The organism is Massilia sp. NBRC 108631 (assembly GCF_059704565.1).
Window position 1 is genome coordinate 1 of the sequence record NZ_BAAKJE010000173.1, and the last position, 48,979, is coordinate 48,979.

Genomic DNA, 48,979 nt, shown 5'->3' on the forward strand with positions numbered 1-48,979 from the left:
GCCCGGCGCCGCCACCACCTTCAAGGTGGTGGCCACCGCCTATGCCGGCCGGCCCGCCGCCGTGCCGGCCGGTCCCGGCGAATGCGTGCGCATCATGACGGGCGCTGTCATGCCGGCCGGCCTGGACACCGTGCTGCCGCAGGAACTGGCCGCCGCCGCCGGCGACGGCAGCGTCACCGTGGCGGCCGGCAGCATCGCGCCCGGCGCCAACCGCCGCTTCCGGGGCGAGGACCTGGCGGCGGGCGCGCCCGCGCTGCGCAAGGGCAAGCGGATCAGCCCGGCCGACCTGGGCCTGATCGCCTCGCTGGGCATTGCCGAAGTGGCGGTGCAGAGCCGCCTGCGGGTGGCGTACTTCTCCACCGGCGACGAACTGCGCTCGGTCGGCGAGCCGCTCGACGCCGGCAGCATCTACGATAGCAACCGCTACACCCTGTTCGGCATGCTGCGGCGGCTCGGCTGCGAAGCCATCGACATGGGCAGCGTGAAGGACGACCCGGACACACTGCGCGCCACCTTGCGCATGGCGTGCGAGCGGGCCGACGTGGTGCTGACCACCGGCGGCGTGTCGGCCGGCGCGGCCGACTACATCCGCCAGATCATGGCCGAACTGGGCGACGTGGCGTTCTGGAAAATGGAAATGCGGCCCGGCCGGCCCATGGCTTTCGGCCGCATCGCCTCCAACGGCCGCAGCGCGCTGCTGTTCGGCCTGCCCGGCAATCCGGTGGCGGCCATGGTGGCGTTCTACTTCTTCGCGCGCGGCGCGCTGCTGCAGCTGATGGGGGCCGATGCGGCGCGCCAGGCGCTGCCGGTGATGCGCGCGCGCAGCGCGGCCGCCATCCGCAAAAAGCCGGGGCGCACCGAATACCAGCGCGGCATCCTGAGCGTGAACGGCAACGGCGAACAGGAAGTACGCATCACCGGCGCGCAGGGCTCGGGCATCCTGCGCTCCATGTCGGAAGCCAATTGCATGGTGGTGCTGGCGGCCAGCCAGGGCGATGCCGCCCCGGGCGACCTGGTGGACGTGGTGCTGTTCGACGGGCTGGCCTGAGCACGCCTGGCAGATGGTGCGGCCCGCGGCCGCCGGCCCGCGCTAGGCGTCCGGCAGCGCCGCATCGGTGTCCGGCCCCAGCATCAGCTGGGCCGCTTCGCTGGGCAGCGCTTCCACGGTCTTGAGCTTGCGCGCCATCTGGCGGCTGCGCACCTCCGCCGTCTCGATGTTGCGGGCGGCCTTTTCCAGGGTCAGCTTGGTGGCGGCCAGCACGTCGCCGAACTTGCCGAACTCCGTCTTCACCGCCCCCAGCACCTGCCACACTTCGGACGAGCGCTTTTCCAGCGCCAGGGTGCGAAAGCCCATCTGCAAGCTGTTCAGCAAAGCCATCAAGGTCGACGGCCCCGCGATGCTGACCCGGTTGACGCGCTGCAGCTCGTCGGCCAGCCCAGGCCTGCGCATCACTTCCGCGTACAGGCCCTCGGTGGGCAGGAACAGGATGGCGAAATCGGTGGTCTGTGGCGGCGCCAGGTACTTGTCGGCAATAGTCCTGGCCTCGCCGCGCACGGCGCGTTCCAGTTCGCGCCCGGCCGTCGCCACGCCCTCCGCGTCGGCCCGCTCGGCGGCCTCCAGCAGGCGCTCGTACTGCTCTTTCGGGAACTTGGCGTCGATCGGCATCCACACCGGCGCCCCGCCCGCCACCTGGCCCGGCAGCTTGAGCGCGAATTCCACGCGCGCATTGCTGCCCGCCACCGTCTCCACATTCTTCGCGTACTGGTCCGGCGTGAGCACCTGCTCCAGCAGCATTTCCAGCTGCACCTCACCCCAGGTGCCGCGCGTTTTCACGTTGGTGAGCACGCGCTTCAGGTCGCCCACGCCCTGCGCCAGCAGCTGCATCTCGCCCAGCCCCTGGTGCACCCGCTCCAGCCGTTCCGACACTTGCTGGAACGACGCGCTCAGGCGCGCCTCGAGCGTGGCGTGCAGCTTCTCGTCGACCGTCTTGCGCATTTCCTCCAGGCGGGCACCGTTATCGGTCTGCAATTCGCGCATCTTCACTTCCAGCGTGGCGCGCACCTCCAGCAGGCGCCGCGCGTTCGATTCGGTCAGCACCTCGATCTGGCGCCGCATCCCATCCAGCTGCTGCACCGTGGCTGCATGCGATTGCGACAGCGTCTGCCCCATTTCCTGGCGCGACGCCTGCGCCGTGGCCTGCAGCTGCATGCGCACTTCGCGTTCCACCCGTTCGATGTGGGAAGCCAGTTCGGCGTGGCCGCCGCCCTGGCCACGGCTACGCAGCAGCAACAGGATTTGCAGCACCAGCAGGACGGCGCCCAGCGCCAGCAGGACCAGGAATTCGATATGCGTCATAAGCTCAAGTGAATGCGGACTCAGTGCGGATGGTTACGCATCCAGTCCGCCGTTTGGTAGAAGGACTCCATCAGCCGCACGCGCAGCGGCTCGGCGATGCCGACATCCTCCATGGCCCAGGCCATGGCGCGCAGCCACTGGTCGCGCTCGCTGGTGCCGATGGGAAACGGCAAATGGCGCGCGCGCAGGCGCGGGTGGCCGAAGCGCTCGACAAAGGCGTCCGGCCCGCCCATCCAGCCGGACAGGAACCAGAACAGCTTGTCGCGCGAGCCGTCGGTGCTGGGCGGATGCAGGGCGCGGATGCCGGCGAATTCCGGTTCCAGTTCCATCAAATCGTAAAAGCGGTCCACCATTTCGCGCAGCTTGGCTTCACCGCCGATGGTTTCATAAAGGGAGTGTGGCTCATTCATAGACTCCATCATAGCTTACACAGCCAAAGCTTGATATTCGTCAAATGTTAAAGCACTATTTCAGGCGAAACTTCATCTTTGATCAAGAGTTCCAATGCAATGAAACTGCCCATTTACGCCCACCCCACGGTCACCGTCCTGGTGGACGACCACAGTTCATTTCTGCAGAACCTGCCTGTGCCGCCCCACGCGCGCAAGATTTTTCACCGCTCCGACGAGGCCCTGGCATGGATGATGGAGAGTCCGCGGCATGCGCGCGCGCCGCTGCGCGTCAACCATGACTTGCCGGCCTGCAGCGTAACGGTGGACGTGGAAGGCATCTTCCGCATCTGCAGCCAGCGCGAGCGTTTTTCGGTGCCGTCGGTGCTGGTGGTGGATTTCTACATGCCGCGCCTGAACGGCCTGGACTTCTGCCGCGCGCTGCAATACCTGCCTTGCAAGAAGATTCTGCTGGCCGGGCCGGCAGAGGAACGGCTGGCCATGGAAGCCATGAACGACGGCCTGATCGACCGTTATGTGCGCAAGCAGGACGACGACGCGCCGCAGCAGCTGGAACGCCAGATCGCGCAGATGCAGCAGGCCTGGTTCCTCGACCAGGAAAGGGTGGCGCATGACTTGCTGGCCATGCACGAATACAGCTTCCTGCAATGCCGCCGCGTGGCCGAAGTGGTGCGGCAGCTGTACCTGCGGCACGGCTTCGTGGAGCACTACGTGTTCCCGCAGCCGAACGGCATCCTGCTGATCGACACCGCCGGCGACGCGCAGCTGATGGTGGTGGAGACCGAGGCCGGCATGCAGGCGCAGTTCGAAATCGCGCGCGACAGCGGCGCGCCACTGTCGCTGCTGCAGGCGCTCGAGCAGCGCCACGTGCTGCCCTTTTTCAATCACATGGGCCACGACGGCATGTACGACAAGGCTGTCGGCGGCAACTGGCAGCGCTACTGCCAGGAGCCGCAGGTGTGCCATGGCGAAGAGACCTACTACTGGGCGCTGTTCGGGGTGCCGCCCAGCTACCTGCGCGAGCAGCCCTACACGCACGCGCAGTACGTGCGGGAAGCCGCCTGAGGGCGGCTTAGGCTTCCCGCAGGGTCTGCAGCGGCGGGCGGCTCAGCACGCCGCGCAGGCCCAGCCAGCCGCCCGCGATGGCGCACAGCGCGCCCACCGCCAGCCCGGCCAGCCACACGCCCGGATTGAAGGCCCACTCGAACTTGAACTGATAGGTCGCCAGGCCCCAGCCCATGGCCGCCGCGCCGCTGGCCGCCAGCAGGCCGGCCAGCGCGCCCACCAGGGTGAACTCGATCAGCTGCGCCTGGGACAGCTGCTTGCGGGTCGCGCCCAGCGCCCGCAGCAGGCCGGCCTCGCGGGTACGCTCGTCCTGCGACCCCATCAGCGCCGCGTACAGCACCAGCACGCCGGACAGCAGCGTGAACGCGAACAGGAACTCCACCGCCATGATCACCTGGTCCAGCACCGACTGCACCTGGCGCAGCACGCTGCCCACGTCGACGATGGTCAGGTTGGGATAGTCGCGCGTCAGGGCGTTGCCCAGCGCCGCCTGCGCTTTCGGCAGGTGGAAGGCGGTGATCCAGCTTTGCGGCGCGTCGGCCATCGCTTGCGGGTTGATGATGACGAAGAAATTCACCCGCATCGAGCCCCATTCCAGCTTGCGCAGGCTGGTGATTTTCGCCTCCACCGGCGAGCCGGCGATATCGAAGCGCATGGTGTCGCCCAGCTTCAGGCGCAAGGTCTTGGCGATGCCCTCCTCCACCGACGCTTCCGCCATGCCTGCCGGCACGGCCCTGTCGCCGAACCACTTGCCGGCCGCGATGCGGTTGCCCTCCTGCATGGTGTCCATGGTCGACAGATTGAACTCGCGGTCGGCCAGGCCCCGCGCGCGGTCCTCCGTGTAGGTGGCGGCGGTGATGGCCTGGCCGTTCACCGCCACCAGGCGGCCCCGTATCATGGGATACAGCGGCGCGTTCACCACGCCGGCGCTGGCCAGGCGCTGCGCGATCGCCTCCTTCTGCTCGGGCTGGATATTGATGATGAAGCGGTTCGGCGCATCGGCCGGCGTGGCGTTGCGCCAGGCCGTCATCAGGTCGCCGCGCACCACGGTCAACAGCAGCAGCGCCATCAGGCCCAGCGCCAGCGACACGATCTGGATCACGGTGGCGCCGGGGCGGCGCTGCAGCGACGTGACCGCGAAGCGCCAGGCCTGGTGGCTGAACGCGCCGCGCACGGACTGCAGCGATTTCAGGCCCAGCCAGCCCACCAGCGCGAACGCGGCGAAGGCGCCCAGGAAGCCGAGCGCCGTCATCAGCGCCAGCTTGGCGTCGCCGGCCTGCCACAGCAACAGCAGCACGAAGCTGCCCAGGCCCAGGCCGTAGGTGGCCAGCGCCATCGGCTGCGGCGCGGCCGCCTCGCGGCGGATCACGCGGTTATGCGGCACGTTGCGCAGCTGGAGGATGGGCGGCAGCGCGAACCCGGCCAGCAGCAGCATGCCGGTGGCCACGCCTTGCAGCGCCGGGCCGATGGAGGCCGGCGGCAGGTCGTTGGCCACCAGCTTGCCGAGCGCCTCGAGCAGCACGAAGTGGCTGCCGAAACCGATTGCCACGCCGATCACGCTGCCGGCCAGGCCCACCAGCAGGAACTCGATCAGGTACATGGACGTGGCCTGGTTCTGGGTCAGGCCCAGGCAGCGCAGCATGGCGCAGGCGTCCAGGTGGCGCGTCATGAAGCGGCGCGCCGCCATGGCCACGGCCACTGCCGCCAGCATGGCCGACAGCAGGCCCACCAGCGACAGGAAGCGGTCGGCGCGCTCCAGCGTCGAGCGCATCTCGGGGCGGCCCGCCTCCAGCGAATCGACGCGCACGCCTTTTACGCCGCTCTTCTCGATCTGGGCGCGCAGCCAGGTTTCGTACGCCTTGACGTCGCCGCCGCGCTGCGGCGGCGCGGCCAGCAGCAGGCGGTAGGTGACGCGCGCGCCGGGCTGCACCAGGTTGGTGGCCGCCAGGTCCGGCAGCGGCAGCATCACGCGCGGCGCGAAATTCATGAAGGATGCGCCCCGGTCCGGCTCGGCCGCGATCAGGCGCGCCACCTGGAAGCGCCTGTCGCCCAGCTTGATGTCGCCGCCCACGCCCACTTGCAGCGCGGTCAGCAGGCCGGCGTCGACCCAGGCCGTGCCGGGCTGCGGCACGTCGCTGGCGGCCACGCCGACGCCGTCGTTGGCCTGTTCGGGATCGGTGCTGGTCTTGACGCGGCCGCGCAGCGGATACGCGCTGCTGACCGCCTTCAGCGACACCAGCTGCGACAGGACCGCCTCGCCCTCGCCCGCCTGCGCCATGCTGGGGAACACCACCGTATCGGCCATCGCCAGGCCGCGCCGCTGGGCCTCGGCGCGCCAGGCCGGCTCCAGCGGCTGGTCGGCCGCGACCACCATGTCCGCGCCCAGCAGCTGGTGCGCGTCGCGCTCCAGCGCCGCGCGCAGGCGGTCGATGAAAAAGCCTGACGCCGACAGCGCGGCCACGGCCACGATCAGCGCCACCAGCAAGAAGCGCAACTGCCCCGCACGCCAATCGCGCAAGGTCATACGTAAAGCCAGATTCAACATGGAACTCTCCAGATACTCCAACGAACTGAGCCGCATTCCCTGCACTTCGGGGTCAGACCCCGAAGGCGCGGAAAATGCGGCTCAGGCTGCTTCCGAACGGCAAACAAATTTGAGGCGGATTGATTGCAATCAGGCAGGAACGGCGACGCCGAAAACGCGCGCCCCGGCCATGAATTTGTGCTGCTGGCCAGTCAAGCGAGGCTGTTAGTAAAGGCGGTTCAAACATAAAGCGCTCCAGGTACTCTAGCGAACTGAGCCGCATTTCCGTGACACCGGGGTCTGACCCCGAAGTGGTGGGAAATGCGGCACAGGCTGCTTCTGCGTGGCATGCGAAGTGGGGACGGATGTGTTGTCGTCAGGCAGGGACGGCGGCGAAGAAGGCGTCGACTTCGGCGAGGAATCGTTGCTTTTGCTCGGCCGGGAGGAAGGCGGCCTGGAAGCTGTTGCGCGCCAGCCGCTGGGCGTGCGCCAGCGTCAGCGGCAGCGCTTCGAAGGTGGCGATGAAGTTGTCGTTCATGTAGCCGCCGAAGTAGGCCGGGTCGTCCGAGTTCACCGTGGCCAGCAGGCCGGCGTCGAGCAGCTGCACCAGGTTGTGGTCCTGCATCCGGTCGAATACGCGCAGCTTGGTGTTCGACAGCGGGCACACCGTCAGCGCGATCTGCTCGCGCGCCACGCGCGCCGTCAGCGCCGCGTCTTCCAGTACGCGCACGCCGTGGTCGATGCGCTCGACATGCAGCACGTCCAGCGCGGACTGGATGTAGGCCGGCGGCCCTTCTTCGCCGGCGTGCGCCACCAGGTGCAGGCCCAGCTCCTTGCAGCGGGCGAACACGCGCGCGAATTTCTCCGGCGGGTGGCCCACTTCGGACGAGTCCAGCCCGACGCCGATAATCTTGTCCAGGTAGGGCAGCGCGCCGTCCAGCGTGGCCAGCGCGTCCTCTTCCGGCAGATGGCGCAGGAAGCACATGATCAGCGTGGCGCTGACCGGGCTGTCCTGGCAGGCGCGGTGGATGCCGTTGAAGACTGTCTCCATGTCCACGCCGCGCGCAGTGTGGGTCTGCGGGTCGAAGAAAATCTCGGTGTGGCGCACATGGTCTTCTTCGGCTTTTTTCAGGTAGGCCGCCGTCATGTCGTAGAAGTCCTGCTCCTGCAGCAGCACGCTGGCGCCGGCGTAGTAGATGTCGAGGAAGGATTGCAGGTCGGTGAAGGCGTAGGCGGCGCGCAGCGCGTCCACCGAGGCGTACGGCAGCGCCACGCCGTTGCGCGCGGCCAGCGCGAAGATCAGTTCCGGTTCGAGCGAACCTTCGATGTGGATGTGCAGTTCGGCTTTCGGCATGGCTTGCACTGCCGTGCGCAGCTGGTCGTTCATGTGGTTTCTTCCGTGAGGTTCGCGATGCGGCCATCTTAACGGCAAAGCAAAATGCGCGCACGGTTTGCATGGGTGTCGGCATGACCGCTTCAGCCGTGCTAATGTGGCACAAAAGCACCGGAAAAGCGCCGTAAAAACCACTGAAAATTTATGTTTTTACACATTTTTCCGCTTTAAAATCAATAAGTTGCACAAACTAATTAAGTAAATTACGACATACCTTTTGACTTCCTGATCCAATAGAGCAATAATAAATTTCATAGACGTAAGATGCGTTTCGACATACACACAAACATGCCGGCAAAAGTCCACCGCACGGCCACAAAGTTCAGCTCCGAGGTACGGGCAATCCGTACCAGCGCAGGCAGCTGGCAAGCACAACTAAGAACACAAACAAAAATAATGCAGGGAGTGAGCATCGATTAAGGCAAGGGCCAGCAGCCGTCTTGACTGCCGACCAGGTGACTAGCAGGTTTACATCAAAGGACATTCAAATGACCATTTTTGACAACTACGCAGCACGGTACGAGCGCACCAAGGAAGAGGAAATGTCGATGACAGAGTACCTCGCGCTATGCAAGAAGGACAGGCTGACCTACGCCACCGCGCCGGAGCGCATGCTGGCCGCGATCGGCGAGCCGACCCTGGTCGACACGCGCAACGACACGCGGCTGTCGCGCATCTTCGCCAACAAGGTCATCAAGATTTACCCCGCCTTCCGCGAGTTCTACGGCACCGAGGAAGTGATCGAGCAAGTGGTGTCCTTCTTCCGCCACGCCGCGCAAGGCCTGGAGGAGCGCAAGCAGATCCTGTACCTGCTGGGGCCGGTGGGCGGCGGCAAGTCGTCGATCGCCGAGAAGCTCAAGTCGCTGATGGAACAGGTGCCCTTCTACTGCCTGAAAGGCTCGCCCGTCAACGAGTCGCCGCTGGGCCTGTTCAACGAGGCCGAGGACGGCACCATCCTGGAAGAGGACTACGGCATCCCGCGCCGCTACCTGCGCAACATCCCCAGCCCGTGGGCGGTCAAGCGCCTGCACGAGTTCAACGGCGACATCAACCAGTTCCGCGTGGTCAAGCGCTACCCGTCCATCCTGAAGCAGATCGCGATTTCGAAAACCGAGCCGGGCGACGAGAACAACCAGGACATTTCCTCGCTGGTGGGCAAGGTCGACATCCGCAAGCTGGAGGACTACGCGCAGGACGACCCGGACGCCTACAGCTATTCCGGCGGCCTGTGCCTGGCCAACCAGGGCCTGATGGAATTCGTCGAGATGTTCAAGGCGCCCATCAAGGTGCTGCACCCGCTGCTGACCGCCACCCAGGAGGGCAACTACAAGGGCACCGAGGGCTTCGGCGCCATCCCCTTCGACGGCATCATCCTGGCGCACTCCAACGAGTCCGAATGGAAGGCCTTCAAGAACAACCGCAACAACGAGGCATTCCTCGACCGTATCTATATAGTGAAGGTGCCGTACTGCCTGCGCGTGACCGACGAGATCAAGATCTACGACAAGCTGCTGGTCAATTCCTCGCTGGAGAAGGCGCCGTGCGCGCCGGGCACCTTGAAGATGATGGCGCAGTTCGCCATCCTGTCGCGCCTGAAGGACCCCGAGAACTCGTCCATCTTCAGCAAGATGCTGGTGTACGACGGCGAGAACCTGAAGGACACCGACCCGAAAGCGAAGTCCATCCACGAGTACGTGGACTACGCCGGGGTGGACGAGGGCATGAGCGGGCTGTCGACGCGCTTTGCCTTCAAGATCCTGTCCAAGGTGTTCAACTTCGACACCACCGAAGTGGCCGCCAACCCGGTGCACCTGCTCTACGTGCTGGAGCAGCAGGTCGAGCGCGAGCAGTTCCCGCCGGAAACCGAACAGAAATACTTCTCCTATATCAAGGAGCACCTGGCGCAGCGCTACGTGGAGTTCATCGGCAAGGAGATCCAGACCGCCTACCTGGAGAGCTATTCCGAGTACGGCCAGAACATCTTCGACCGCTACGTGACGTTTGCCGACTTCTGGATCCAGGACCAGGAATACCGCGATCCGGACACCGGCGAGAGCTTCGACCGCGAGTCGCTGAACAACGAGCTGGAGAAGATCGAGAAGCCGGCCGGGATTTCGAACCCGAAAGACTTCCGCAACGAGATCGTCAACTTCGGCTTGCGCGCGCGCGCCAACAACGGCGGCAAGAATCCGGCCTGGACCAGCTACGAGAAGTTCCGCACCGTGATCGAGAAGAAGATGTTCTCGAATACCGAGGAGCTGCTGCCGGTGATCTCCTTCAACGCCAAGGCCAGCGCCGAGGACGCCAACAAGCACGCCGACTTCGTGGCGCGCATGGTGGAAAAAGGCTACACCGCAAAACAGGTGCGCTTGCTGTGCGAGTGGTATCTGCGCGTGAGGAAGTCATCCTAAGCCGGCGGTGAGATAATATGGAACAGGGGCGGCCCGGCAGGCCGGCAGCCGTCCCGTTCCCGCGCCGGTATCCATGTAGCAGCAGGAGGCACTTTGACTTACCTCATTGATCGTCGTTTGCAGGGCAAGAACAAGTCCGCGGTCAACCGCGAACGCTTCTTGCGGCGTTACAAGGGCCAGATCAAGGACGCGGTGGGACGGGCCATCAAGGGCCGCTCGATCACCGACGTCGAGAATGGCGAAAAGGTTTCCATTCCCGTCAAGGATGTGAACGAACCGTCGTTCGGCCATGCCCATGGCGGCGTGTGGGAAGTGATCAACCCGGGCAACCAGGAGTACCAGAAGGGCGACCAGATCGCGCGGCCGAAAGGCGGCGGCGGCTCGGGGCGCGGCAAGGCCGGCAATAGCGACCAGACCAGCGAAGACGATTTCATCTTCGAACTGTCGCGCGAAGAATTCATGAACTACTTCTTCGAGGACCTGGAACTGCCCAACCTGGTCAAGACGCAGCTCACCGCCACCACCGAGTTCAAGAACCAGCGCGCCGGCTACACCGTGTCCGGCACACCGTCCAACATCCACGTGCTGCGCTCGCTGCGTGGCGCGCTGGGCCGGCGCATCGCCGTAGGCGGCAGTTCACGCAAGCGGCTGCTGGAGGCCGAGCGCGAACTGCAGGCCCTGCTCGAGGCGGGCGCGCCGATGGAAGACCCCTACGTGGTCGAACTGCGCAAGCTGATCCACCACCTGCACACGCGGCTGCTGGCCATCCCCTATATCGACCCGTTCGACTTGCGCTACAGCAACCGGGTGAAAGTGCCCAAGCCGATGACGCAGGCCGTGATGTTTTGCATCATGGACGTGTCCGGCTCCATGGACGAGAGCCGCAAAGACACCGCCAAGCGCTTCTTCATCCTGCTGTATTTGTTCCTCAAGCGCGTGTACGACAAGATCGAAGTGGTCTTCATCCGCCACCACACGGCCGCGGCCGAGGTGAGCGAGGATGAATTCTTCCACTCGCGCGAGTCGGGCGGCACGGTGGTGTCGTCGGCGCTGCACCTGCTCAACAAGATCATCGACGAGCGCTTCGGCGCCGGCCAGTGGAACAGCTACGTGGCCCAGGCCTCGGACGGCGACAACTGGGACAACGATTCGCTGCTGTGCAAGCAGCTGCTGGTCAACACCATCATGCCCAAGGTGCAGTACTACACCTACGTCGAGATCACGGACGGGCCGCCGCAGAACCTGTGGGAGCAGTACGCCCAGGTGCCCGACCTGCACGCCCACTTCGCCATGCAGAAAATCGTCACGCCGGCCGACATCTACCCGGTGTTCCGCGAACTGTTCAAGAAGCAGCCGAAATAGACCCTTCTATATAAGCAGGCGAGATATGAACCAGATGACCAAACGCCAACCGCATCCGCGCGCGCTGCCCGAGCAGTCCGAGTGGACCTTTGAACTGATCGAGCAGGCGCACGAGGAAATCCGCCGCGTGGCCCACAACTTCGGCCTGGACACTTACCCCAACCAGCTGGAAATCATCACCGCCGAACAGATGATGGACGCCTACACCTCGGTGGGCATGCCGGTCTCCTACAACCACTGGTCGTTCGGCAAGCATTTCCTGTCCACCGAAAAGGGCTACAAGCGCGGCCAGATGGGACTGGCCTACGAGATCGTCATCAACTCCAATCCCTGCATCGCCTATTTAATGGAGGAGAACAGCCTGACCATGCAGGCGCTGGTGATCGCGCATGCTGCTTACGGGCATAATTCATTCTTCAAGGGCAACTACCTGTTCCGCACCTGGACCGACGCCGAAGCCATCGTCGACTATATGGTGTTTGCCAAGAACTACATCGCCGAGTGCGAGCAGCGCCACGGCATCGACGCGGTCGAGCTGCTGCTCGACTCCTGCCATGCGATCCAGAACTACGGCGTGGACCGCTACAAGCGCCCGGCCAAGCTGTCGCTGTTCCAGGAGCAGCAGAAGCAAAAGGAGCGCGAAGCCTACCTGCAGTCGCAGATCAACGAGCTGTGGCGCACCCTGCCGCGCCGCGACGAAGAGGAGATCGACAAGCCGGCGCCGCGCTTCCCGCCCGAGCCGGAGGAGAACCTGCTGTACTTCATCGAAAAGTACGCGCCGCTGCTGGAACCGTGGCAGCGCGAGATGGTGCGCATCGTGCGCAAGATCAGCCAGTACTTCTACCCGCAGCGCCAGACCCAGGTGATGAACGAGGGCTGGGCCACGTTCTGGCACTACACCATCCTGAACCAGTTGTACGACGAGGGCGTGGTGGCCGAGGGCTTCATGATGGAATTCCTCAAGAGCCATACCAACGTGGTGTTCCAGCCGCCGGTGCACAGCCCCTATTACAGCGGCATCAACCCGTATGCGCTCGGTTTCGCCATGATGACCGACATCCGCCGCATCTGCGAGCACCCCACCGCCGAGGACCGCGAATGGTTCCCCGACATAGCCGGCAGCGACTGGCGCAAGACGCTGGACTTCGCCATGCGCAACTTCAAGGACGAAAGCTTCATCGCCCAGTACCTGTCGCCGCGCCTGATACGCGAGTTCCACTTCTTCGCCGTGCTGGACGACGACAAGAACGAAAAGCTCAACGTGTCGGCCATCCACGACGAGCTGGGCTACCGCTACGTGCGCCAGCAGCTGGCCGAGCAGTACAACCTGGGCAACCGCGAGCCCAACATCCAGGTCTGGTCGGTCAACACCCGCGACGACCGCGCGCTGACCTTGCGCCACACCCAGTTCAACCGGCGCCCGCTGAACCAGCAGGCCAACGAGGTGCTCAAGCACGTGGCCCGGCTGTGGGGCTTCGATGTCCACCTGGAAACAGTGGACCCGCATGGCAATGTTATTAACACGCTGGAAGTCAAGCGCGAGAAGCGCAACCGCGGCGGTTGAAGTCCACCGGGGCGCCGCGCCCCGCCTCCCCCCTGCGCCGCGCCTTCCAGGCGCGCGCCGCATATAGATAGAACAATTTTTAAGACCACCTTAACGAGCGCCCGTCAGCAAAATTCTTCTATACTATTCATATTGCAAGTGTACTTGAGTTGCAAGCAAGCAACGGTGGGGACCAACTTTTGCACGGCTGGCCTGACCAATTCCGTAATTTAATTCCGTTTTTTGGCGGAATAATAAACATCGTGAAGGGGCGAAAAAATACTCCCCAAAAACGTGCCGGGAAGTCTTGCTTTTTGTGCCAGAACGGTGCAGCGGCGGGCCGGAAAACGCAGCTAAGCACATGAAATTTAACCGGTTTTAGGAAGCAAAATTCTATGTAAATTGAGGAATTCGTATGTATAATTCGCCGACGTCCCGGATGCGGCTGGAGCTTTTTGTCGCCATAACGGGGTTCGAGGTAGTACAAAAGAGTTGGTATTGGAGAAAGCAGGCATGAATTTCACGCATAACGAGAAGGACGCCAAGAAGAATCTAACTGGCATAACCATCGTGGTCTTGTTGCACATCCTGGTGGCTTACGGGATCGTGTCGGGACTGGGTAAACGCTTGGTCGCCAAAATGGTCGAACCCGTAGAAACCAAGATCATCGAGGAAGTGGCACCACCTCCTCCAAAAGAACTGCCGCCACCGCCACCACCACCAGAGATGAAGGCTCCACCACCGCCCTTCATTCCTCCGGTTGAGGTGAACGTGCAGCAGCCGCCGCCGCAGCAAAACGTGATCGCTAACGCGACCAACGTGAAACCTGCGACGAACGAACTGCAGAAAGCGCCGCCAGCTGCTCCGCCAGCACCGCCAGCGCCGCCTGCAAAATCGGTACACGTGCCTGCAGTTGCCGACTTCAACACTTGCGCAAAACCAGAGTGGCCTAAATCCTCCCTGCGCAATGAAGAAACCGGTACGGTCACGTTATCGTTCCTGATTGGTGTAGACGGCCATGTCGTCGAATCCAAATTAGTGAAATCCAGTGGCTTCAGGGATTTGGACAAAGCCGCAATCGCGGGTATTTCCAAGTGCCGTTTCAAGCCTGGCATGACCGACGGCAAGCCGGAGCAAGCGTGGATGCAAATGCAATACGTCTGGACGCTGGAATAAAAACCGGGGCAGCAGTTACGTCCCACTTAGTACTTCGTTGACATTTCAGCGAACTGATTATTTTATCAATTTGGAGGAAGCATGTTTAAGAATACCCGTTTGTCCGCTGTACTGGCCGCTGTGCTGTTCTCGGTGACCGCAGCATCCGCTCTGGTCAGCGCCCCAGCCATGGCCGACGCGCCTGCCTCGGCAGCCGCTTCGGCACCTGCAGCGGCTCCAGCGGATGCAGCGGCAGCTCCAGCAGCTCCAGCAGCAGACGCAGCAGCTCCAGCAGCACCGGCCGCAGCAGCACCAGCAGGCCACGAAGAAGTTGAAAACCCATTCGGCTTCGAAGCCGTCTGGAACGGTGGTTTCGTTTCCCGTGGCACCCTGATCATCCTGACCATCATGTCGATGGGTTCGTGGTACATCATCGTGACCAAACTGATCGACCAGATGAAGATCTTCAAGCAGTCGAAAGAATCGGCCGCCAAGTTCTGGAAAGCATCGTCGATCGCTGCCGGCGCCGCCACCCTGACCGAAGGCTCGCCATTCCGCTTCATCGCTGAAACCGGCACCAAGGCCACCGCGCACCACGACGGCGCCCTGCTGGAACAAATCGACCTGTCGACCTGGGTAACCATGTCCATCCAGCGCGCTGTTGACAAAGTTCAATCGCGTCTGCAAGACGGCCTGTCGTTCCTGGCAACCGTGGGCTCGACCGCACCGTTCATCGGTCTGTTCGGTACCGTTTGGGGTATTTACAATGCACTGATCAACATCGGTATGACCGGTAACGCGTCGATCGACAAAGTGGCAGGCCCAGTGGGTGAAGCACTGATCATGACCGCCTTCGGTCTGTTCGTGGCAGTTCCAGCCGTGCTGGGTTACAACTGGCTGGTGCGTCGTAACAAAACCGCAATGGAAGACGTGCGCGCCTTCTCCGCCGACGTGCACTCGGTGCTGATCTCGGGCGCCATGTCGACCGCTGACTCGGCCATCCGTGCTGGCGGCGCTAAAAAGATTGGATAATAACCATGTCGATGTCCGTAGGCTCCGATAGCGGAGAAGATCAGGTAATGTCAGAAATCAACACGACGCCCCTCGTGGACATCATGTTGGTTCTGCTGATTATCTTTCTGATTACGAGCCCGGTCGTTCTCAAACTGCAGAAAATCAAGCTGCCGGAAGAGACCAACCAGGTAATTCAGACCAAACCGGAAGACGTCAACATCGTTGTTAACAAGGATGGCGACATCTACTGGAATCAAAAGAAAATGGCGGACACGAATGAGTTGTTCGATTTTCTGAAAAAAGAGGCCGTGAAACTGCCGCAGCCGGAAGTACACGTACGGGGTGACCAAGAAACCAAGTACGAAGCCATCGGCAAGGTCATCTTCACGACCCAGCGTGCTGGTATCCAGAAGGTTGGTTTCATCACCGAACCGCCTGACAAGGGTTAAGGCTGCGGCCCAAGACCCTCGATGCCCCGGCCGGCAAGGTGGCCGGGGCAGGTCCAGTCACCTTCTACAAAGGAAATACCATGAGTATGAATGTCGGTTCGCCGGCCGCTGGCGCGGATCCCGAACCAATGATGGAAATGAACATGACGCCGCTGATCGACGTCATGCTGGTACTGATCATCATGCTGATCATCACCATTCCGAAAGCGAATCACTCGGTCAACTTGAACATGCCGGTGGGCACCCCGCCACCGCCGACCAAGGACCCCGTGGTGATCACGATTGACGTCGACTTCGACGGGACGATTCTGTGGGATAACCAGGTTGTGCCTGACCGCGCGACCCTGGAATCGAAACTGGTCGCCGTGGCAGCGCAAGCTGACCAGCCTGAGGTGCATCTGCGCCCCAACAAGCTGGTGTCGTACAAATCGGTGGCAGGCGTGATGGCTTCGGCCCAGCGTCTGGGTGTGACCAAGATTGGTCTGGTCGGCAACGAGCAGTTCCAGTAATCCGTACTATTTTCCGCGATAGGCAGGTCTTCCTGCCTATTTCGTTTTTACAGAAAGAATACTTCCTCATGACCAAGTTTCGTCTCGCTCATCTCGGCCTGGTGATGGCCGCCATCGGTTTTACCGCTGCCGCCCCGTTGACCGGTCTGACCTCGGTCGCCTACGCTGCTGACGCCGTCAGCGCCGCCGTCGGCAAACCGCTGCAGGAAGCACAGAAGCTGACGAGCTCCGGCAAGCACAAGGAAGCGCTGGCCAAACTGAAGGAAGCCGACGCAGTTGGCGGCAAAACCGAATTCGAGAAATACCAGATTGAGCGCGTGCGCGCCGCGGCCGCCGCCGCCGCCCGCGACAACGACACCGCGATCCGCGCCTTCGAGGCCGTGATCAACTCCGGCCGCCTGTCGGGCGGCGAAAGCGCCAACTTCACCAAGGGCCTGGCCGGCATGTACTACGGCGCCAAGGACTACCCGAAAGCGATCACCTGGATCCAGCGCGCGCTGAAGGACAACCCGAACGACGCCACCATGCACGACCTGCTGGTGCAGACCTACTACATCAGCGGCAAGTACGCCGAAGCGGCCAAGGAACTGCAGGCCGGCGGCAAGCAGTCCGAATCGAACCTGCAGATGCTGGCCAATATCCAGCTCAAGCAGAACGACAAGGCCGGCTACGTGGCCACCCTGGAAAAGCTGGCCGGCAGCTACCCGAAAACCAGCTACTGGGCCGACCTGCTGAACCGCGTGGCCGGCAAGCCTGGCTTCTCGAGCACGCTGAACCTGGACCTGCTGCGCCTGAAACTGGCGCTGGGCCTGCTGGCCAAGCCCAACGAGTACATGGAAATGGGCCAGCTGGCGCTGCAGGTGGCCAATCCGGCCGAAGCACTGAAGGTGATCGACCAGGGCTACAAGAAGGGCGCCCTGGGCACCGGCGCCGACGCCGGCCGCCACCAGCGCCTGAAAGACCTGGCCGTGAAGACCGAAGCGGAAGCGGTGAAGAACCGCGCCGCCGCTGAAGCCGAGTTCATCAAGAACAAGGACGCCGACGGCCTGGCCAACCTGGGCTACGCCATGGTTTCCGAAGGCAAGGGCGACGCCGGCCTGAAGCTGATCGACCAGGCCATCAAGTTCGGCACCGCGCGCCGTCCGGAAGAAATGAAGCTGCACTACGGCCAGGCGCAAGCGATTGCCGGCAAGAAAGCCGCCGCTGTCAGCACGCTGAAGTCGGTCAAGGGCACGGCGGGCGAAGCCGAACTGGCCCGCTACAACATCATGCAGATCAACCACCCGATGTAATTCCCGCTGCGGGAAGCGAAGCGCTGCCGGCTCACGCCCGCGGCGCTTTTTTGCTTTTATAGGGTGCAGCGCGGCGTTTCGCAGTGTTTCCCCATGTGAATCCGGCCAACAGTCCGTATAATCCCCCATTTAGCCCAGTTTTTCGCTCCAGATTCCCATGAAGGTATTTCGCGGACTTCCCAATGCAGCGGCGCGCGCGCCCTGCGCGCTGACGATAGGCAACTTCGACGGCGTCCACCTCGGCCACCAGGCGCTGCTGGCGCAGGTGCGCGCCGCGGCCGACCAGCTGGGCCTGGAGGCCGCCGTGATGACCTTCGAGCCGCACCCGCGCGAGTTCTTCGCGCGCAAGGCCGGCGACCTGAGCAAGGCCCCGGCCCGCATCGCCAACCTGCGCGACAAGCTGCAATCGCTGGAGGACAATGGCATCGACCGCGTCATCGTCGAGCATTTCAGCAATGCCTTCGCCTCGCTCACGCCGCAGGAATTCACCGAAAACGTGCTGGTCGATGGCCTGCACGTGAAATGGCTGATGGTGGGCGACGACTTCTGCTACGGCGCGCGCCGCGCCGGCAACGTGGCCATGCTGATCGAAGCGGGCCGGCAATACGGCTTCGAAGTGCACACCCTGCCCACGGTAATGAAAGGCGCCACCCGCATCTCCTCCTCGGCGGTGCGCGCCGCGCTGTCCGAAGGCGACTTCGCGCACGCCGAACAGCTGCTGGGCCACCCCTACGCGATTTCCGGCCACGTGATCCACGGGGCCAAGCTGGGCCGCACCATCGGCTATCCCACGCTGAACCTGCGCGTGCCGCACCGCCCTGCCCTGGGCGGCATCTTCATCGTGCAGGTGCACGGCCTGGACGACAGCCGCGGGCCGCTGCCGGCCGTGGCCAGCCTGGGCGTGCGCCCCACCGTGGAAGACGCCGGGCGCGTGCTGCTGGAAGTGCACATCTTCGACTACGCGCAGTCCTGCTACGGCAAGAACGTGCGCGTGGAATTCCTGCAGAAGATACGGGACGAAGAGAAGTTCATCGACCTGCCCACCCTGACGGCGGCCATCGACCGCGACGCCGAACTGGCGCGCGCGTGGTTCGCGCGGCGCACCAGCAGCGGCGCCGTCAACGCCACCGACCGAATTTGACGCCGGCATGGCGCCGCCCGTGCGCCAACCCGGCAGTCGCCCCACAGCACACAGATACACACACTTAAAGATCGCTATGTCCGACAACAAACCCAAGAAGGCTGAAAGCAAGTACCCGGTCAATATGACCGAAACCCCGTTCCCGATGCGCGGCGACCTCGCCAAGCGCGAGCCGAACTGGGTCAAAGACTGGCAAGAGAAGAAGATCTACCACCGCATCCGCAAGGCGGCCGCAGGCCGTCCAAAGTTCGTGCTGCACGACGGCCCGCCGTACGCCAACGGCGACATCCACATCGGCCACGCCGTCAACAAGGTGCTGAAGGACATGGTGGTGAAAGCCCGCACCATGGCCGGCTTCGACGCGCCCTATGTTCCTGGCTGGGATTGCCACGGCATGCCGATCGAGATCCAGATCGAAAAACTGCACGGCAAGAACCTGCCCACCGCCGACGTGCTGACCAAGGCCCGCGCCTACGCCTACGAGCAGGTCGAGCGCCAGAAAAAGGACTTCATCCGCCTGGGCGTGCTGGGCGAGTGGGAGAACCCCTACCTGACCATGAACTACTCCAACGAAGCCGACGAGCTGCGCGCGCTCGGCAAGCTGCTGGAGAAGGGCTACGTCTACCGCGGCCTGAAGCCGGTGAACTGGTGCTTCGACTGCGGCTCGGCGCTGGCCGAAGCGGAAGTGGAATACCAGAACAAGCGCGACCCGGCCATCGACGTCGGCTTCGCCTTCCATGAATTCGACAAGCTGGCCAAGGCCTTCGACCTGCCGGCCCTGCCGACGCAGAACGGCTTCATCGTGATCTGGACCACCACGCCGTGGACCATCCCGTCCAACCAGGCGCTGAACGTGCACGCCGAAGTGAAGTACGCGCTGGTGCAGGCCGAACGCGACGGCCAGCCGCTGCTGCTGATCCTGGCGCAAGACCTGGTGGAATCCTGCCTGGCACGCTACAAGCTCGAAGGCACCACCATCGGCACCTGCATGGGCCAGGACCTGGCCGGCATCAGCTTCAAGCACCCGCTGCACGCGCGCGACGCCTTCTACGACCGCCTGTCGCCGGTCTACCTGGCCGACTACGTCACCACCGAGAGCGGTACCGGCGTGGTGCACTCGGCGCCCGCCTACGGCCAGGACGACTTCATCTCCTGCAAGGCGCACGGCATGAAGGACGACGAGATCCTGAAACCGGTGATGGGCGACGGCAAGTACGTGCCGACCCTGCCGCTGTTCGGCGGCCTGACCATCTGGGAAGCCTCCAAGCCGATCTGCGACGCGCTAAGGGTAGCGGGCGCGCTGTTCGAGCTGAAGATGTTCGACCACAGCTATATGCACTGCTGGCGCCACAAGACCCCCATCGTCTACCGCGCCACCTCGCAGTGGTTCGCCGGCATGGACGCGCACCCGAAGGACGGCGGCCCGACCCTGCGCCAGACCGCCCTCAAGGCCATCGACGAAACGCAATTCTTCCCGGACTGGGGCCAGGCGCGCCTGCACGGCATGATCGCCAACCGTCCGGACTGGACCCTGTCGCGCCAGCGCCAGTGGGGCGTGCCGATGGCCTTCTTCATCCACAAGGAAAGCGGCGACCTGCACCCGCGCACCCCGGAGCTGCTGGAACAGGTGGCGCAGCTGATCGAAAAGAACGGCATCGACGCCTGGCTGTCGCTGGACCCGGCCACCTTGCTGGGCGAGGACGCCACCCTGTACGAGAAGAACAAGGACACCCTGGACGTGTGGTTCGACTCCGGCACCACGCACCAGACCGTGCTGCGCGGCTCGCACAAAGGGCAGAGCGCCTTCCCGGCCGACCTGTACCTGGAAGGCTCGGACCAGCACCGCGGCTGGTTCCACTCCTCGCTGCTGACCTCCTCCATGCTGAACGGCGCGGCGCCCTACAAGGCGCTGCTGACGCACGGCTTCGTGGTGGACGGCGAAGGCAAGAAGATGTCCAAGTCGATCGGCAACACCGTCTCGCCGCAGGACGTGTCGAACAAGCTGGGCGCCGACATCCTGCGCCTGTGGGTGGCCGCCACCGACTACACCGGCGAACTGTCGATCTCCGACGAGATCCTCAAGCGCGTGACCGAATCGTACCGCCGCATCCGCAACACGCTGCGCTTCCTGCTGGCCAACACCTCGGACTTCGATCCGAAAGCGAACGCCGTGCCGGTGGCCGAGCTGCTGGAGATCGACCGCTACGCGCTGGCCGACATGGCGCGCCTGCAGGCCGAGATCGCCAGGCACTATGAGAACTACGAGTTCCACCCGGTGGTGTCGAAGCTGCAGAACTACTGCTCGGAAGACCTGGGCGGCTTCTACCTGGACATCCTGAAGGACCGCCTGTACACCTCCGCCGTGGACTCGCAGCAGCGTCGCTCGGCGCAGACCGCGCTGTGGCACATCACGCAAAGCCTGCTGCGCCTGATGTCGCCAATGCTGTCCTTCACCGCCGAGGAAGCGTGGGCCGTGTTCGCCGGCAGCGACGCCTACAACGCCAGCGACGAGACCATCTTCACGCAGACCTGGTGGGAGCTGCCGGCCGTGGCCGACTCGGAAGCCCTGCTGGCCAAGTACGCCGCCCTGCGCGACGTGCGCACCGGCGTGACCAAGCAGCTGGAAGACCTGCGCACCTCGGGCGCCATCGGCTCCTCGCTGCAGGCCGAGCTGGAGATCAAGGCGGCCGGCGACAAGTACCAGCTGCTGGCCAGCCTGGATGAGGACCTGAAATTCGTCTTCATCACCTCGCAGGCCAAGGCAGTGCAAGTGGCTTCGGAAGCCGAGGAGGCGGTGGCGGTGGCCGCATCGGCCGCGGCCAAGTGCGAACGCTGCTGGCACTACCGCGCCGACGTGGGCGCGCACGCCGACCACCCGACGCTGTGCGGCCGCTGCCACAGCAATCTGTTCGGAGCGGGCGAGAAGCGCAAGTTCGCTTAAACTCCCCGGCGGGTTACGCGCAGCACCGCTGCGCTAACCCGCCCTACGCAACCCTATCCTGACCTCCATGGCATCCAAACCAAAAAGCTTTTCCTCCAAGTCCTCCTCCGGCGGCCTGACGCCATGGCTGGGCATTGCCTTCATCGTGCTGCTGCTCGACCAGATCACCAAGATCACCGTCAACAAGACCTTCCGCTGGGGCGAGGAAGTGGTGGTGACGCCCTTCTTCAACCTGGTGCTGGCCTATAACAGGGGCGCTGCGTTCAGCTTCCTGCAAAACGAGAGCGGCTGGCAGCGCTACTTCTTCACCGCCATCGGCATAGGCGCAGCCCTGTTCATCGTCTACCTGCTGAAAAAGCACGCCGGCCAGCGCATGTTCTGCTGGGCCCTGGCGCTGATCCTGGGTGGCGCGGTCGGCAACGTGATCGACCGCATCCTGTACGGCCACGTGGTCGATTTTCTGGACTTCCACTGGAAGGGCATCGGCCACTTCCCGGCCTTTAATATCGCCGACTCGGCCATCTGCGTCGGCGCCGCGCTGTTCATCCTGGATGAACTGCGCAGGGTGAACAAGTAAGTAGCCGCAGTAAATAAGGAATAGTTATGGAATTGACCGGCAAAAAAATCGTCCTCGGCCTGTCCGGCGGCGTGGCCTGCTACAAGGCGGCCGAGCTGTGCCGCGCACTCACGCGCGAAGGCGCTTGCGTGCAAGTGGTGATGACCGACGCGGCCACCCACTTCATCACCGCCGTCACCATGCAGGCCCTGTCCGGCAAGCCGGTCTACACCAGCCAGTGGGACCCGCGCGTGGACAACAATATGGCCCACATCGACGTCACCCGCAACGCCGACGCGATCCTGATCGCGCCCTGCTCGGCCGACTTCATCTACAAGCTGGCGCACGGCGTGTGCGACGACCTGCTCTCGACCATGTGCCTGGCACGCCCGCGCACCGTGCCGCTGCTGGTGGCGCCGGCCATGAACGTGGAAATGTGGCAGAACCCGGCCACCCAGCGCAACGTCCAGCAGATCAAGGACGACGGCGTGCAGGTGTTCGGTCCCGCCGCCGGCGAACAGGCTTGCGGCGAAGTGGGCCTGGGCCGCATGCTCGAAGCCGAGCAGCTGCTGGCCGAACTGATCGCCGCCTTCCAGCCGAAGGTGCTGGCCGGCAAGCGCATCCTGATCACCGCCGGTCCGACCTTCGAAGCCATCGACCCGGTGCGCGGCATCACCAACCTGTCCTCGGGCAAGATGGGCTACGCCGTGGCGCGCGCCGCGCGCGAAGCGGGCGCCGACGTGGTGCTGATTTCCGGCCCCACCGCCCTGCCCACGCCATTCGGCGTGCAGCGCATCAACGTGCAAAGCGCGCTGCAGATGCACGACGAGGTGCTGTCGGCGGTGCACGGCCAGCACGTGTTCATCTCGGTGGCCGCCGTGGCCGACTGGCGCGTGGCCAATCCCAGCACGCAGAAGATGAAGAAGAAAGGCGACGGCACCGTGCCGGACCTGAAGTTCGAACAGAACCCGGACATCCTGGCCACCGTGGCCACCCGCACCAACCTGGCCGGCTACCCTTACTGCGTGGGCTTCGCCGCCGAATCGGAGAACCTGCTCGAATACGGCGCGGCCAAGCGCGAGAAGAAAGGCATCCCCCTGCTGGTCGGCAATATCGGCCACCAGACCTTCGGCCAGGACGACAACACCATCATCCTGTTCGACGAGAACGGCCACACCATCCTGCCGCGCGCCGACAAGCTCACGCTGGCGCGCCAGCTGATTTCCGAAATTTCCAAACGCATCGACAAGCACTCGCTGTTCCAATAAGACTCATGAAAACTGTAGACGTCAAAATTCTCGACCCGCGCATGAAAGACCAGCTGCCGGCCTACGCCACCCCCGGCAGCGCCGGCCTTGACCTGCGCGCCTGCATCGACGCGCCCATCGTCATCGAGCCCGGCCAGACCGTGCTGGTGCCCACCGGCCTGGCCATCCACATCGCCGATCCGGGCTACGCCGCCATGATCCTGCCGCGCAGCGGCATGGGCCACAAGAACGGCATTGTGCTTGGGAATCTGGTAGGCTTGATCGACTCCGACTACCAGGGCCAGCTGATGGTATCGACCTGGAACCGGGGTCAAAACACGTTTACGCTGAACCCGATGGAACGCCTGGCGCAACTGATCATCGTGCCGGTACTGCAGGTGGGCTTCAACGTGGTGGACGAATTCGGCGGCAGCGAACGCGGTGAAGGCGGCTTCGGCAGCACCGGCAAACACTAAGGAAAATCGCATGGCAGGCAAGGCGCAAGCGTTGGCATCGGCAACGGCAACGGCAATGATAACGGTAACGGCGGGGGCGGCCCGGGCAGGGGCGGCGCGCACGGGCAGGCCGATCGGCGGCCCGGCAGGCAGGACGCTGGCAACCGCGGCGGCAACGCTGGCGGCGCTGCTGCTGTCGGCCTGCTCCACCTTTGCGCCGCAGGCCACCGCGCCGCAGCCCGGTCCCGCCGTGCCGGCGCCGGCCGAACCGCAGCAGCCGGTGCTCAGCGCCAAGGCCGCCGCCGCGCAGGACGCGCTGCGCGTCATGGTCAACCTGCAAGACCGCCTGTCGCGCGTGTCGGCCCCGCTGCTGATCAACAATGCCGACCTGTGCAAGAGCATGGCGCGCAACCTGCTCGGCTTTACCGCGCAGAACCGCTACTCCTACCCGGGCGAATTCTCGGACGCGGCGCACGCCGTGCTGGGCTACGGCGAACGCCTGCAGGTGAGCTCCGTGCTGGCCGGCAGCGGCGCCGCGCGTGCCGGCCTGCGCAAGGGCGACGGCCTGGTGGCGGTGGAAGGCAAGTCGCTGCCCGGCGGCCCGGACGCCGAGTCGCAAGCGGCCGAGGTGCTCGGTCCGCTGGTGGGCAAACAAGCCGCGCTGGACATGACCGTGGCCCGCAACGGCAACAACCAGACGCTCAAGGTGCCCGTCACGCGCGCCTGCGCCATCCGCGTCCACCTCGGCAATGCCGACAACATCAATTCCTACGCCGACGGCCAGCGCGTGCTGATCACGCGCGGCATGATGAACTTCGCCCAGAGCGACGAGGCCATTGCCTACGTGCTGGCCAAGGACATCGCGCACAATGTGCTGGGCCACGCCGGCGCCATGCGCAATTCGGCCGCAGTCGGCAGCATGATCGACAACCTGGTGCGCACCAGGCCGGACCTGTCGCTGCTGATCGGCAGCGGCGGCATCAAGCCGGTGCCGCAGGACATGGACACGGCGGCCGACAACCTGGCGCTGTACATGCTGGCGCGCGCCGGCTACAACATCGAGCGCGCCAAGCCGTTCTGGCAGCGCCTGTCGTCGCAATACCCGGCCTCCGTGATGAACGGCTATACCGCCCTGCATCCCGCCACCGCCGCCCGTTTCGCAGCCATCGACAAGGGCGTGGCCGAGATCAAGGCCAAGCTGGCGGCGAAGAAACCGCTGGTGCCGTAATGAAGCGCGCCGCCCTGCCGCTGCTGGCGGCGCTGCTCACCGTCTCCCTCGCGCCCGCCCACGCCGCCAACGCGGCCCAGGGCGCCAACTGGAGCAAGCTGTCCGGCAACGGCGCGGCCACGCTCTACATCGACAAGGCCAGCGTGGCCAGGGTGGAGGATGCCGGCGAAGACGCCCGCAAGGCCTGGACCCTGGTCTCCCACAGCAAGCCGCAAACCTCCGCCGACGGCAAGACCTACCGTTCGCTCAAGGCGCAGTACCTGTATTCCTGCAAGGACCACAGCGTGACGCTGCTGGCGCAGACCTTCTACCCGGCCACGCTGGCACGCGGCGAAGCGGTCGGCAACTTCAAATACGAGCAGTACGACGCTGAAAAGCCGGCGCCCGGCAGCCACGCCGAGGCCGCCCTCAAGTACGTGTGCCGCAAAAAACTGCGGCGCTAAAACGTAATTCCGGCGCCGTAGTATAGTTAAGGCCATGGACAGCATAGACCTCGAAGTACTCAAAACCAGCGCCGCCTGGGTGGCCGCCGGCCACCGCGCCGAGCTGGTCACCGTCATCAAGACCTGGGGTTCCAGCCCGCGCCCGATCGGCGCCACGCTCGCCATCTGCGACGACGGCCGCGTGGTCGGCTCGGTCTCGGGCGGCTGCATCGAGGACGACCTGATCGCCCGGGTGCGCGAGCAGGGCATCACGCGCAGCGTGCCGGAGGTGGTCAGCTACGGCATCACCGCCGACGAGGCGCACCGCTTCGGGCTGCCCTGCGGCGGCACCATTGAACTGGCCATCGAACCGCTGGGCGCGCACAGCCGCATCGCCGAACTGCTGGACATGCTGGAACAGCGCCAGCTGGTCGAGCGCCGCCTGGACCTGGCCACCGGCGCCGTGCAACTGGCGCACACCACGGCCGGCAACGTGCTGGAACTGGGCGCCGGGCAACTGACCACCCAGCACGGCCCGCGCTGGCGCCTGCTCATCATCGGCGCCGGCCAGCTGTCGCGCTTCCTGGCGCAGATCGCCACCGCCATGGACTACCACGTCACCGTGTGCGATCCGCGCGAGGAATACCGCGCCGGCTGGCAGGTGGACGGCGTGCAGCTGGTGCACGCCATGCCGGACGACCTGGTGCTGGAGATGCGGCTGGACCACCGCAGCGCCGTGGTGGCGCTGACGCACGACCCGAAACTGGACGACCTGGCGCTGATGGAAGCGCTCAAGTCGGACGCCTTCTACGTCGGCGCTATCGGCTCGCGCGTGAACAACGCCAAGCGCCGTGAGCGCCTGGTCCAGTTCGACGTGACCGAGGCGCAGCTGGACAAACTGCACGGCCCCATCGGCCTGTACATCGGCAGCAAGACACCGGCCGAAATCGCCATCTCCATCCTGGCCGAAATGACGGCGGTGAAGAACGGTGTGCCGGCCGCGCTGCAAGTGAAGCACGCCGCCTCGCCGGAAGCGCCGTCCACGCCGGACGCGCCGAACGCCTGCGTCGTTACCTGAGCCTTGAGCTGAACGAATTCAACAGCAAGAACCGGCTGGCGCTTATCCCGCGCCGGCCGCACAATGGCGCCGCCTGACCACCCGACAGAGCGGGCCCCTACCGAGACCGTCCCATGAGCACTGCCAATCTGCTGCGCCTTATCCTGCTTGCCGCCATCTGGGGCGGCTCCTTCCTCTTCATGCGCATCGCCGCGCCGGTGCTCGGGCCGGCCGTGCTGATCGAATACCGCGTGGTGTTCGCCTCGCTGTTCCTGCTGGCGGTGGCGCTGATGATGAAAAAGCCGCTCGGGCTGCGCCAGAACTGGAAGCACTACCTGATCCTGGGCTTCTTCAATTCAGCCCTGCCCTTCCTGCTGTACGCCTACGCTGCGCGCACCCTGTCGGCCTCCGTGATGGCGGTGCTCAACGCCACCGCGCCGATCTGGGGCGCCGTCATCGGCGCCGTGTGGCAGCGCCAGATGGTCTCCGCGCGCGTGATGCTGGGTCTGGTCATGGGCACCGGCGGCGTGGCGCTGCTGGTCGGCTTCGACCACGCCAGTTCGCGCGAGGGCGCAGGGCTGGCCATCGCCGCCGCGCTGTTCGCCGCCTTCAACTACGGCATCGCCAGCACCTACGCCAAGTCGGCCCGGGCGGTGGAACCGTTCGCCAACGCGCACGGCAGCATGTGGGCAGCCTCGCTGCTGGTGCTGCCCTCGCTGGCCTTCTTCCCGCAGCCCGGCCAGGCCACCGTGGGCATCATGGGCGCCGCGCTGGCGCTGGGCGTGGTGTGCAGCGGCGTGGCCTACCTGCTGTACTACCGCCTGATCCGCGATGTCGGACCGACTTCGGCGCTGACCGTCACCTTTCTCAGCCCGCTGTTCGGCATCCTGCTCGGCACCGCGTTCCTGGGTGAAGTGGTGGGCTGGTACACCGTCGTGGGGTCGGCCATCGTCATTGTCGGCACGGCGCTGGTGACCGGCTTCAAGCCCGGCTTGGGCTGGCTGCGCAAATCGGCCTCCGCATGAAGCACCGCATCGACCTGCCGCACGGCTACCGCCTGCACGACGTGCTGGCCTTCCACAGCCGCGATGCGCAAAGCGTGGCCGAGCAGATCAGCCCGGAGCGGCTGCGCAAAGGCGTGGTGATGGAGGGCGTGCCGCTGGTGCTCGACATCGCATTGGGCAGCGCGGCCGCGCACTATGAGGTACACGCCGACCTGCCCGCCGCGCCGCCAGGCTTGCCGGCCGCGCTGGCTGCGCAAGCGCACGGCGCCGTGCTGAACGTGCTGGGCCTGCGCATCGATCCCCAGCCCTTCCTCGACCTCGCCGCCAACGACACGCTGCTGGGCGAGCTGTCGCGCCGCCAGCCCGGCCTGCGCATCGTGCAATCGGCCACCGTGTTCGAGGCGCTGACCTGGGCCATCATCGGCCAGCAGATCAACCTGCCCTTCGCGATCTCGCTGCGCCGCACCTTCATCCTGCAGGCGGGCACGCAGCACAGCAGCGGCCTGTGGTGCTACCCGGACGCGGCCAGCGCCGCGCGCCTGCAAGTGGAAGACCTCACCAGCCGCAAATTCTCGCGCGCCAAGGCCGAAACCCTGTTGCGCTTCGCCGCGCTGGTGGCCGGCGGCGAACTCGATCTGGCGCCCGGCCCGTCCAACAGCATCGACGACATCGGCAAGGCGCTGCTGGCGGTGAAAGGGATCGGCCCGTGGACCGTCAACTACGGCCTGCTGCGCGGCTACGGCTATCCCGACTGCTCGCTGCACGGCGACGTCGCCATCCGCGCCGCGCTGCAAGCGCTGCTGGGCGAAGACAGCAAGCCGGACATGCCGCGCACCGAAGAAATCCTCAAGCGCTACGCGCCCCACCGCACCATGGCGGCGGCGCACCTGTGGGCCAGCCTGCACCCGCGCCTGGATGACTGATCAGAAGAAGTACCTGGTCTGCCTGGCCCACTTGCTGTTCGGGTAGTTCTTGTGCAGCAGGTTGAACGCCTCCTTCGAGTACTGGCCGCGCAGCTGGTCCTTTTCCTCCTTGTCGGTCCCGTACGGGCACTCCATGCGGGTCGACGCCACCAGGAAATGCAGCGCCTTCGGGGCCTCCTCGTCGGCCGGTTTCTGCCTGGCCCAAGCCAGCAGCGTCGGCGCGATAAACTCCGTGCGCAAGGGCAGCTTGAGCAGCAGCTGCTGCTCCTTGCCCGCCGCCTCGCGCTGCTCCGCGCTCAGGTAGCGCGGCGGCTGCGCCGGATCAGCCTCGGGCTGCTCCAGGCCGCCCGAACGGCAGCCCCAGTTGCGGCTGCGGCCTTGCGCGTCGATCACGGACGGGTTCAGCTCCGGCGTATTCACCAGGATCAGCGCCCCGGCCAGCTTGCGCTCCGCGCCGGAGGCTGCCTTGCGGTAGCGCGCGTACAGGTGCTCGGTGGTCTTGCGTCCTTTGGCCACGCTGTCGAGCAGCGCCAGCGCGGTCGCCTCGTCGTTGAAGATCAGCGCGCGCGCCAGCATGGTTTCCTCCAGCTGCCGTTGCCACTGCTGTGGCAGGCGCGGATGCGCCAGCAGGACGCGCAGCGCGCTGGTGGGGAAGTGGCGGTACACGCTGCGGCCGAAGTCCTCGTCGGTTTCGCCTTCTGCCGGCTTGCTGTCGATTGCCTCGCCCGCTTCGACGGGGTCGGGCTTGCGCGGTGCGGCCTTCAGGAATTCATCGATGCTCCCGGCCGAAAACATCTTCAGCGCCAGATAGCGGTTGCTGGTGGCCACCGACATGGCCTTGCCGTGGCTGGCCATCAGGCGATCGATGTCCTTGTCGGCCTGCGCCGCCTGCTTCTCGGCGATGGCCAACCGCGCCAGGTGGTATTGCAGCGTGACATACAGCGGGTGTTTGGCCGGCACGGCGGCGGCGGCCTTCTTCTCGGCCTCGCTCAATTCGCCGGCGTGGGCCAGCGTCAGCAGCGGCGCCAGCCATATGGCGCCATCGTCCTGCTGCTTTAGCCAGCGCGCGCGCAGGGTCGACAAGGCTTGCGCGCGCGCCTGCTGCACCTCTTTGCTGTTCGGGCTTTCATAGACGTCCAGCGGCGCCTCGGCCTGCATGCTGCCGATCCAGGCCGTCAACGGTTCCTGCGCCAGGATCATGGCGCTGCGCGGCTGCTGGTCCAGCAGCACCAGGTAGTCGCTCAGCAGCCTTGGCGTCTCGGCGCTGAACGGCTCCTGCTCCAGCCGGCGCGCCAGCACCGCGATGCGCGCAACCGGATCGAGGCGCGCGTCCACCAGCGAAATCATCTGCCTGGCCGGCGCGTAGGCGGGCGCCAGCGCCTCCAGTTCCCGGCGCGCCAGCGCCAGCTTCGCCGCGCGGTCCGGCGCCTTGCCGTCCTGCTCCAGCGTGGCGCTGCGTATCAGGCTGCGCGCAGCCAGGTAGCCGCCCAGCGTGCGCCACGGCGATTTGCCATCCTGCGCCACGGCCAGGAACTGCTTGCGCGCCGCGTCGAAATTGCGGGCGTAGAAATGCGCGGCGGCGACCTGGTAAGCCTGGTCGGCCTTCAGCCAGTCCGGCGCATTGGCCGGCACGGCGGGCGGCAGCTGCACCACGCGCTTCGGCTGGGGCGAGCCGTATTGGTAGGCCGGCTCCTCGCAGTTGGCGAACACCGCATCCTGTCCTTGCAGCCAGGCCTTGTGCCATTGATCCGGCTTGCCTCCGGCGCCGAGCTGCGCGCGCGCCTTCATCGTCAGCGCAGCCTGCTTGAACGCGTCGGCATGGCAGTTCACGTAGCTGGCGTGATCCACGTCCGCCATCACGTCGAGTTTGACTTCCGCCAGGCCCCACTGCCTGGCGTACGCCGCACGCTCCTTCAGCCAGGCGCCGGAACCGTTCTTCTCCGCTTCATAGCTATAGTCCCAGTCGCTGGCTTTGCCCACGTGCCAGCGGTCCAGTTCCAGCGCGGCCAATTGCTGCGGCGTGAGCGGGCGGCCTTTCGCGGCCTGGTACGCCATGTACTGGTAGACGCGCCAATAGGTCCCGGGCAGCACGCCCAGATTGCCGCCCGCGAACTGGGACAGCACGCCGGGCGCCACCTGGAATTCGGATGCGAAGCGGTTGGCGCTGAAGCCGTCGCCGCCGCTGGACAGTGCAGGCTGCGGCAGCGCCGCGAACAGCGCGGCGGCAATGATGGAAGGCAGGATACGGAATCGTTTCATGGATAGGCTGAGTAGGTGTCTGAAGAAATGTCTGCGTAGGTATGCGCCCGCATGGCGCGCCAGCTTGCGGCGGTCCACGGACGGGGAGAAAAGTAATAGCCGCGCGCGGCCACGCTGCGCAGCGGCGGCTCGTCGCTGGCGTAGCCTGCGGCGGCGCGGCAAACGGGCTGTGTGAAACCCTGGCGGTGCAGGCGCTGGCGCAGCGTGTCCTGGCCCGCTCCCATGCGGAAGGCCATCGGCACCACCTCGTCGGCCAGGCCGGCCGGCAGCCAGGCGTCGTCCATGCACCACGAGGCCAGCGCCGTCACCGACAGCGCGATGCGCGGGTCCAGTTGGCGGCGGATCCCGGCGATGGTCTGCGCCAGGAAGGGGCGCTGCGAGCGGCGCACTTCAAAGTCGAGCTGCACCACGCTGCGGTTGCCGCGCTGCGCCACGCGCAGCAGCTCCTGCACGATGCGCGCCGACTGCTGCGCGCTCAGCGCCGGCGGCTCGCGCCACGACGCGTCCACGTGCAGCACCGGCACCAGCGCCGCGCCGTCGGCCAGCAGCAGCGGCGCGGTGCGCGGATGGACCAGCGCGTCCGCGCCGCGCAGCAGGATGGTGGAAGCCACGTAGGCCACGCCCACATCGGCCGGCAGCCAGCGCAAGTCCTCCGGCCGCTCCCAGGCCCACAGCATGCGCGCCGGCAGCCGCGCCAGCGCAGGGTGCGCAGCGGGGCCGGCATGCCCGTCCGCACGGAGCGCGGAACAGGCCAGGAAAACGAGCAGGACAAGGAGTGATCGTTGCATAGCCGACATCATAATGGAAACAATGCACCGAATGCACTTCGTCAGCGCTTGATCCCCGCCAAAGCGGGCTGCAGCCCCCTCGGCTATGCTGCCTCCATCCTCCCCGAGGCGCAAACATGGAACTCATTAACTTCCTGGGCTGGTTCCTGCTGAACATCGGCGTCCCGTTGCTCGCCCCTCTAGCGCTGCTGCCGCTCTTGGCTGCAGGCCGTCAGCACAGGGGCAAAGTAAAAGTGCTGCTCAGATGGGCAGTGCAGGATGGCCAACTGTACTGGCCTGTCATCGCAATGTGCGCAGCGGCCTGCCATGAAGCCGCAGGCACGTTCGGGCAATCGCATGATCAAAACAAGGCGGTGTACGCATGGGCAGCGATCGGCTTGCATGTGCTCATCATTGTCGTATCGTCGGTATTGGTCTCAATCAGCACGTCGGATGCAACCGCCGCAAAGCACGGTGATGGGACGAATGCCCTGCCAGGGATAGTGCTAATATCAATCATCGTCGCTGTTATAACAGCCGTTACTTACGCGATGGTTCACTACTATTTGGCGGGATAGGCTCGCGCCGGAGGAAAATCATGAAGCGGTTTGCCGAGTATATTGAGAATCAGGAAAACCGGCACAAACTCACCAATCGATTGGGCATGCTCGTCATCGTCAGCGGGGTGGCCTTTATCCTGTTCTCGCTTTACTTCATTGTGTTCCTGAAAAAATAAGCGCCCAAACGCAAAAGCCGTTGAACTCTTTCGAATTCAACGGCTTTCTGTATCTGGTTGCGGGGACAGGATACGTGCCCAACGCGGACTCAAAAGTCGGCCTAGCCGTTGAACCTGAAGGCGAAGCGCGGCGCGAGGGCTTCCGGGCGCGGGGTTCAAGGGGTGTGACCACAAGTGTATCACTTTTTACTTACGGCAAGATACTTTTTCATGCTACATTGGCAATTTCCAACTTCTCCAAAGAGTCGCACAGTATGACTGAATCGGCATGGACTGCAGTAATCGCAATCATGGTAGGAGCTGCGGGCCTAGCAGGTGCTCTAGCTTCCATCACAAAATATAATACGCCGAGCGCGTTGTTATGGAGCGGTGCTTTTTTGTCTGTAGAGGGATTGGCAGGGGCATTTTTAGCTTCCCAAATTTCTCTCGATAATGCACACGTAACGCCGAGCTCTATTTCGTATCTGATAAACTTTTATTTGTTAATTTCGGGGATCGGAGGGAATTGTATAGTTGGAGCGGTAGTGGTTAAAAAACTAACGACTACTATTCATGCCCGATTTACTGGCTACATTATGCCATTGGATGCTAATTCCCCTCTTCCTCCGCAACCTACTGGGCAAATCATAGGAGAGTTAAAAGGAGAAGCAAAGGAAAGTTAGCGAGAGTTTTTGGCTTTTGTTTCTCGTGTATTTAGTTTCGCCCCAAGAAGCTGGCCTAGCAATGTGCCGGATATAAGGCCAAAAATAAGCGCAAAAAGTCCATAAATTCCGAAGTCTGTCATTTTTCTCTGCCTTTATACGAAATAGGAGATTTCCCTTCCAGTATCTCTTCTCATAGAGAAATCTAGGTGTCAATCGTCGGGTATGAGGTGTTCTGATGATGCGACCTGGCTTTGCCTCGACCGATGGATTGGTTGATTACGTGCTGCTTGCGAATCAAGGCTGCATTTTTTTTGCGAAGTCTTTGAGCGCTTTGGAGGCGATGGTGCAGCGAGGACTAGATCGGAGTCTGTCCAACCTAGGGGGGGACGGCTTGATGGGAGGTAACTAGAACGTGTGTCTCAAGTCCGATTTGCTGGCTTGGCTAGAGGGAAACGAAGTCAATTCAGTCAAGGTGGTTGCTTGCAGAGAAGGCGCGACTTGGCAGGCCTATATGCTTGGTAAGCCGATGTCGGAGGCAAAGCTAGGGTGTATAAGGGCTCTCACGCTAGCGCGTGAGCGCTGGTCTTGATGCGGTGCTGGGCGGCGGGGGACAAGACGCTGTTCTTCAGCGCGGCGGGATGGGCGGCGTAAAAGCTCTGGCAAAAGTCCAGCAACGCTTTGCTCAGGGTCGCCATGGGGGCAGGCTTGGCTTTGAGCCAATGCAGTCGCTGGCCGTCAAATGTCAATCGAAGAAAGCGGCGCGAGGACTCTCCGTTCGCGACCAAGAGGTCGAGCAAAACGTCGCCCTCAAATCTCTTCGCTATCAAAGCTTTTTCCAGCTCATCCATATAAGAGTCTGGCCGAGCGCTGTCCAAAGAGAAGCATATGAACGCTTTCTCCCCGGGAGCCTCTAAAACTTCGAAATGTTTTCCTGATCGTTTCATTTTGGTATTTGGGAAGCCGTCTGCTCGATGGTCCTCAACACATCATGCACGATGCCGACCGCTTCTTCCTTTCGCTCGATGATCCGTGAAAACTCCACGTTTGCTTCCGTGTGAAAAAGGCTGGGCCGGTGTTTATTATACAACGCGTAAGAGGCTTCCACAGCGGCAACAGTGCTGGGGCACTTGATCCGCGTGGCGACGCCGCTCTTGAGCTTCGGCCCGTTGAAGCTACTGCCAAAGCCTGCCGCGTTCGAAATCGCTACGCCATGCTCTGCCATCAGCGCCTTCATGTAGGCTTCCAAACCTCTGAGCGCCGGGTAGGCGAACGCCGAATAATCGGTCAGTTCTATGTTCAACTTCGCCAACGCGAGCGATGGCGCGATGATCGCTGCCCCCGCCCCTCCAAGTATGTTAACGGCGCTAGGCGTCCATTGCTTGAGCTCTTCCAGCAAATCCTGCGCCTTCACTTGCTCCAAGTTGAAAGTCGCCAACTGGGCTTGAACAATCGCTTGCTTGTCCGGGGTGAGCTCGCACAGCAGGGAGGCGACCACCCCGTAGAGTTCCCTGGCCTTCCCTTGCATCAAGAAGCGTCCGGTGTTGTAGCGATGCACGAACACCTCGTCGCCCTGGGCTTTCTTGATCTTGTAGCGAACGCCGTGCTCCAGCTTTTCTTGGGTCACTTGAAACTTCCAGTCGTCGCCCAGATGCGCGATCAAGAAGTCCCAGTCTTTCTGCGCGATCACTTCCAGCACGAGCGGGCGTTGCTCATACTCCGTTTTCTTGCAAGCGGTCGCCACATGCTCCGCGACGGCTAACGAGAGCTCCTGATTTTTGCCAACCTTGTGGTGAAGCGTGATGGTGCCGTCGGCTCGGTGATACACATGCAATATGCCAACCGGAGCGTCGGGGACGGTCAACTGATACTCCGTAAACTTCTCTTTGGCCGTAGGGCCGTCAACCGCCATGTCGCTGCGGAAGCTCTTGATAGCGCCTTCGATCTTGCTAGCGTCGAGGTAGATGGAGTTCAGTTTTACGGCCATTGAATTCTGCGCGCTGTGGTTTGCTGAGCGCTTCGATGTAGTGAGGTAGACCGCGATCTTACCAGAAGTCTGCGACCCTTCAGAAAGAGCTAGTCGACATTGAGCCTCGTTTTCGCCCATTATTTTTTCTATACACGTAACGCACTTGCAGTGCGCCACGAATGTGGCGCGCTTCTTTATGCGGCGGAACTCCCAGCTTTCCACCGCGATTACGGAAACAGCTCGCTCACCGGAACAAAGGCGGCGCCGGTCTCCGCCGCGCGGCGGACCTTGCGCTCAAGAACGTGGTTTAGGGGAATCTCGCGGTTGAGCATCTCGTAGAGATCCAAGCCGCTCATGCAAATGATGCGCTTGCCTCGGCCAAAAGCGGCTAGGCCGTCCGCCGTGAACCCGCTGTCGCTGATGAACAAGCCGCGAGCCCATGCGGCTTTCTGATCCAGCTTGCCTTGGAAGACATGCAGGTCGGCGGCGCCGATGGGAGCGCCTTGCCATTTGGCTTCCAGCAAATAGGTTTCATGGCCCAATTGAAAACTGCCGTCGATTTGCTCTCCTTGCAGGCGGAAGGCTTGACGAGCTTCCAAACCGAAAACATCGAAAAGCGTCTTGAGGAATTTTTCAAACGCATAGCCGCGAGCTTGCGGAGCCAAGTTGGGCGGGCTCGTGAATAGCGTCGAAATTGATGACGATCCGAAGCGAAAAGTTTGGATTGTTTTGGATGAGTTGCCCCAATGTGGAAAGATACCTGTTCTCCCGTTATCTTCAGTTGGTCGTTCTCGCGGCGTTCGCTGTGTCGCCGCATGTCAGGACTTGTCGCAGCTAGAGGAAGTGCATGGCCGCGAATCAGTCCGCTCGCTCGTTTCGATGACCGGGTCGATTTTAGTGGGGCAGATGAGTCAGGGCGACACTGCGGAAGCGCTTGCCAAAGCGCTGGGATCGAAAGAGGTGGAGCGGCGCAACGAGTCGCATAGCTTTGGACGCGACGGATCGCAGTCGGTTTGCTCCGCCAGCTTGACGAGGCGTTCATCATCCACGAGGCGGACAGCCCCAAAGCGGCTCTCGACTTGGCGCGGAGCGTCGCCCCGAGCCTCGCGCTGGTGGAGCTCTTCCTCGGCGGCTCGCTAGGCTTCGACTTGATCAAGCGCCTGCGCTCAGTCGCTCCCGACATGGCGATCCTCGTCGTCTCGGCGCACGACGAACGCTTGTATGCGGAGCGAGCGATTCGCGCAGGAGCTCGGGGCTACGTGATGAAGCAGTCGGCGGCGAAGGCGATGAAGCACGCCGTCCAGACGGTCCGAAGCGGCAAGGTGTGGCTGTCGGAGGCGCTGCGGGACGACCTGGTGAACCGCATCGCCAGCGCGGGATTGGCCGACGATCCGACAGAGCTGAGCGCATTGTCGGATCGCGAGATCACCGTCTTCCGCTTGATCGGGCAAGGCTTGAAGAAAGGGGACATCGCGCGGGAGCTCAGCTTGTCGCCGCATACGGTCGAGACCTATCGCTCGAACATCAAGAAGAAGCTGGGCCTCGCGAACGGCGCGGAGCTGTATCGCCAAGCGTTCCTCCGCTCCCAGGTGCTGCCTGTGTAGCCGCCTCGGCAACGCGCGGAGGCGGGGCATTCTGGCGCCAGTTGATAGCGATTTGCAAGCGAAAACCTTTCCTTGCCTAAATTTCCTATTGTTAATAATATGACAGTCTGGCATCCCCGGCGCGCCATGAAGCCGTTTCGCGCTTGGCGACCACTGCTCCTTCCACATCCGTAAAGGCAACGCGTGACGAAGACCGTTCACAACCCGGATCAGTATATGTTTGACTTCAAACATATCATTTCCCATGGGCGCAAAAAGATAGGGATACTGATCGGCGCGGGCGCTCCCGTCAGCGTAAACGTCGGCGAGGACGGTGCCTATGTGCCGCTGATCCCTAATGTTGCTGGCTTGACGGAGCTGATCCGAAAAGGCCTCCAGGACGAGTTCAAGGAAGCGTTTGAAGGGATCGAAAAGCAGATCCAAAACTCGAACATCGAGCTGGCTCTCTCTCGCATTCGCGCGTTGGCGGAGGTAATCGGCGAATCCAAGGTCTGCGGCCTTGACGCCGAGGGCTTTCAGTCCCTGTCGCAAAAGATATGCGCGTTGATTTATGAGATCGTGAACAAGCCGTTGCCAGCGGGAGAGAACCCGTTTTCCGATACGATTTCGTGGATCAATGGCATCAATCGCAACCACCCGGTGGAAATTTTCACCACCAACTACGACTTGCTTTTCGAGGAGGCGATGGAGCGCGTCAGGACGCCTTACTTCGACGGCTTCTCCGGCTCCAAGGTTCCGTTTTTCGACCCATCCAGCATTTCCAACAACGACCTGCCCAAGCGCTGGGTGCGCCTGTGGAAGCTGCACGGCTCCATTGGCTGGTCAAAGAGCGCCACCGGCGAGATTGTCCGCAGCAACGCCGAGGCGGGCTCCACGATGGTGTATCCATCGCACATCAAGTATGACCAAACGCAGTCCGCGCCGTTCTCGTCGTTGTTTGAGCGCTTGAAGAATTTTCTGTTAGAGCCTGACACGTTGCTCATCTGCTCGGGCTTCTCGTTCGCCGACGCGCACATTTCCGCCAAGCTGAGCGAGTGCATGTCCGCCAACCCCTCCTCCGCCTTGATCGCGTTGCAGTATCAAACTCTTGAAAACGAGGTCTACGCATCCGAGCTGGCGTCTCGCTGCCCGAACATGAGCGTCTACTGCCGGGACGGCGCTATCATCAATGGCATCAGGGCCCCTTGGAAATTGGGCGATCCGCCCAGCAAAAATTGGGAGGCGATCCGCGCGGAATACTGGCATGAAGGCGCGTTCTTGTTGGGGGACTTCAAGCTGTTGGCTCGATTCCTCGCCATGTCCGGCGGTGGAAAATCCAAAGCGATTGAGCCCGCGCCAGCGCCCGAGGCCGCCGCCGATGAATAAGGAGCCGACTTACCTGGGCAGCGTCAGCGCCGTGGCGGGCTCTTCATTGACGGTTGAGCTGGCGCCGCAGGTGAACTCCGGCTTGCTGATCATTGGCGGGAAAACCCATCGCGTGGGCCAAGTGGGCAGCTTCGTCAGGATTCCACAAGGGTATAACAACCTGTATGGACTGATCGCAGAGACCAGCGAATCCTCTAGCGTGGACCAGATCGGCGACGCGCACGAAACGGATCGCCGCTGGATCAAGATCGAGTTGGTGGGCGAAACGATTGGCGACGAGTTCGAGCGGGGCATCAGCCAATACCCCAGCATCAACGACGAGGCGCACTTGGTTGTCGAGAGCGATCTCAGAAAAATCTATGGCGGCGCGGACTCCGGCCAGATCGTCGTGGGCACGCTGTCGAGCTCGGACAGTATCAAGGTTAGCATCGACTTGGACAAGCTGGTGACCCGCCACTCCGCAGTGCTGGGCTCGACGGGCTCCGGCAAGTCCACCAGCGTGTCCAGCCTGCTCAGGTCCATCGTGACGGATGAGCATGGCAAGACCAGCTACCCTGCGGCGCGGATCGTGCTGATCGACATCCATGGGGAGTATTCGGCAGCGCTGGGCGATATCGCCTCCGTTTTTTCGGTCATCCCCAAGGCGGGGGAAACCAAGCTTCATATTCCTTACTGGTGCGTGTCATCCGAAAACCTGATTGATTTTCTGTGCGGCCCGACCTCCGAGGGCAACAAAAGCCTGATTTTTGACCGCATCGTGGAACAGAAGATCGCGTTCATCAAAAACAACGCTGTGCCGGGTGTCGATCAGGGACGGATTTCGGCGGACACGCCCATCCCGTTCAATTTAAAACAGATCTGGCATGACCTGATGTGGCATGACAACGTGAATTGGGAGGACAAGGAACAAACAACGCCCTCTGTCGCCGAGGAAGGGGATGCGGAGACTTTGACTCCGCCAAAATTCAATCCGCCTGCTCCTGGCGGGAAGTCCCCGTTTAAAGGCAGCGGCGGCTCGATGAAAAGGCAGCTTGAATTAATGCGGTCGCGTTTGTTGGACAATCAGTTTTCTTTCTTCATGAATCCAGGCGATTGGCAGCCTGATGCCGAGTTGAAGGTGAAGAAAGATCTGCCGGAGCTCATCAAGAGCTGGCTTGGTCACGACAAACCGGTCACCATTCTCGACCTCTCCGGCATGCCTTCCGCGCGGTTGGATTTGCTGCTTGGGTCCGTTCTGGACATTATTTTCGAGTCGGCTTTATGGGGCCGGAACTACAAAGAAGGCATGAAGAGCAGGCCGGTGCTACTGGTGCTGGAAGAGGCCCATCGCTACCTGTCCGCCGGGTCCGTCGGGTTGGCCAAGGGCATGGTGCAGAAGATCGCGAAGGAGGGGCGCAAGTTCGGTGTCGGCGCCATGCTGGTCAGCCAACGGCCCTCCGAAATTGACGAAACCATCTTGTCGCAGTGCGGAACGCTGTTCGCGCTGAGGATCAACAACGCCACGGATCGCAGCCGCGTGAAGTCGGCGATGTCGGAAGGGATCTCCGGAATCGTGGACAGCTTGCCAGTGCTTAGAACCGGGGAGGCCGTCATCGCTGGCGAGGCCGCCCGGTTGCCGATGCGCTGCCGCTTCAAGCTGCCGCGAGAAGGCCATTTCCCCGATAGCAAAGACCCGGTGGTCGCCGCAAGCTGGTCGAAGGCGGTTGGCGAGGAGGACTATTCGGGGCTGGTGTCTGCGTGGCGCAATCAAGACCCAAGCGCCGCGCCCAAGCAGGACTAACCAAAACAGGAGCCCCCATGGACATGCAATTCGTTGACTCGTCGAACATCGAGCGTATCGGCTACGACTCCACCTCGAACACCCTGCGCATCGAGTTCAAATCGAACAGGACATACGATTACTCCAATGTCCCTGAGTACGTTTTTAACGAGCTCAAGCACGCGCCGTCGGTGGGCAGCTATCACGCGACGAATATCAAGAATGCCTATCCTTACACCGAAATCTGATCTCCTGCCTAGCCTGCCCGCCTGGCGGCGCCCAGGCAAGGCAGGCTAGGAGAGGCGCGCTAGCGACTCCGAATTGAACGCTTCAATCTTGCGCTTTCACTGTCTTGTTTTTGACCGAGGCGGCGTTGGCTGCTTTTCTCTTGGGCTTCGCGCCCGCCCAGTTCTTTTTGTTGAGCAAGAACTCTTCATAGCGCCCGTCATACCGCAACGCGGCCACATCAATCGGCCAGCTCAGGGCGTCCACGATTGGCTTGAGTTCCTTAAGCTCGCGGACATAGCCGAGGTGCGTCTCGTCGCTCCCGCCGTTCTTGTGCCCGACGATCTTCATCACTTGGGGCGTGTTCGCGCCGTTGTCCGCCATGGCAGTGATGACGTTCACCCGGAACGAGTGGAAACTCTTGTGGTCGTTTTCCTTCTTGATGCCGATGGCTGCTTGATATTCCAGCATGGCCCGCGACAGCTCTTTCGAGTAAGTGTGGTTCACCTTCGTCCTGTCCGGATAGATTCGGTCGCAGCCAGCCGCCCGCGCCTCGGCCACGTAGTCGAGGAAGCCCAGCTCGATCAGGGCATCGGAGATCGGCGCGTTGCGGACCCCGGCGGTCGTTTTGCTCTCGGGGATGTGGATGTAATGCACGCCATTCGCTTGACGCACGTCGTCGCAGCGGATCGCCGTCGCCTCGCTGATCCGCATGCCGGTGTAGGCGGCCACCAGCGGGGACCAGAAGAGGTCCGGCGCGTCCATCGCATGGGGGTAGGACGCGGGATCGAAGAAGGCTTGCAGGTCGTCGTTGGTGAAGGGCTGGTAGGGCTCGTTCTTCTTCACGCGCTCGCGCTTGGTCAGCACGAACAGGCCATCGACCGGATTCGAGTCCGAGGCGGTGTAGAGGGCGTTGGCGCTGAGGTATTTGAAGAAGTCGTGGAGCGTCATCAGCTTGTTGTCCACCGTCTTGCCGGTCTGCCCCTCGCCCAGCCGGGCGTTCTTGTAGCCGACCACGACGGGCTTGGACAGCTCGTTGACCGGCAGGTCCGCGCCGAGGTGCCGCGCGAAATCCGCGATGTGGAAGCGCTCGGCGTCAACGGTGCGGGGGGCGTTCTTCTTCGCCCGCTCCGCCAGCCAGACCTTTGTCGCAGCCGACAGCGGCATTGAGGGGGCGATGACCGGCGCGGGTGGCGGCGCCGGGGCGTGGAGGCCCGGCGTGGGGTAGGACGGGAGATCGGGAGGGAGCATGCCGATCTTGTCGATGGCCTCCATCATGCGCTTGTGGTCGGCGGGACCTTTGGCTTTCGCCACGCCGTTCTTCAAGTCCAGCTCGTAACGGCGCAACCGGTCGGCATCAAGGCCCAGGTCGGCCAGCAGTGGATTGCTCATCAAGCGCTTCCTCTCAATATCCAAGTTGAGCTGCAACGCGAGAATATTAGCAGTTTGAGAACACTTGGTGCGAAGGCTGAGGCGTTTTTCAATGCCGTCGAGTTTGACGCGGAAATAATAGACGCCGAGGCGGTTGCGAATAAGGCGCGGGGTCTTGATGTGCATGGTGGCTCACTAGGTGGCGCACCTCGGAAAAGCAAAAAGCCGTTGATTCACTTTAGGAATCAACGGCTTCGCCGAATCTGGTTGCGGGGACAGGATTTGAACCTGTGACCTTCGGGTTATGAGCCCGACGAGCTGCCAGACTGCTCCACCCCGCGTCTGTATGAACGTATTATAGGGCAACTGGAGACTTTAGGCAATATCAATCCCAAAATCATCGATGATAGAGCCGATTTATCCTTCCACCCGCCCGCATAGCTTGCGTTCGCGCTACGCGCAGCGCCTGCAATCGGTGTAAAGTAAGCACTACTGTGACGAGAAACCGCTGACTAGAACCGCCTCCCATGAAATTCTGTTCCGAATGCGCCAACCCGGTCGAGCTGACCATCCCCGCCGGCGACAACCGCCCGCGCTACGTCTGCACCCACTGCACCGCCATCCATTATCAAAACCCCAAGATGGTGCTCGGCTCCATCCCGGTGTGGGAGCGTGACGGCCAGCTGCAGGTGCTGCTGTGCAAGCGCGCCATCGAGCCGCGCTATGGCTACTGGACCCTGCCCGCCGGTTTCATGGAGAACAACGAAACCACAGCCGAAGCGGCGGTGCGCGAAACCGTCGAGGAAGCCGGCGCCAATATCGAACTGGGTCCGCTGTTTTCGCTGATGAACGTGGCGCGCGTGCACCAGGTGCACATGTTCTACCTGGCCACGCTGCGCAACCTCGACTTCGCGCCCGGCGAGGAAAGCCTGGAGGTGCAGCTGTTTACGGAAGCGCAGATCCCGTGGGACGACCTGGCCTTCCCCACCATCCGCAACACGCTGGAACTGTTCTTCGCCGACCGCGCCCGCATGCGCGCCAGCGGCGGCGGCTACGGCTTCCACACCCAGGACATCACGAAACCCATGCGCAGCGACGTATGATCCCCTGGCTCGATGCCCACACTCCCTTCCCCGACGTCTCGCAGGCGCTGACGTCCGACGCGCCCGGCCTGCTGGCCGCCGGCGCCGACCTGTCGCCGGCGCGCCTGCTGGCGGCCTACCAGCGCGGCATCTTCCCCTGGTTTTCCGAGGGACAGCCCATCCTGTGGTGGAGCACCGACCCGCGCATGGTGCTGATGACGGAACGCTTCCGCGTCTCGGACAGCCTGAAAAAAGCCATTAAAAAGGTCCAGCGCAGCGCGGCCGATCCCGCCGGCCGCTGGCAGGTGCGCTTTGACAGCGCCTTCGAGGATGTGATGCGCGCCTGCGCCGCGCCGCGCCGCGACGGCCCCGGCACCTGGATCTCGGACGACATCATCGCCGGCTACACCGGCTTGCACCAGCTGGGCTACGCCCACTCGTCCGAACTGTGGCTGGACGGCGAGCTGGTGGGCGGCGCCTACGGCGTGTGCATCGGCCGCATGTTCTACGGCGAATCCATGTTCGCGCGCGTGACCGACGGCTCCAAGATCGCGCTGGCCTACCTGGTGCATTTCTTGAAACGCAATGGCGTAGCCATGGTGGACTGCCAGCAGGAGACCGGCCACCTGGCCTCGCTGGGCGCAGCCCCGGTTCCGCGCGCACAATTCCTGCAGCACCTGCGCGCCAGCATCGGCCTGCCCGCCATTGCCGACTGGACCCCGTTGCAGCCCTACCCCGGCGCGTCCGATTAGCGTGCAGAGTTCGCAGGTTTCTGCGCTATGATATGCACACGGACACCATTTTTGCCCCGGGAAGCGCATGACGCACCTGAACGACCTGCCATTCGCAACGCTGCAGTTCTACACGACAGCGCCCTACCCTTGCAGCTACCTGGATGAACGCCAGGCCCGCTCGCAAGTGGCCACACCGTCGCACCTCATCAATGCCGACGTGTATTCCGAACTGGTGCGCAACGGCTTCCGCCGCAGCGGCATCTTCACCTACCGGCCCTATTGCGACGGCTGCCAGGCCTGCGTGCCGGTGCGCGTGGTGGCGGAACAATTCCAGCCCACGCGCGGCCAGCGCCGCGCCTGGAACCGCCACAGCGACCTGACGGCGGGCGTGGCCACGCTGTCGTTCTCGGACGAGCACTACGACCTGTACCTGCGCTACCAGAGCACGCGCCACGCCGGCGGCGGCATGGACCAGGACAGCCGCGACCAGTATGCGCAGTTCCTGCTGCAAAGCCGCGTCAACACGCGCCTGGTGGAGTTCCGCGAGCCGGACGGCACGCTGCGCATGGTCAGCATCATCGACGTGCTGTCGGACGGCCTGTCCTCGGTCTACACGTTCTTCGACCCCGAAGTGGAAGGCGCTTCCTACGGCACCTACAACATCGTGTGGCAGATCACCCAGGCGCGCGAGCTGGGCCTGCCCTATGTCTACCTCGGCTACTGGATCGCCGATAGCCCGAAAATGTCGTACAAGATCAATTTCCAGCCGCTGGAGGCGCGCATCAAGGGACAATGGAGTGTCATGGCAAGGTAGAATACGGGCTACTTTTTCCGCCCGCCCCCGCCATGTCCGACAAATTCCTGTACTCCCTCGCCCGCCCCATGCTGTTTTCCATGGACGCGGAAGCCGCCCACCACTTCACGCTGCCCGCGCTCAAGAAGGCCTCCAAACTGGGCCTGACCCGCGCTTTCATGCGTCCGCCCAAGCCGGACCCGCGCACCGTGATGGGCATCCTGTTCAAGAACCCGGTCGGCCTGGCCGCCGGCCTGGACAAGGACGGCGCCTTCATCGACGCGCTGGCCGACCTGGGCTTCGGCTCCATCGAAGTGGGCACGGTCACCCCGCGCGCGCAGCCGGGCAACCCCAAGCCGCGCATGTTCCGCCTGCCGGCCGCGCACGGCATCATCAACCGCATGGGCTTCAACAACGGCGGCGTGGACGCCTTCGTGGCCAACGTGCAGTCCTCGCGCTTCTACCAGAACAAGGAGGGCGTGCTGGGCCTGAACATCGGCAAGAACGCCGACACCCCGATCGAGCGCGCCGCCGACGACTACCTGCACTGCCTGCAGAAGGTCTACCCCTACGCCAGCTACGTGACGGTGAACATCTCCTCGCCCAACACCAAGAACCTGCGCCAGCTGCAGGGCGGCTCCGAGCTCGACGGCCTGCTGGCCCAGCTGAAGGACGCGCAGCAGCGCCTGGCCGACCAGCACAAGCGCTACGTGCCGCTGGCCCTGAAGATCGCGCCGGACATGGACGGCGACCAGGTCAAGAACATCGCCGACGCGCTGCTGCGCCACAAGATCGACGGCGTGATCGCCACCAACACGACCTTGAGCCGCAGCGCCGTGGAAGGCATGCAGCACGGCGCCGAAGCGGGCGGCCTGTCCGGCGCGCCGGTGTTCGAGCTGTCCAACCAGGTGATCCGCGCGCTCAAGGCGGAGCTGGGCGATGCCCTGCCCATCATCGGCGTGGGCGGCATCATGCGCGGCGCGGACGCCAAGGTGAAAATGGACGCCGGCGCGCAGCTGGTGCAGCTGTACAGCGGCCTGATTTACGCCGGCCCCGCGCTGGTGCGCGACTGCGCCGACGCGGTCCGCCGCAAGTAAAGGAGCGCCCATGGACTACTCCACGCTCGGCGCCAGCGGCCTGAAAGTCAGCAAAATCTGCCTCGGCACCATGACCTTCGGCGAGCAGAACTCCGAAGCCGACGCGCACAGCCAGCTCGACTACGCGCTCGAGCGCGGCGTCAACTTCATCGACACCGCCGAGATGTACCCGGTGATGCCGCGCGCCGAAACGCAGGGCGCCACCGAGCGCCACATCGGCAGCTGGCTGAAGAAAAGTGGCAAGCGCGCCAATGTGGTGCTGGCCACCAAGGTGGCCGGACCGAACCCGAACATGCACTGGGTGCGCGGCGGCCGCAACAACCTGGACGCGGCCAACATCCGCGCCGCCGTCGACACCAGCCTGCAGCGCCTGCAAACGGACTATATCGATTTATACCAATTGCACTGGCCGAGCCGCAATGTGCCCATCTTCGGCGCCTCCGTGTTCGATCCGGCCAACGAGCGCGCCTGCGTGGCGATCGAAGACACGCTGGCCGTGCTGGGCGAGCTGCAGCGGGAAGGCAAGATCCGCCACATCGGCGTGTCGAACGAATCGTGCTGGGGCGTGAGCGAATTCGTCAAGCAGGCCGAGATGAAGGGCCTGCCGCGCATCGCCACCATCCAGAACCTGTACAACCTGACGGCGCGCCACTACGAAACCAGCCTGCTCAACGAGACCTGCTACCGCGAGCAGGTCAGCCTGCTGGCGTACAGCCCGCTGGCTTTCGGCCAGCTCAGCGCCAAATACCTGGACAACCCGAAAGCGCACGGCCGCCTGACGATTTTCCCGCCCAGCTGGAGCCCACGCTACCTGCGCCCGGCCGTGCTGGAAGCGGTGGTGCAGTATGCCGCGCTGGCGCGCGCCCACGGCATGACGCCGGCGCAGATGGCGCAGGCGTGGTGCTACACGCGCTGGTTCGTGGCCTCCACCATCATCGGCGCCACCACCCTGGCGCAGCTGAAGGAAAACATCGACGCGCTGGGCACCGTGCTGGCGCCCGAAGTGGTGGCGCAGATCGACGCCATCCACGCGCGGCTGCCGAATCCGGGCCAGTAATATGCGCGCCCCGCATAACGGGGCGCCGCCATATAGCTGGGTGACATAAGCTTAGCAGGAAGGATTCCTTCCACTTTTGGCAACGCCTCATTAAGCTCCTTGCTTTATACATGCAAGAGAGTCAACCATGAGCTTCCGCCACACGCAATCCCATCCAGGCCGCGCAGCGCTGGCCTTCAGCCTTGTCGCTTCGCTCGGCCTGCCGGCTGCGGCGCAGACCGCGCAAGGCGCGGCAGAACCCGAGATGCAATCGGTGCTGGTGACCGGCACCTACGCCAAGAACCGCCGCACCGCCGATTCCGAATCGCCGGTCGACATCATCGGCGCGCGCGAGCTGCAGGCTTCCGGCTCGACCGAACTGGCCACGGTGCTGGGCCGCGTGCTGCCGTCGGTGAACTTCCCGCGCCCGTCCGGCGCCGACGCCAGCGACGCCGTGCGCCCCGCGCAGCTGCGCGGCCTGTCACCGGACCAGGTGCTGGTGCTGGTGAACGGCAAGCGCCGCCATGCCTCGGCCGTGGTCAACGTAAACGGCACCTTGGGCCGCGGCTCCGCGCCGGTGGACCTGAACGCCATTCCCATCGCCGCCATCGACCGCATCGAAGTGCTGCGCGACGGCGCCGCCGCCCAGTACGGCTCGGATGCGATCGCCGGAGTCATCAACATCATCCTGAAAAAAGGCGCCAAGGGCGGCGAAGCGGAAATCGGCTACGGCGAATACCAGGAAGGCGACGGCCAGAGCGTGACGCTGAAGGCGTCCGCCGGCTTCGACCTGGGCAACGGCGGCTGGCTGCGCCTGGCGGCCGAGGCGGCCGAGCGCGACCCGACCAACCGCGCCGGCCCCGACCTGCGCAACAAGGCCGAGCCGCGCTACGGCAAAGTGAACCAGCGCTACGGCGACCCGGACACCAAGCCGCGCAACCTGTTCTTCAACAGCCAGCTGCGCGTCAACGACGACATCGACTTCTACGCCTACGGCAATTTCGGCCAGCGCAAGACCGAGGCCGCCGCCACCTGGCGCACCGCGCTGAACGGCACTGCGCAGCGCAGCCCGCTGTTCCCGGAAGGCTTCCTGCCGCTGCAGGACAGCACCTCCATCGACGAATCGCTGACCGCCGGCCTGCGCGGCGCGGCCGGCGCATGGCGCTGGGACGCCAGCCTGGACTACGGCAGCAACCGCTTCGACCTGAACATCCACAACACCGTCAACCAGGACCTGAAGGAAAAGAGCCCGACCAGCTTCCACCTCGGCAAGCTGACCAACACCCAGTCCGTGTTCAACTTCGACCTGGCGCGCGAGTTCGCGGTGCCGGGCCTGGGCGGCCCGCTGACGCTGGCCACCGGCGTCGAAGCGCGCCGCGAAAGCTACGAGATCGAAGCTGGCGACGCGGCCTCCTACAGCGGCAGCGGCTCGCAAGGCTTCAGCGGCTTCCGCCCCGTCAACGCGGGCAAGAACAGCCGCAACAACAAGTCCGTCTACGTGAACCTGGAAGCGCCGTTCACCGCACGGTTCTCCGGCGCGCTGGCGGCGCGCCACGAGAACTACAGCGACTTCGGCACCACCACCTCGGCCAAGGCCTCGGCGCGCTACGCTTTCAGCGACGCGGTCTCGCTGCGCGGCACCGCCTCCACCGGCTTCCGCGCGCCGTCGCTGGCGCAGCAGTTCTACACCATCACCACCACCAACTTCTCCATCATCAACGGCGTGAACACGCCGATTGAAACCGGCACCTTCGCGGTCAACAGCGCCGCCGCACTGGCGCTGGGCTCCCAGCCGCTGAAGCCGGAGAAGGCCAAGAACCTGAGCCTGGGCCTGCAGCTGCAGCCGTTCCGCAACTTCAGCACCACGGTGGACGTGTACCGCATCGACATCGACGACCGCATCCTGTTCTCGGCCAACCTGATCCTGCCGGACGCGCTGAAAGCGGCGCTGGCGGCACAGGGCGCGCCGGTGGGCGCGGCACGCTACTTCACCAACGCGGTGGACACGCGCACCAAGGGCGTGGACCTGGTGAGCACCTATCGCGTCGACCTGGCCAACCGCGACCGCGCGGACTTCACGCTGGCTTACAACCACAACAAGAACGAGATCGTGCGTGTGGCTGACAATCCGGCCGTACTGACGGCCAACAAGCTGCTGCTGATCGACCGCCAGACGGTGAACCGCGCCACCGTGGGCTCGCCTAAGGACAAGCTGAGCCTGGCGACCGACTATACGGCCGGGGTCTGGACCGCGCGCGGACAGCTCACGCGCTACGGCAGCTTCACGGTGCCGCAGAACTTGGCCGCGCAGGACCAGGTGTACAGCCCGCAGTGGGTGCTGGACGTGTCGGGCAGCGTCAAGCTGGGCAAGAACTGGCGGCTGAGCGCGGGTATCGACAATGTGACGGACAAGTATCCGGACCAGGTGACGTCGCTGAACAACCTGAACAACAACGGCATCAATCCGTACAGCGGCTTTGCGCCCAACGGCTTCAACGGGCGCTACTACTACGCGAAGGCGGGCTATAGCTGGTGATGCACGGCCGCCAAGCGCCGGCTAAAACTCTTCCCAATCCTCGCCGGCGGTGCTGGCGGTGCGCCTGGCCGGCGCCGGCTTGCGCGGGGCGTGCACGTGGTACTGCTGCTCCGCCAGCCGGAACACGCTGACCGCCTCGGCCAGCATCTCGGCCTGGTCGCGCATCGACTGCGCAGCCGCCGCCGCCTCTTCCACCAGCGCGGCGTTCTGCTGCGTCACATCGTCGATCGACACGATGGCCTGGTTCACCTGCGCGATGCCGGAGCTCTGCTCCTGGCTGGCCGCGCTGATCTCGGTCATGATGTCGGCCACCTGCCGCACGGCCTTGACGATGCCTTCCATCGTCGCCCCCGCCTCGTCCACCAGCCGCGCGCCCGCGTCCACCGTCTGCACCGACTCGCCGATCAGCGCCTTGATCTCCCTGGCGGCCGCCGCCGAGCGCTGCGCCAGGTTGCGCACCTCGGAGGCCACCACCGCGAAGCCCCTGCCCTGCTCGCCCGCGCGCGCCGCCTCCACCGCCGCGTTCAGGGCCAGGATGTTGGTCTGGA

44 protein-coding genes, 1 tRNA gene and 1 pseudogene are annotated in these 48,979 nt (G+C 63.7%); 34 read left to right on the top strand and 12 right to left on the bottom strand.

The window, feature by feature from the left end:
- Nucleotides 1-1,048, top strand: a 1,048-nt coding sequence (gene moeA / locus AC6H42_RS18970; RefSeq protein ID WP_497548704.1) for a molybdopterin molybdotransferase MoeA, incomplete at its 5' end; no start/stop codon positions are given.
- Nucleotides 1,049-1,090: 42 nt separating this feature from the next.
- Here the strand turns inward: moeA and AC6H42_RS18975 are convergent.
- Nucleotides 1,091-2,356 (bottom strand): DNA recombination protein RmuC, encoded by a 1,266-nt coding sequence (locus tag AC6H42_RS18975; RefSeq protein ID WP_497548705.1) that lies wholly within the window; start codon nucleotides 2,354-2,356, stop codon nucleotides 1,091-1,093.
- 20 nt (nucleotides 2,357-2,376) lie between these two features.
- A complete protein-coding gene (locus AC6H42_RS18980) occupies nucleotides 2,377-2,775 on the bottom strand; it encodes a group II truncated hemoglobin (RefSeq protein ID WP_057157736.1) in 399 nt (132 codons plus the stop codon).
- A 90-nt stretch (nucleotides 2,776-2,865) separates the two neighbouring features.
- Here AC6H42_RS18980 and AC6H42_RS18985 point away from each other — a divergent pair, with 90 nt between their 5' ends.
- Entirely contained in the window at nucleotides 2,866-3,831 is a 966-nt protein-coding gene (locus AC6H42_RS18985) for a response regulator (RefSeq protein WP_057157504.1), read from the top strand.
- Nucleotides 3,832-3,838: 7 nt separating this feature from the next.
- Here the strand turns inward: AC6H42_RS18985 and AC6H42_RS18990 are convergent, their stop codons facing one another.
- Together AC6H42_RS18990 and AC6H42_RS18995 are read right to left on the bottom strand one after the other, a co-directional pair.
- Complete coding sequence (locus AC6H42_RS18990) at nucleotides 3,839-6,376, bottom strand: ABC transporter permease (protein ID WP_497548706.1); 2,538 nt, start codon at nucleotides 6,374-6,376, stop codon at nucleotides 3,839-3,841.
- A gap of 355 nt (nucleotides 6,377-6,731) precedes the next feature.
- Nucleotides 6,732-7,742: an adenosine deaminase gene (locus AC6H42_RS18995; RefSeq protein ID WP_057157502.1), complete on the bottom strand. Its 1,011-nt coding sequence runs from the start codon at nucleotides 7,740-7,742 to the stop codon at nucleotides 6,732-6,734.
- Nucleotides 7,743-8,236: 494 nt separating this feature from the next.
- Here AC6H42_RS18995 and AC6H42_RS19000 point away from each other — a divergent pair, with 494 nt between their 5' ends.
- The 18 genes from AC6H42_RS19000 to AC6H42_RS19085 all read left to right on the top strand — a co-directional run bounded on the left by AC6H42_RS19000 (nucleotide 8,237) and on the right by AC6H42_RS19085 (nucleotide 28,457).
- Complete coding sequence (locus AC6H42_RS19000; RefSeq protein ID WP_025595594.1) at nucleotides 8,237-10,159, top strand: PrkA family serine protein kinase; 1,923 nt, start codon at nucleotides 8,237-8,239, stop codon at nucleotides 10,157-10,159.
- Nucleotides 10,160-10,252: 93 nt separating this feature from the next.
- Nucleotides 10,253-11,521 (top strand): YeaH/YhbH family protein, encoded by a 1,269-nt coding sequence (locus tag AC6H42_RS19005; RefSeq protein WP_497548707.1) that lies wholly within the window; start codon nucleotides 10,253-10,255, stop codon nucleotides 11,519-11,521.
- Between the two features lie 25 nt (nucleotides 11,522-11,546).
- The gene (locus tag AC6H42_RS19010) at nucleotides 11,547-13,085 is read left to right on the top strand and encodes a SpoVR family protein (protein ID WP_057157500.1); all 1,539 of its coding nucleotides are present in this window, start codon (nucleotides 11,547-11,549) and stop codon (nucleotides 13,083-13,085) included.
- A gap of 492 nt (nucleotides 13,086-13,577) precedes the next feature.
- Nucleotides 13,578-14,240, top strand: a complete 663-nt coding sequence (locus AC6H42_RS19015) for an energy transducer TonB (RefSeq protein ID WP_057157499.1) — start codon at nucleotides 13,578-13,580, stop codon at nucleotides 14,238-14,240.
- A gap of 81 nt (nucleotides 14,241-14,321) precedes the next feature.
- Nucleotides 14,322-15,251 (top strand): MotA/TolQ/ExbB proton channel family protein, encoded by a 930-nt coding sequence (locus AC6H42_RS19020; protein WP_082552103.1) that lies wholly within the window; start codon nucleotides 14,322-14,324, stop codon nucleotides 15,249-15,251.
- Nucleotides 15,252-15,256: 5 nt separating this feature from the next.
- Entirely contained in the window at nucleotides 15,257-15,682 is a 426-nt protein-coding gene (locus AC6H42_RS19025; RefSeq protein ID WP_025595585.1) for an ExbD/TolR family protein, read from the top strand.
- An 80-nt stretch (nucleotides 15,683-15,762) separates the two neighbouring features.
- A complete protein-coding gene (locus tag AC6H42_RS19030; protein WP_200954073.1) occupies nucleotides 15,763-16,191 on the top strand; it encodes an ExbD/TolR family protein in 429 nt (142 codons plus the stop codon).
- 68 nt (nucleotides 16,192-16,259) lie between these two features.
- A complete protein-coding gene (locus AC6H42_RS19035) occupies nucleotides 16,260-17,483 on the top strand; it encodes a tetratricopeptide repeat protein (protein WP_497548708.1) in 1,224 nt (407 codons plus the stop codon).
- 157 nt (nucleotides 17,484-17,640) lie between these two features.
- Nucleotides 17,641-18,624, top strand: a complete 984-nt coding sequence (locus AC6H42_RS19040) for a bifunctional riboflavin kinase/FAD synthetase (RefSeq protein ID WP_057157495.1) — start codon at nucleotides 17,641-17,643, stop codon at nucleotides 18,622-18,624.
- A 76-nt stretch (nucleotides 18,625-18,700) separates the two neighbouring features.
- A complete protein-coding gene (ileS, locus tag AC6H42_RS19045; RefSeq protein WP_497548709.1) occupies nucleotides 18,701-21,565 on the top strand; it encodes an isoleucine--tRNA ligase in 2,865 nt (954 codons plus the stop codon).
- A 67-nt stretch (nucleotides 21,566-21,632) separates the two neighbouring features.
- Nucleotides 21,633-22,142, top strand: coding sequence for a signal peptidase II (gene lspA, locus AC6H42_RS19050; protein WP_057157493.1), 510 nt, complete (start codon nucleotides 21,633-21,635; stop codon nucleotides 22,140-22,142).
- Between the two features lie 26 nt (nucleotides 22,143-22,168).
- Nucleotides 22,169-23,389 (top strand): bifunctional phosphopantothenoylcysteine decarboxylase/phosphopantothenate--cysteine ligase CoaBC, encoded by a 1,221-nt coding sequence (coaBC, locus tag AC6H42_RS19055; protein ID WP_057157492.1) that lies wholly within the window; start codon nucleotides 22,169-22,171, stop codon nucleotides 23,387-23,389.
- Nucleotides 23,390-23,394: 5 nt separating this feature from the next.
- Nucleotides 23,395-23,844, top strand: coding sequence for a dUTP diphosphatase (dut, locus tag AC6H42_RS19060; RefSeq protein WP_057157491.1), 450 nt, complete (start codon nucleotides 23,395-23,397; stop codon nucleotides 23,842-23,844).
- A 55-nt stretch (nucleotides 23,845-23,899) separates the two neighbouring features.
- The gene (locus AC6H42_RS19065; protein WP_157201130.1) at nucleotides 23,900-25,051 is read left to right on the top strand and encodes a M48 family metallopeptidase; all 1,152 of its coding nucleotides are present in this window, start codon (nucleotides 23,900-23,902) and stop codon (nucleotides 25,049-25,051) included.
- Entirely contained in the window at nucleotides 25,051-25,494 is a 444-nt protein-coding gene (locus AC6H42_RS19070) for a surface-adhesin E family protein (RefSeq protein WP_057157490.1), read from the top strand. The genes AC6H42_RS19065 and AC6H42_RS19070 overlap by 1 nt, the downstream gene beginning before the upstream one ends.
- A gap of 34 nt (nucleotides 25,495-25,528) precedes the next feature.
- Complete coding sequence (locus tag AC6H42_RS19075; protein ID WP_057157489.1) at nucleotides 25,529-26,551, top strand: XdhC family protein; 1,023 nt, start codon at nucleotides 25,529-25,531, stop codon at nucleotides 26,549-26,551.
- A gap of 113 nt (nucleotides 26,552-26,664) precedes the next feature.
- Entirely contained in the window at nucleotides 26,665-27,555 is an 891-nt protein-coding gene (locus tag AC6H42_RS19080) for a DMT family transporter (protein WP_497548710.1), read from the top strand.
- Nucleotides 27,552-28,457 carry a DNA-3-methyladenine glycosylase 2 gene (locus tag AC6H42_RS19085; RefSeq protein ID WP_497548711.1) on the top strand — a complete coding sequence of 302 codons (906 nt, stop codon included), beginning with the start codon at nucleotides 27,552-27,554 and terminating at the stop codon, nucleotides 28,455-28,457. The genes AC6H42_RS19080 and AC6H42_RS19085 overlap by 4 nt, the downstream gene beginning before the upstream one ends.
- On the opposite strand, the gene AC6H42_RS19090 is transcribed toward AC6H42_RS19085, so the two are convergent.
- Together AC6H42_RS19090 and AC6H42_RS19095 are read right to left on the bottom strand one after the other, a co-directional pair.
- The gene (locus tag AC6H42_RS19090; protein ID WP_497548712.1) at nucleotides 28,458-30,716 is read right to left on the bottom strand and encodes a hypothetical protein; all 2,259 of its coding nucleotides are present in this window, start codon (nucleotides 30,714-30,716) and stop codon (nucleotides 28,458-28,460) included.
- A complete protein-coding gene (locus AC6H42_RS19095) occupies nucleotides 30,713-31,504 on the bottom strand; it encodes a hypothetical protein (RefSeq protein WP_497548713.1) in 792 nt (263 codons plus the stop codon). The genes AC6H42_RS19090 and AC6H42_RS19095 overlap by 4 nt, the downstream gene beginning before the upstream one ends.
- 116 nt (nucleotides 31,505-31,620) lie before the next feature.
- Here AC6H42_RS19095 and AC6H42_RS19100 point away from each other — a divergent pair, with 116 nt between their 5' ends.
- From AC6H42_RS19100 to AC6H42_RS19110, 3 genes are read left to right on the top strand one after another with little or no spacing between them, the layout of a single operon-like run.
- A complete protein-coding gene (locus AC6H42_RS19100) occupies nucleotides 31,621-32,061 on the top strand; it encodes a hypothetical protein (protein WP_497548714.1) in 441 nt (146 codons plus the stop codon).
- 20 nt (nucleotides 32,062-32,081) lie between these two features.
- Nucleotides 32,082-32,219 (top strand): hypothetical protein, encoded by a 138-nt coding sequence (locus AC6H42_RS19105; protein WP_497548715.1) that lies wholly within the window; start codon nucleotides 32,082-32,084, stop codon nucleotides 32,217-32,219.
- A gap of 20 nt (nucleotides 32,220-32,239) precedes the next feature.
- The gene (locus tag AC6H42_RS19110) at nucleotides 32,240-32,881 is read left to right on the top strand and encodes a hypothetical protein (RefSeq protein ID WP_497548716.1); all 642 of its coding nucleotides are present in this window, start codon (nucleotides 32,240-32,242) and stop codon (nucleotides 32,879-32,881) included.
- 542 nt (nucleotides 32,882-33,423) lie between these two features.
- Here AC6H42_RS19110 and AC6H42_RS19115 read toward each other — a convergent pair.
- The 3 genes from AC6H42_RS19115 to AC6H42_RS19125 all read right to left on the bottom strand — a co-directional run bounded on the left by AC6H42_RS19115 (nucleotide 33,424) and on the right by AC6H42_RS19125 (nucleotide 35,494).
- Nucleotides 33,424-33,807, bottom strand: coding sequence for a type II toxin-antitoxin system RnlB family antitoxin (locus tag AC6H42_RS19115; RefSeq protein ID WP_497548717.1), 384 nt, complete (start codon nucleotides 33,805-33,807; stop codon nucleotides 33,424-33,426).
- Nucleotides 33,804-34,847, bottom strand: coding sequence for a type II toxin-antitoxin system RnlA family toxin (locus AC6H42_RS19120; protein WP_497548718.1), 1,044 nt, complete (start codon nucleotides 34,845-34,847; stop codon nucleotides 33,804-33,806). Before AC6H42_RS19120 ends, AC6H42_RS19115 begins: the two co-directional genes overlap by 4 nt.
- Nucleotides 34,848-35,056: 209 nt before the next feature.
- Nucleotides 35,057-35,494: a restriction endonuclease gene (locus AC6H42_RS19125; RefSeq protein ID WP_497548719.1), complete on the bottom strand. Its 438-nt coding sequence runs from the start codon at nucleotides 35,492-35,494 to the stop codon at nucleotides 35,057-35,059.
- Nucleotides 35,495-35,507: 13 nt separating this feature from the next.
- On the opposite strand from AC6H42_RS19125, the pseudogene AC6H42_RS19130 reads away from it, so the two are divergent.
- The 5 genes and pseudogenes from AC6H42_RS19130 to AC6H42_RS19150 form a co-directional block, all read left to right on the top strand.
- Nucleotides 35,508-35,807 (top strand): annotated as a pseudogene (locus AC6H42_RS19130) (type IV secretion system DNA-binding domain-containing protein); the annotation flags it as partial.
- Nucleotides 35,808-35,842: 35 nt separating this feature from the next.
- Entirely contained in the window at nucleotides 35,843-36,433 is a 591-nt protein-coding gene (locus tag AC6H42_RS19135; protein WP_497548720.1) for a LuxR C-terminal-related transcriptional regulator, read from the top strand.
- A 216-nt stretch (nucleotides 36,434-36,649) separates the two neighbouring features.
- On the top strand, nucleotides 36,650-37,798 hold the full coding sequence (locus tag AC6H42_RS19140; RefSeq protein ID WP_497548721.1) for an SIR2 family protein: 1,149 nt from the start codon (nucleotides 36,650-36,652) through the stop codon (nucleotides 37,796-37,798).
- Entirely contained in the window at nucleotides 37,791-39,578 is a 1,788-nt protein-coding gene (locus tag AC6H42_RS19145) for an ATP-binding protein (protein ID WP_497548722.1), read from the top strand. The genes AC6H42_RS19140 and AC6H42_RS19145 overlap by 8 nt, the downstream gene beginning before the upstream one ends.
- 17 nt (nucleotides 39,579-39,595) lie before the next feature.
- Nucleotides 39,596-39,805 (top strand): KTSC domain-containing protein, encoded by a 210-nt coding sequence (locus AC6H42_RS19150; RefSeq protein WP_497548723.1) that lies wholly within the window; start codon nucleotides 39,596-39,598, stop codon nucleotides 39,803-39,805.
- Nucleotides 39,806-39,887: 82 nt separating this feature from the next.
- On the opposite strand, the gene AC6H42_RS19155 is transcribed toward AC6H42_RS19150, so the two are convergent.
- The gene (locus AC6H42_RS19155) at nucleotides 39,888-41,339 is read right to left on the bottom strand and encodes a tyrosine-type recombinase/integrase (RefSeq protein ID WP_497548724.1); all 1,452 of its coding nucleotides are present in this window, start codon (nucleotides 41,337-41,339) and stop codon (nucleotides 39,888-39,890) included.
- A 78-nt stretch (nucleotides 41,340-41,417) separates the two neighbouring features.
- Nucleotides 41,418-41,494, bottom strand: a tRNA-Met gene (locus AC6H42_RS19160).
- A gap of 186 nt (nucleotides 41,495-41,680) precedes the next feature.
- On the opposite strand from AC6H42_RS19160, the gene AC6H42_RS19165 reads away from it, so the two are divergent.
- From AC6H42_RS19165 to AC6H42_RS19190, 6 genes are all read left to right on the top strand, one after another.
- On the top strand, nucleotides 41,681-42,256 hold the full coding sequence (locus AC6H42_RS19165) for an NUDIX hydrolase (RefSeq protein WP_057157483.1): 576 nt from the start codon (nucleotides 41,681-41,683) through the stop codon (nucleotides 42,254-42,256).
- Nucleotides 42,253-42,987 (top strand): leucyl/phenylalanyl-tRNA--protein transferase, encoded by a 735-nt coding sequence (gene aat, locus AC6H42_RS19170; protein WP_057157482.1) that lies wholly within the window; start codon nucleotides 42,253-42,255, stop codon nucleotides 42,985-42,987. Before AC6H42_RS19165 ends, aat begins: the two co-directional genes overlap by 4 nt.
- 67 nt (nucleotides 42,988-43,054) lie before the next feature.
- The gene (locus AC6H42_RS19175; protein ID WP_057157481.1) at nucleotides 43,055-43,783 is read left to right on the top strand and encodes an arginyltransferase; all 729 of its coding nucleotides are present in this window, start codon (nucleotides 43,055-43,057) and stop codon (nucleotides 43,781-43,783) included.
- A 32-nt stretch (nucleotides 43,784-43,815) separates the two neighbouring features.
- A complete protein-coding gene (locus AC6H42_RS19180; RefSeq protein ID WP_057157480.1) occupies nucleotides 43,816-44,859 on the top strand; it encodes a quinone-dependent dihydroorotate dehydrogenase in 1,044 nt (347 codons plus the stop codon).
- 10 nt (nucleotides 44,860-44,869) lie between these two features.
- On the top strand, nucleotides 44,870-45,916 hold the full coding sequence (locus tag AC6H42_RS19185; RefSeq protein WP_057157479.1) for an aldo/keto reductase: 1,047 nt from the start codon (nucleotides 44,870-44,872) through the stop codon (nucleotides 45,914-45,916).
- A 127-nt stretch (nucleotides 45,917-46,043) separates the two neighbouring features.
- Nucleotides 46,044-48,431, top strand: a complete 2,388-nt coding sequence (locus tag AC6H42_RS19190; protein ID WP_057157478.1) for a TonB-dependent receptor — start codon at nucleotides 46,044-46,046, stop codon at nucleotides 48,429-48,431.
- 21 nt (nucleotides 48,432-48,452) lie between these two features.
- Here AC6H42_RS19190 and AC6H42_RS19195 read toward each other — a convergent pair.
- On the bottom strand, nucleotides 48,453-48,979 hold a 527-nt coding region (locus AC6H42_RS19195), incomplete at its 5' end, for a methyl-accepting chemotaxis protein (RefSeq protein ID WP_497548725.1).

Excerpts from the sequence above, each read along its gene's own strand:
- AC6H42_RS19155 (WP_497548724.1), bottom strand. The coding sequence starts at position 41,339 with ATGCACATCAAGACCCCGCGCCTTATTCGCAACCGCCTCGGCGTCTAT.
- AC6H42_RS19100 (WP_497548714.1), top strand. The coding sequence starts at position 31,621 with ATGGAACTCATTAACTTCCTGGGCTGGTTCCTGCTGAACATCGGCGTC.
- AC6H42_RS19190 (WP_057157478.1), top strand. The coding sequence starts at position 46,044 with ATGAGCTTCCGCCACACGCAATCCCATCCAGGCCGCGCAGCGCTGGCC.
- AC6H42_RS19140 (WP_497548721.1), top strand. The coding sequence starts at position 36,650 with ATGTTTGACTTCAAACATATCATTTCCCATGGGCGCAAAAAGATAGGG.
- AC6H42_RS19095 (WP_497548713.1), bottom strand. The coding sequence starts at position 31,504 with ATGCAACGATCACTCCTTGTCCTGCTCGTTTTCCTGGCCTGTTCCGCG.
- AC6H42_RS19180 (WP_057157480.1), top strand. The coding sequence starts at position 43,816 with ATGTCCGACAAATTCCTGTACTCCCTCGCCCGCCCCATGCTGTTTTCC.
- AC6H42_RS19085 (WP_497548711.1), top strand. The coding sequence starts at position 27,552 with ATGAAGCACCGCATCGACCTGCCGCACGGCTACCGCCTGCACGACGTG.
- AC6H42_RS19150 (WP_497548723.1), top strand. The coding sequence starts at position 39,596 with ATGGACATGCAATTCGTTGACTCGTCGAACATCGAGCGTATCGGCTAC.
- AC6H42_RS19185 (WP_057157479.1), top strand. The coding sequence starts at position 44,870 with ATGGACTACTCCACGCTCGGCGCCAGCGGCCTGAAAGTCAGCAAAATC.
- AC6H42_RS19020 (WP_082552103.1), top strand. The coding sequence starts at position 14,322 with ATGTTTAAGAATACCCGTTTGTCCGCTGTACTGGCCGCTGTGCTGTTC.
- AC6H42_RS19090 (WP_497548712.1), bottom strand. The coding sequence starts at position 30,716 with ATGAAACGATTCCGTATCCTGCCTTCCATCATTGCCGCCGCGCTGTTC.
- AC6H42_RS19080 (WP_497548710.1), top strand. The coding sequence starts at position 26,665 with ATGAGCACTGCCAATCTGCTGCGCCTTATCCTGCTTGCCGCCATCTGG.
- AC6H42_RS19175 (WP_057157481.1), top strand. The coding sequence starts at position 43,055 with ATGACGCACCTGAACGACCTGCCATTCGCAACGCTGCAGTTCTACACG.
- AC6H42_RS19070 (WP_057157490.1), top strand. The coding sequence starts at position 25,051 with ATGAAGCGCGCCGCCCTGCCGCTGCTGGCGGCGCTGCTCACCGTCTCC.
- AC6H42_RS19105 (WP_497548715.1), top strand. The coding sequence starts at position 32,082 with ATGAAGCGGTTTGCCGAGTATATTGAGAATCAGGAAAACCGGCACAAA.
- dut (WP_057157491.1), top strand. The coding sequence starts at position 23,395 with ATGAAAACTGTAGACGTCAAAATTCTCGACCCGCGCATGAAAGACCAG.
- ileS (WP_497548709.1), top strand. The coding sequence starts at position 18,701 with ATGTCCGACAACAAACCCAAGAAGGCTGAAAGCAAGTACCCGGTCAAT.
- AC6H42_RS19120 (WP_497548718.1), bottom strand. The coding sequence starts at position 34,847 with ATGGCCGTAAAACTGAACTCCATCTACCTCGACGCTAGCAAGATCGAA.
- coaBC (WP_057157492.1), top strand. The coding sequence starts at position 22,169 with ATGGAATTGACCGGCAAAAAAATCGTCCTCGGCCTGTCCGGCGGCGTG.
- AC6H42_RS19030 (WP_200954073.1), top strand. The coding sequence starts at position 15,763 with ATGAGTATGAATGTCGGTTCGCCGGCCGCTGGCGCGGATCCCGAACCA.
- AC6H42_RS19065 (WP_157201130.1), top strand. The coding sequence starts at position 23,900 with ATGATAACGGTAACGGCGGGGGCGGCCCGGGCAGGGGCGGCGCGCACG.
- AC6H42_RS18980 (WP_057157736.1), bottom strand. The coding sequence starts at position 2,775 with ATGGAGTCTATGAATGAGCCACACTCCCTTTATGAAACCATCGGCGGT.
- AC6H42_RS19040 (WP_057157495.1), top strand. The coding sequence starts at position 17,641 with ATGAAGGTATTTCGCGGACTTCCCAATGCAGCGGCGCGCGCGCCCTGC.
- AC6H42_RS18975 (WP_497548705.1), bottom strand. The coding sequence starts at position 2,356 with ATGACGCATATCGAATTCCTGGTCCTGCTGGCGCTGGGCGCCGTCCTG.
- AC6H42_RS18995 (WP_057157502.1), bottom strand. The coding sequence starts at position 7,742 with ATGAACGACCAGCTGCGCACGGCAGTGCAAGCCATGCCGAAAGCCGAA.
- AC6H42_RS19165 (WP_057157483.1), top strand. The coding sequence starts at position 41,681 with ATGAAATTCTGTTCCGAATGCGCCAACCCGGTCGAGCTGACCATCCCC.
- AC6H42_RS19010 (WP_057157500.1), top strand. The coding sequence starts at position 11,547 with ATGAACCAGATGACCAAACGCCAACCGCATCCGCGCGCGCTGCCCGAG.
- AC6H42_RS19145 (WP_497548722.1), top strand. The coding sequence starts at position 37,791 with ATGAATAAGGAGCCGACTTACCTGGGCAGCGTCAGCGCCGTGGCGGGC.
- aat (WP_057157482.1), top strand. The coding sequence starts at position 42,253 with ATGATCCCCTGGCTCGATGCCCACACTCCCTTCCCCGACGTCTCGCAG.
- AC6H42_RS19075 (WP_057157489.1), top strand. The coding sequence starts at position 25,529 with ATGGACAGCATAGACCTCGAAGTACTCAAAACCAGCGCCGCCTGGGTG.
- AC6H42_RS19025 (WP_025595585.1), top strand. The coding sequence starts at position 15,257 with ATGTCGATGTCCGTAGGCTCCGATAGCGGAGAAGATCAGGTAATGTCA.
- AC6H42_RS19115 (WP_497548717.1), bottom strand. The coding sequence starts at position 33,807 with ATGAAACGATCAGGAAAACATTTCGAAGTTTTAGAGGCTCCCGGGGAG.
- AC6H42_RS18985 (WP_057157504.1), top strand. The coding sequence starts at position 2,866 with ATGAAACTGCCCATTTACGCCCACCCCACGGTCACCGTCCTGGTGGAC.
- AC6H42_RS19015 (WP_057157499.1), top strand. The coding sequence starts at position 13,578 with ATGAATTTCACGCATAACGAGAAGGACGCCAAGAAGAATCTAACTGGC.
- lspA (WP_057157493.1), top strand. The coding sequence starts at position 21,633 with ATGGCATCCAAACCAAAAAGCTTTTCCTCCAAGTCCTCCTCCGGCGGC.
- AC6H42_RS19035 (WP_497548708.1), top strand. The coding sequence starts at position 16,260 with ATGACCAAGTTTCGTCTCGCTCATCTCGGCCTGGTGATGGCCGCCATC.
- AC6H42_RS18990 (WP_497548706.1), bottom strand. The coding sequence starts at position 6,376 with ATGTTGAATCTGGCTTTACGTATGACCTTGCGCGATTGGCGTGCGGGG.
- AC6H42_RS19000 (WP_025595594.1), top strand. The coding sequence starts at position 8,237 with ATGACCATTTTTGACAACTACGCAGCACGGTACGAGCGCACCAAGGAA.